The 55926-nt window shown below is 63.4% G+C and carries 56 protein-coding genes and 1 tRNA gene (1 of these 57 only partly in view); 48 read left to right on the forward strand and 9 right to left on the reverse strand.

The annotated features are described in order from the left end of the window. The 5 genes from QY049_RS36840 to QY049_RS36860 form a co-directional block, all read left to right on the forward strand. On the forward strand, positions 1-591 hold a 591-nt coding region (locus tag QY049_RS36840), incomplete at its 5' end, for a GDP-mannose 4,6-dehydratase (protein WP_301270524.1). Then, entirely contained in the window at positions 572-1531 is a 960-nt protein-coding gene (locus QY049_RS36845) for a GDP-L-fucose synthase (RefSeq protein ID WP_301270525.1), read from the forward strand. The genes QY049_RS36840 and QY049_RS36845, both read left to right, overlap by 20 nt. Positions 1532-1589: 58 nt before the next feature. Next, the gene (locus QY049_RS36850) at positions 1590-2042 is read left to right on the forward strand and encodes a DUF2231 domain-containing protein (RefSeq protein WP_258766495.1); all 453 of its coding nucleotides are present in this window, start codon (positions 1590-1592) and stop codon (positions 2040-2042) included. Then, positions 2039-3376: a sorbosone dehydrogenase family protein gene (locus QY049_RS36855; protein WP_301270526.1), complete on the forward strand. Its 1338-nt coding sequence runs from the start codon at positions 2039-2041 to the stop codon at positions 3374-3376. Before QY049_RS36850 ends, QY049_RS36855 begins: the two co-directional genes overlap by 4 nt. A 10-nt stretch (positions 3377-3386) precedes the next feature. Beyond that, complete coding sequence (locus tag QY049_RS36860; RefSeq protein WP_258766944.1) at positions 3387-3590, forward strand: hypothetical protein; 204 nt, start codon at positions 3387-3389, stop codon at positions 3588-3590. Between the two features lie 5 nt (positions 3591-3595). Here QY049_RS36860 and QY049_RS36865 read toward each other — a convergent pair whose 3' ends face one another. Then, positions 3596-4531 carry a sugar kinase gene (locus QY049_RS36865; protein ID WP_301270527.1) on the reverse strand — a complete coding sequence of 312 codons (936 nt, stop codon included), beginning with the start codon at positions 4529-4531 and terminating at the stop codon, positions 3596-3598. After that, complete coding sequence (locus QY049_RS36870) at positions 4515-5558, reverse strand: SPFH domain-containing protein (RefSeq protein ID WP_301270528.1); 1044 nt, start codon at positions 5556-5558, stop codon at positions 4515-4517. The genes QY049_RS36865 and QY049_RS36870 overlap by 17 nt, the downstream gene beginning before the upstream one ends. A 99-nt stretch (positions 5559-5657) precedes the next feature. Here QY049_RS36870 and QY049_RS36875 point away from each other — a divergent pair, with 99 nt between their 5' ends. The 7 genes from QY049_RS36875 to QY049_RS36905 all read left to right on the forward strand — a co-directional run bounded on the left by QY049_RS36875 (position 5658) and on the right by QY049_RS36905 (position 12598). Further along, a complete protein-coding gene (locus tag QY049_RS36875) occupies positions 5658-6386 on the forward strand; it encodes an NUDIX domain-containing protein (RefSeq protein WP_301270529.1) in 729 nt (242 codons plus the stop codon). Positions 6387-6610: 224 nt separating this feature from the next. Then, on the forward strand, positions 6611-7999 hold the full coding sequence (locus QY049_RS36880) for an MFS transporter (protein ID WP_301270530.1): 1389 nt from the start codon (positions 6611-6613) through the stop codon (positions 7997-7999). A gap of 108 nt (positions 8000-8107) precedes the next feature. Continuing rightward, positions 8108-8935, forward strand: coding sequence for a 3-keto-5-aminohexanoate cleavage protein (locus QY049_RS36885; RefSeq protein WP_301270531.1), 828 nt, complete (start codon positions 8108-8110; stop codon positions 8933-8935). Positions 8936-9081: 146 nt separating this feature from the next. Next, positions 9082-10287, forward strand: coding sequence for an MFS transporter (locus tag QY049_RS36890; RefSeq protein ID WP_301270532.1), 1206 nt, complete (start codon positions 9082-9084; stop codon positions 10285-10287). A 191-nt stretch (positions 10288-10478) separates the two neighbouring features. Then, entirely contained in the window at positions 10479-11708 is a 1230-nt protein-coding gene (locus QY049_RS36895; RefSeq protein ID WP_301270533.1) for a CaiB/BaiF CoA-transferase family protein, read from the forward strand. Positions 11709-11892: 184 nt separating this feature from the next. Next, on the forward strand, positions 11893-12108 hold the full coding sequence (locus QY049_RS36900; RefSeq protein ID WP_092228482.1) for a hypothetical protein: 216 nt from the start codon (positions 11893-11895) through the stop codon (positions 12106-12108). Between the two features lie 97 nt (positions 12109-12205). Next, entirely contained in the window at positions 12206-12598 is a 393-nt protein-coding gene (locus QY049_RS36905; RefSeq protein ID WP_194482244.1) for a RidA family protein, read from the forward strand. A gap of 4 nt (positions 12599-12602) precedes the next feature. Here the strand turns inward: QY049_RS36905 and QY049_RS36910 are convergent, their stop codons facing one another. Then, positions 12603-13265 carry a TetR/AcrR family transcriptional regulator gene (locus QY049_RS36910; protein ID WP_194482245.1) on the reverse strand — a complete coding sequence of 221 codons (663 nt, stop codon included), beginning with the start codon at positions 13263-13265 and terminating at the stop codon, positions 12603-12605. Positions 13266-13480: 215 nt separating this feature from the next. Between QY049_RS36910 and QY049_RS36915 the strand changes: the two genes are divergently transcribed. The 4 genes from QY049_RS36915 (at position 13481) to QY049_RS36930 (ending at position 17157) form a co-directional block, all read left to right on the forward strand. Beyond that, complete coding sequence (locus QY049_RS36915; RefSeq protein ID WP_301270534.1) at positions 13481-14716, forward strand: acyl-CoA dehydrogenase family protein; 1236 nt, start codon at positions 13481-13483, stop codon at positions 14714-14716. A gap of 131 nt (positions 14717-14847) precedes the next feature. After that, positions 14848-15906: a phosphotransferase family protein gene (locus tag QY049_RS36920; RefSeq protein WP_301270535.1), complete on the forward strand. Its 1059-nt coding sequence runs from the start codon at positions 14848-14850 to the stop codon at positions 15904-15906. 261 nt (positions 15907-16167) lie between these two features. Beyond that, positions 16168-16509: an NIPSNAP family protein gene (locus tag QY049_RS36925; RefSeq protein ID WP_301270536.1), complete on the forward strand. Its 342-nt coding sequence runs from the start codon at positions 16168-16170 to the stop codon at positions 16507-16509. Between the two features lie 21 nt (positions 16510-16530). Continuing rightward, a complete protein-coding gene (locus tag QY049_RS36930; RefSeq protein ID WP_301270537.1) occupies positions 16531-17157 on the forward strand; it encodes a LysE family translocator in 627 nt (208 codons plus the stop codon). Between the two features lie 115 nt (positions 17158-17272). On the opposite strand, the gene argE is transcribed toward QY049_RS36930, so the two are convergent. Both argE and QY049_RS36940 read right to left on the reverse strand, forming a co-directional pair. Further along, on the reverse strand, positions 17273-18460 hold the full coding sequence (argE, locus tag QY049_RS36935; protein ID WP_301270538.1) for an acetylornithine deacetylase: 1188 nt from the start codon (positions 18458-18460) through the stop codon (positions 17273-17275). Between the two features lie 106 nt (positions 18461-18566). After that, entirely contained in the window at positions 18567-19217 is a 651-nt protein-coding gene (locus QY049_RS36940; RefSeq protein ID WP_301270539.1) for a TetR/AcrR family transcriptional regulator, read from the reverse strand. A gap of 95 nt (positions 19218-19312) precedes the next feature. Here QY049_RS36940 and QY049_RS36945 point away from each other — a divergent pair, with 95 nt between their 5' ends. After that, positions 19313-19795, forward strand: a complete 483-nt coding sequence (locus QY049_RS36945; protein ID WP_301270540.1) for a DUF1772 domain-containing protein — start codon at positions 19313-19315, stop codon at positions 19793-19795. A gap of 172 nt (positions 19796-19967) precedes the next feature. Here QY049_RS36945 and QY049_RS36950 read toward each other — a convergent pair whose 3' ends face one another. Beyond that, positions 19968-20753, reverse strand: a complete 786-nt coding sequence (locus tag QY049_RS36950; RefSeq protein ID WP_194482251.1) for an SDR family NAD(P)-dependent oxidoreductase — start codon at positions 20751-20753, stop codon at positions 19968-19970. 133 nt (positions 20754-20886) lie between these two features. On the opposite strand from QY049_RS36950, the gene QY049_RS36955 reads away from it, so the two are divergent. Next, positions 20887-21585 (forward strand): histidine phosphatase family protein, encoded by a 699-nt coding sequence (locus QY049_RS36955; protein ID WP_194482252.1) that lies wholly within the window; start codon positions 20887-20889, stop codon positions 21583-21585. A 73-nt stretch (positions 21586-21658) separates the two neighbouring features. Further along, the gene (locus QY049_RS36960; protein WP_194482253.1) at positions 21659-22426 is read left to right on the forward strand and encodes an SDR family NAD(P)-dependent oxidoreductase; all 768 of its coding nucleotides are present in this window, start codon (positions 21659-21661) and stop codon (positions 22424-22426) included. A gap of 167 nt (positions 22427-22593) precedes the next feature. On the opposite strand, the gene QY049_RS36965 is transcribed toward QY049_RS36960, so the two are convergent. After that, on the reverse strand, positions 22594-23811 hold the full coding sequence (locus QY049_RS36965; protein ID WP_301270541.1) for a serine hydrolase: 1218 nt from the start codon (positions 23809-23811) through the stop codon (positions 22594-22596). A 165-nt stretch (positions 23812-23976) separates the two neighbouring features. Between QY049_RS36965 and QY049_RS36970 the strand changes: the two genes are divergently transcribed. The 6 genes from QY049_RS36970 to QY049_RS36995 all read left to right on the forward strand — a co-directional run bounded on the left by QY049_RS36970 (position 23977) and on the right by QY049_RS36995 (position 27424). After that, positions 23977-24052, forward strand: a tRNA-Trp gene (locus QY049_RS36970). Between the two features lie 324 nt (positions 24053-24376). Further along, positions 24377-24568 (forward strand): preprotein translocase subunit SecE, encoded by a 192-nt coding sequence (secE, locus tag QY049_RS36975; RefSeq protein ID WP_007611620.1) that lies wholly within the window; start codon positions 24377-24379, stop codon positions 24566-24568. Then, complete coding sequence (gene nusG, locus QY049_RS36980; protein ID WP_007602985.1) at positions 24568-25122, forward strand: transcription termination/antitermination protein NusG; 555 nt, start codon at positions 24568-24570, stop codon at positions 25120-25122. The genes secE and nusG overlap by 1 nt, the downstream gene beginning before the upstream one ends. Before the next feature lie 133 nt (positions 25123-25255). After that, complete coding sequence (gene rplK, locus QY049_RS36985; RefSeq protein WP_008136439.1) at positions 25256-25684, forward strand: 50S ribosomal protein L11; 429 nt, start codon at positions 25256-25258, stop codon at positions 25682-25684. A 6-nt stretch (positions 25685-25690) separates the two neighbouring features. Further along, positions 25691-26383 (forward strand): 50S ribosomal protein L1, encoded by a 693-nt coding sequence (gene rplA / locus QY049_RS36990; protein WP_128951210.1) that lies wholly within the window; start codon positions 25691-25693, stop codon positions 26381-26383. Between the two features lie 90 nt (positions 26384-26473). Then, positions 26474-27424 carry a 2-hydroxyacid dehydrogenase gene (locus QY049_RS36995; protein WP_301270542.1) on the forward strand — a complete coding sequence of 317 codons (951 nt, stop codon included), beginning with the start codon at positions 26474-26476 and terminating at the stop codon, positions 27422-27424. On the opposite strand, the gene QY049_RS37000 is transcribed toward QY049_RS36995, so the two are convergent. Next, positions 27421-29064, reverse strand: a complete 1644-nt coding sequence (locus tag QY049_RS37000) for a hypothetical protein (RefSeq protein ID WP_301270543.1) — start codon at positions 29062-29064, stop codon at positions 27421-27423. The genes QY049_RS36995 and QY049_RS37000 overlap by 4 nt on opposite strands. Before the next feature lie 704 nt (positions 29065-29768). Here QY049_RS37000 and rplJ point away from each other — a divergent pair. The 6 genes from rplJ (at position 29769) to QY049_RS37030 (ending at position 44068) form a co-directional block, all read left to right on the forward strand. Then, positions 29769-30287: a 50S ribosomal protein L10 gene (gene rplJ / locus QY049_RS37005; protein ID WP_301270544.1), complete on the forward strand. Its 519-nt coding sequence runs from the start codon at positions 29769-29771 to the stop codon at positions 30285-30287. Between the two features lie 54 nt (positions 30288-30341). Further along, on the forward strand, positions 30342-30719 hold the full coding sequence (rplL, locus tag QY049_RS37010; RefSeq protein ID WP_018647233.1) for a 50S ribosomal protein L7/L12: 378 nt from the start codon (positions 30342-30344) through the stop codon (positions 30717-30719). Positions 30720-31192: 473 nt separating this feature from the next. Continuing rightward, complete coding sequence (gene rpoB / locus QY049_RS37015; RefSeq protein WP_128951215.1) at positions 31193-35317, forward strand: DNA-directed RNA polymerase subunit beta; 4125 nt, start codon at positions 31193-31195, stop codon at positions 35315-35317. A 129-nt stretch (positions 35318-35446) separates the two neighbouring features. Beyond that, entirely contained in the window at positions 35447-39643 is a 4197-nt protein-coding gene (gene rpoC / locus QY049_RS37020; RefSeq protein WP_194482258.1) for a DNA-directed RNA polymerase subunit beta', read from the forward strand. Positions 39644-39836: 193 nt separating this feature from the next. Further along, on the forward strand, positions 39837-41900 hold the full coding sequence (locus tag QY049_RS37025; RefSeq protein ID WP_301270545.1) for an FAD-dependent oxidoreductase: 2064 nt from the start codon (positions 39837-39839) through the stop codon (positions 41898-41900). 134 nt (positions 41901-42034) lie between these two features. After that, a complete protein-coding gene (locus tag QY049_RS37030; protein ID WP_194482260.1) occupies positions 42035-44068 on the forward strand; it encodes an ABC transporter ATP-binding protein in 2034 nt (677 codons plus the stop codon). Here the strand turns inward: QY049_RS37030 and QY049_RS37035 are convergent. Beyond that, entirely contained in the window at positions 43981-45234 is a 1254-nt protein-coding gene (locus tag QY049_RS37035) for an NAD(P)/FAD-dependent oxidoreductase (protein WP_301270546.1), read from the reverse strand. The two genes, QY049_RS37030 and QY049_RS37035, sit on opposite strands and share 88 nt — an antisense overlap. 665 nt (positions 45235-45899) lie before the next feature. On the opposite strand from QY049_RS37035, the gene rpsL reads away from it, so the two are divergent. The 17 genes from rpsL to rplX form a co-directional block, all read left to right on the forward strand. Then, on the forward strand, positions 45900-46271 hold the full coding sequence (gene rpsL / locus QY049_RS37040) for a 30S ribosomal protein S12 (protein ID WP_007603006.1): 372 nt from the start codon (positions 45900-45902) through the stop codon (positions 46269-46271). Between the two features lie 15 nt (positions 46272-46286). After that, positions 46287-46757, forward strand: coding sequence for a 30S ribosomal protein S7 (gene rpsG / locus QY049_RS37045; protein WP_194482262.1), 471 nt, complete (start codon positions 46287-46289; stop codon positions 46755-46757). Between the two features lie 33 nt (positions 46758-46790). Next, the gene (gene fusA, locus QY049_RS37050; RefSeq protein ID WP_194482263.1) at positions 46791-48863 is read left to right on the forward strand and encodes an elongation factor G; all 2073 of its coding nucleotides are present in this window, start codon (positions 46791-46793) and stop codon (positions 48861-48863) included. A gap of 40 nt (positions 48864-48903) precedes the next feature. Next, complete coding sequence (gene tuf / locus QY049_RS37055; protein ID WP_008136415.1) at positions 48904-50094, forward strand: elongation factor Tu; 1191 nt, start codon at positions 48904-48906, stop codon at positions 50092-50094. A gap of 82 nt (positions 50095-50176) precedes the next feature. After that, on the forward strand, positions 50177-50485 hold the full coding sequence (rpsJ, locus tag QY049_RS37060; protein ID WP_002712302.1) for a 30S ribosomal protein S10: 309 nt from the start codon (positions 50177-50179) through the stop codon (positions 50483-50485). Positions 50486-50538: 53 nt separating this feature from the next. Continuing rightward, a complete protein-coding gene (gene rplC, locus QY049_RS37065) occupies positions 50539-51255 on the forward strand; it encodes a 50S ribosomal protein L3 (protein ID WP_128951221.1) in 717 nt (238 codons plus the stop codon). A 1-nt stretch (position 51256) separates the two neighbouring features. After that, positions 51257-51877, forward strand: coding sequence for a 50S ribosomal protein L4 (gene rplD / locus QY049_RS37070; RefSeq protein ID WP_011088150.1), 621 nt, complete (start codon positions 51257-51259; stop codon positions 51875-51877). After that, complete coding sequence (locus tag QY049_RS37075; protein WP_027535292.1) at positions 51874-52176, forward strand: 50S ribosomal protein L23; 303 nt, start codon at positions 51874-51876, stop codon at positions 52174-52176. The genes rplD and QY049_RS37075 overlap by 4 nt, the downstream gene beginning before the upstream one ends. Positions 52177-52188: 12 nt before the next feature. Further along, positions 52189-53022, forward strand: coding sequence for a 50S ribosomal protein L2 (gene rplB, locus QY049_RS37080; protein WP_194482264.1), 834 nt, complete (start codon positions 52189-52191; stop codon positions 53020-53022). A gap of 12 nt (positions 53023-53034) precedes the next feature. Next, positions 53035-53313 carry a 30S ribosomal protein S19 gene (gene rpsS / locus QY049_RS37085; RefSeq protein WP_008136357.1) on the forward strand — a complete coding sequence of 93 codons (279 nt, stop codon included), beginning with the start codon at positions 53035-53037 and terminating at the stop codon, positions 53311-53313. 10 nt (positions 53314-53323) lie between these two features. After that, complete coding sequence (rplV, locus tag QY049_RS37090; RefSeq protein ID WP_057745488.1) at positions 53324-53713, forward strand: 50S ribosomal protein L22; 390 nt, start codon at positions 53324-53326, stop codon at positions 53711-53713. Between the two features lie 18 nt (positions 53714-53731). Continuing rightward, on the forward strand, positions 53732-54457 hold the full coding sequence (gene rpsC / locus QY049_RS37095; protein ID WP_014494500.1) for a 30S ribosomal protein S3: 726 nt from the start codon (positions 53732-53734) through the stop codon (positions 54455-54457). A 30-nt stretch (positions 54458-54487) separates the two neighbouring features. Then, a complete protein-coding gene (gene rplP, locus QY049_RS37100; RefSeq protein WP_027535296.1) occupies positions 54488-54901 on the forward strand; it encodes a 50S ribosomal protein L16 in 414 nt (137 codons plus the stop codon). 5 nt (positions 54902-54906) lie between these two features. Next, positions 54907-55113: a 50S ribosomal protein L29 gene (gene rpmC / locus QY049_RS37105; RefSeq protein ID WP_027520957.1), complete on the forward strand. Its 207-nt coding sequence runs from the start codon at positions 54907-54909 to the stop codon at positions 55111-55113. A gap of 13 nt (positions 55114-55126) precedes the next feature. Continuing rightward, the gene (gene rpsQ / locus QY049_RS37110) at positions 55127-55375 is read left to right on the forward strand and encodes a 30S ribosomal protein S17 (protein ID WP_057745481.1); all 249 of its coding nucleotides are present in this window, start codon (positions 55127-55129) and stop codon (positions 55373-55375) included. 84 nt (positions 55376-55459) lie between these two features. Further along, positions 55460-55828, forward strand: a complete 369-nt coding sequence (rplN, locus tag QY049_RS37115) for a 50S ribosomal protein L14 (RefSeq protein ID WP_063682754.1) — start codon at positions 55460-55462, stop codon at positions 55826-55828. Beyond that, on the forward strand, positions 55828-55926 hold the beginning of the coding sequence (gene rplX, locus QY049_RS37120; RefSeq protein WP_007603031.1) for a 50S ribosomal protein L24. It continues 216 nt past the right edge of the window; only the first 99 of its 315 coding nucleotides appear in the window; its start codon is at positions 55828-55830; the stop codon falls past the right edge of the window. The genes rplN and rplX overlap by 1 nt, the downstream gene beginning before the upstream one ends.

Here is a 55926-nt window from a genome sequence, read left to right on the forward strand (position 1 = left end):
GCAAAACTCTATGGCTACTGGATCACGGTGAACTACCGCGAAGCCTATGGCATGTTTGCCAGCAACGGCATCCTGTTCAACCACGAGAGCCCGATCCGCGGCGAGACCTTCGTCACGCGCAAGATCACGCGCGGTGTGGCGCGGATCGAGGTCGGGCTGGAGCAGACGCTCTATCTCGGCAATCTCGAGGCCAAGCGCGACTGGGGCCATGCCAAGGATTACGTCGAGGGCATGCACATGATCCTGCAAGCCGACAAGCCCGACGATTTCGTGCTCGCCACCGGCGAGACGCGCTCAGTGCGTGAATTGGTCGAGCTGTCGTTTGCCCATGTCGGCCGTCGCATCGAATGGCGCGGTGCCGGCGTCGATGAAACCGGAATTGATGCCGTCAGCGGCAAGGCAGTGGTGAAGATCGACCCGACCTATTTCCGCCCGACCGAGGTCGATCTGCTCGTCGGCGATGCAAGCAAGGCGCGGCAGGTGCTCGGCTGGAAGCCGAAGCGGAGCTTTGCGCAACTCGTCGAGGAGATGATGACGAGCGATCTGGCCGATGCCAAACGGGATGTCGTCAATGGCAAGCGTACCGTTTGAGCTGAAAGGCAAGAGCGTCTACGTCGCCGGCCATCGCGGCATGGTCGGCAGCGCCATCGTGCGCCGGCTGGCGCGGGAGAATGTGAATCTCGTCACCGTCGACCGGCGCGAGGTCGATCTCTGCAACCAGGCTGCCGTGTTCGATTGGTTCGCGCGTCTGCGGCCGCAGGTCATCTTCCTCGCCGCGGCCAAGGTCGGCGGCATCGTCGCCAACAACACGCTGCGCGCCGAGTTCATCTACGACAACATCGCGATCGCCGCGAACGTGATCCAGGCCGCGCATCAAAACGGGGCCGAGAAGCTGATGTTCCTCGGCTCCTCCTGCATCTATCCGAAACTGGCGCCGCAGCCGCTGCGCGAGGACAGTGTGCTATCGGGCCCGCTGGAGCCGACCAACGAGCCCTACGCGATTGCCAAGATCGCGGGCATCAAGATGGCGGAGGCCTATCGCAGCCAGTATGGCAGCGACTTCATCAGCGTGATGCCGACCAATCTCTACGGCCCCGGCGACAATTATCACCCCGAGCTGAGCCACGTCGTTGCCGCGCTGATCCGTCGCTTTCACGAGGCGAAAGTGTCGGACGCGAAGTCCGTCGCGGTCTGGGGTACCGGCACGCCGCGTCGCGAGTTCCTCTATGTCGACGACATGGCGGATGCCTGCGTGCATCTGATGAAGATCCATTCCGGCGCGGAGCTGGTCAACATCGGCACCGGCGAGGACATCGCCATCGCCGAGTTCGCGCGCGTCGTCGCCGAGATCGTCGGCTATCGCGGCGAGATTGTCTTCGACACCTCGCGTCCCGACGGCACGCCGCGCAAGCTGCTCGATGTCAACAGGCTGACCAGGCTCGGCTGGCGCGCGACGACGTCGCTTCAGGATGGCTTGAAGCAGGCTTACGAGGCGTATCAGGCGACCCTGCTGGTTCCGGCACAGCCGTAGGAACCATCACCGTAAGCACGAGTTGGCCGCACGGGCAGGGCGACATGCGAGACCTACCGTGCAAGACATCGTGCGTGTGCGCTCGACAGCGCAAATCGCCGGCCATCCTGTTCACCCAATGCTGGTGCCGATCCCGATCGCGTGCTTCATCGGCGCGCTGCTGACCGACATCACCTATCTCGTCTCCGCCGAGATCATGTGGGCGAATTTTTCCGCCTGGCTACTCGTCGTCGGCGTCATCTTTGGCGTGCTGGCGGCGATCGCCGGCCTGACCGATTTCCTCGGCAACCGGCTGGTGCGCGCGCAGACGCCGGCCTGGCCGCATCTGATTGGCAACGCTATTGCGCTGATCCTCGCGATCGTCAATGCGCTCGTTCACACGCGTGATGCCTGGACGTCGGTGTGGCCGTGGGGGCTGGTTCTTTCGGTGCTCACCGTTCTGATCCTGCCTGTCACCGGCTGGCTCGGCTGGGCCATGGTGTACCGCCACGGCGTAGGAGTTGCGCGATGAAATCTGTCCTTACGCGCGCCCTGTTGTGCGCTTCGCTCCTCGGTCTTCTCGCCGGTTGTAACGACGGCAGCGGCGATCCCAAGGCTCAGATTGGTGCCAACCCCGCACTCCCCGACATCCAGCAATATCTGCTGCCGCCGATGCACATCGCCCGCATCATCGGCTGGAAGAAGGACGAGACGCCTGATGTCGCGCAAGGCCTGCAAGCCAAGGTGTTCGCCACGGGCCTGCAGCATCCGCGCTCGCTCTACGTTCTCCCCAACGGCGACGTGCTGGTGGTGGAATCCAAGGCGCCGAAGGCCGCCGCGATCAGGCGGCCCAAGGAGATCGTGATGGGCTACATCGAGTCCTGGGCGACCTCCGGCGGCGACACCGGCGAGAGCAACCGCATCACGCTGCTCCGCGACACCAACGGCGACGGTGTGCCCGATACGCAAAGCGTCTTCCTCGACCATCTCAACTCCCCGTTCGGCGTTGCCCTCGTCGGCAACGATCTCTATGTCGCCAATACCGACGCGATCGTGAAATATCCCTACACGGAAGGCGACACCAGGATCACCGCGCCGGGTAAGGTGCTGACGCCGCTGCCGGGAGGGCCGATCGACCATCACTGGACCAAGAGCCTGGTCGCAAGTCCAGACGGTTCGAAGCTCTATGTCGGCGTCGGCTCCAACAGCAACATCACCGAGAACGGCATGGAGGCCGAGCACAATCGCGCCGACATTCTCGAGGTCGATCGCGCCAGCGGCCGCTGGCGGATTTTTGCCAGTGGCCTGCGCAATCCGAACGGTCTCAGTTTCGAGCCGCAGACCGGCGCGCTGTGGACCGTGGTGAACGAGCGCGACGAACTCGGCCCCGATCTCGTTCCTGACTACATGACCTCGGTGAAGGAAGGTGCCTTCTACGGCTGGCCGTACAGCTATTACGGCCAGCACGTCGATCCTCGCGTCAAGCCGCAGCGGCCGGACCTCGTGGAAAAGGCGATCGTGCCCGATTATGCGCTGAGCTCGCATGTTGCGCCGCTCGGCCTCGCTTTCTCCATCGGCAGCAGCCTGCCGGGCGCCTATCGCGGCGGCGCCTTCGTCGGCGAGCACGGCAGTTGGAACCGGCAGGTGTTGAACGGCTACAAGGTCGTGTACGTGCCGTTCACGGACGGCAAGCCGAGCGGACCGGCGCAGGATGTCGTCACCGGATTTCTCACCAGCGACAACCAGGCGCGCGGCCGTCCCGTCGGTGTCGCCCTCGACAAATCAGGCGCGCTGTTGATTGCCGACGACAGCGGCAACACGGTGTGGCGCGTGACTGCCGCGCATCCACAGGTTACCCAGCGATAGGAGAGGGATGATGGGCCTTGCCCAATACGCGATCGTACCGGTCCAGGACGAGTGGGGCGTGCTGCACGACGGCAGCGTCAACGGCAAATATGCCACCAAGGAATCGGCATTTGAATCGGCGGTCGCCGCCGCCTCGCTGGCGCTTCGCCAGGGACACGAGGTGCATGTCAGCGTGCCCGGCCGCGAAGCGGGTGAGAACGCGCTCGGAAGCTAGCCGCCTCACACGATCAGACGGCCGCGCCGCCCGGCAATGCCGATCGCGACCTCGGCGCCTGCGTTGAAATCGAGGCGGTCGGCTTCGACGCCGTCGCTGAAGATGACGCCGTTCTCCGCCATCAGCGAGCGGATGCGCAATTGCTCCTCGGACGCGAGGCGCCCGCAGACCAGATTGGTCTGCGAGTAGCGGCTCGGGAAGGGCTCGCGCACGGCAAAGCGCAGCTCCGCGGCGTCCCAGGGCAGGGCCTCGTAGCCCGTCAGAGCGGGCGGCAGGCCAAAGCTGCCGGCGATGGCCAGCGAGCCGGTGACGATGCTCTTGAACCAGGCGGTCGATCCGAGACCGGTCGAGACGATCAGTCCGCTCGAGGATTGCCGTTCCGTCGTTCCTCCCGCTGCGATCTCGTAGATCGCGGAAGTATGGGTGCGCGCGCCGATGAAGAGGTCGTTTACGGCATGGAGCACCTGGCCGTCGCTGAGTCGCGCCTCGGCCATCGTCACGGCCTGGCTGTTGCGCTTGTCGGCTGCGACCTCCGGCAGCAGCTTTGCGAGGTCGTGCGGTTCGAAGGGAAGCAGGATGCCGTCGTAGCGCGCAGGATCCGGGTTGAGCCCGATCAGAGGATGGTCGTCGAGATATTTCATGGTGTTGGCGACGACGCCGTCCTGGCCCAGCGCGACCACGATGTCATCGGGCGCGAAGATGAAATTGGGCAGGAAGCCGCGCTCGATGACCTGGTAACGCCCCCATTGCTCCAGCACCTGAAGCGTCGCGTGTCGTTGCCCATGATAGATCTCGTGCTCGTGTTCATAGTCCGAGAAGTCGGCGCCGAGGTGCTCGACATAGAAGCGCGCCTGCGCCGCCGTCAGGTAACGCGCGACCAGGTCCTCCAGCCTGGTCTTGCGCGTCACCAGCACGATCTTGCGGTCATTGGCGGCGGGCATTGATGGCCTCCGGCTTCGGCTTCTCGATCAGCTGGCTGAGCAGGTCGGGCGAGACGTTGAGCTGGCCGATCCTCTCGGCCTTCTCGGCGATGCCGGAGAAGGCCTGCGCGATCAGCTGGCCCGGCTGCATGCCGGCCGCGGCGAGCGCCTGGATGACGCGGATGTCGACGCCCTCGAAAATCTTCATCAGCGCGCCGACGCGATAGGCTTCGGCATCGGCCAGCGTACGAGTGTTCCCGGCGTTGAGGCCGACGAAATCCTTGCGCTTGCCTTCCAGCACGATGTCCGCGGCCATGCCGGCCTGGCGCAACTCGTTGCGCTTGGCGGCGACGCTCGCCTCGGCGTCCATCTGGGTCTCGCGGATCGAGCGCTTCTTCTGCTCGACCGCGATCTCGGTGTCGAGCTCGCTCTCGCGAATGGCGCGCTCCTGCTCGACCGCGAAATTGCGCCGCGCGAAGATCGCCTCGTCCGCGATCTTCAGGATCGCTTCGCGGGCCTGCGCCTCCAGCGCCTTGGCGGTGTCAGGCGTCGGCTTGATGCCGCGGATCGACACGCCCAGGATTTCGAGACCGAGGGCCTCGATGTCGGCGCGTCCCCGCAAGCCGCCTGCAATGATGTCGGCGATGCGATCGGAAGCCTGCAACGCGTCCTTCAGCGCCAGCTCCTTGATCGCCTGCTGCGCGAGCACCTCGACCGTGCCGAGAATACGCTCGGGCAGCTTCTCCGGATCGTCGCTCTCATAGGTCTTGCCGTCGGGCTTCAGGGTGAAGTTCAGCATCGAGGCCGCCTTCTTCGGCTCGCTGACGCGATAGGTGACGAGGCCCTGCACGGTCAGCGTTTGAAAGTCGCGCGCGATCAATGGGAAGATGAAGGAGGCGTCGCGGCTGCCGACGGGCACGGCGACGAGCGTGGTCACCGGCGCGTAGTACAGGGCGGAAAGGCCGGTGCCCTCGGCGACGACCGCACCGGCGCGGTACTTCATCAGATAGGTGGTGGGCTGGGCCTTGATGAATCGGATGCCGAACATGGCTTGCCTCCTATGGCAGTAAGTTGGTCTAAGCAACTAAGCAAGTTGGACTGTACAACTAACTGTGCTAGTGTCAAGGTCGAACGGGGGAGGCTGCCAATGGCGGGCGAGGATCGGGTCCAAGGGGCTGGACAATCAGGGCAATTGGATTTCGCGCGGCCGCTGACCACGGTCGACGTCGTGATCTTTGCGATTCTCGACGACAGGCTTCAGGTGCTGCTGGTGCAGCGTCCGGCCGGCGAGGGCGAGCCGTTTCCACTCAGCCTGGCGCTGCCGGGCGGCTTCGTCGACGTCGCCAAGGACCGTGACCTCGCCGCCTGTGCGGCACGCAAGCTGAAGGACAAGACCGGCGTCACCAGTCCTTATCTCGAGCAGCTCGGAAGCTGGGGAAGTGCGACGCGCGACCCGCGCGGCTGGTCGGCAACCCACGCCTATTTCGCGCTGATCCCGGCCGATGCAAGGGAGATTGCCAGCGATGCGCGCTGGTGTCCGATCAGCGGCGGCAAGGTCAGGGAGAAGCTCGCCTTCGACCACGGCGATATCCTGACAAGCGCAATCCAGCGCCTGCGCAACAAGGTGGAGTATACCTCGCTGCCCGCTTATTTGATGCCTGCGGAATTCACGCTGCCCGATCTGCAACGCGTCTACGAGGTCGTGCTCGATCGTCCGCTGGAGAAGAGCGCCTTCCGCACAAGGATCCTGTCGGCCGACGTCATCGAGCCGGTCGCAAAGATGCGGCGCGGCCCGAACCGTCCGGCGCAGCTCTATCGCCTCAGGAAGGGCAGGGAGCCCGTCTATTTCGTGCGGACATTCAATCCGCCGGAATGACGTCGCGTCGGGAGCTCCGGACGCAGATAACATCATGTTAGGTTTATCGCATAACTGGGTAATTGTGTTAGTCCGGCGAAAGCCTATTGTCGCGCCAATCAAACACCCATCGGCAGTGACGAACGCTTGCGGAGACCCCGCACGGCGCGCGGACAGTGCTGCCCAGTTTCTTCCAAGAAGCCCGACCACGGGACGCCAGCAAACCAGTTTGGAGGACTCCCAGGATGACCGGAATCCATCAGGTGAGCCAGTCGAGGAAAGCCGCTGCGAGCGGCTGGATCGGGTCGGCGCTCGAATATTATGACTTCTTCATCTACGCGACCGCCGCGTCGCTGATCTTCCCGCAAATCTTCTTCCCGTCGGACAATCCCACGGTCGCGATCGTCGCGTCGCTGGCGACCTATGGCGTTGGCTATGTGGCCCGGCCGATCGGCGCCTTCGTGCTCGGACATTGGGGCGACACCCACGGCCGCAAGACCGTTCTCATCGTCTGCATGTTCCTGATGGGCATCTCGACCATGGCGGTGGGCATCCTGCCGACCTATCAACAGGTCGGCATCCTCGCGCCGATCCTGCTGGTCATCCTTCGCCTGGTGCAGGGCTTTGCCGTTGCCGGCGAAATCTCCGGCGCAAGCTCGATGATTCTGGAGCATGCGCCGTTCGGCCGGCGCGGCTTCTATGCGAGTTTTGCGCTCCAGGGCGTGCAGGCCGGACAAATTCTCGCGGCCGCCGTCTTCCTGCCGCTGGCGGCTTACATGCCGACTGATGCCTTCAACAGTTGGGGCTGGCGGATTCCGTTCCTGCTCAGCTTCTTCGTCATCGTCGCAGGCTACATCATTCGTCGCGAAGTCGACGAAACCCCCGCCTTCGCGCGAGAAGGCGAAAGGGGAGAAACGCCGCGGGCGCCCGTCGTTCAGGCCATCAAGCTGAACTGGCCCGACATGCTCAGGGTCATCTGCATGGCGCTGATGAACGTCATCCCGGTCGTTGCGACCATCTTCGGCGCGGCCTATGCGGTGCAGCCCGCCTACGGCATCGGCTTTGCCAAGGACGTCTATCTGTGGATCCCGGTGCTCGGAAACATGGTGGCCGTTTTCGTCATTCCCTTCGTCGGCAATCTCTCCGACAGGATCGGCCGCAAGCCTCCGATCATCGTGGGTGCGCTGCTCTCCGGCCTGCTCGCCTTCCTCTATCTCTACGCCATCAGCATCCGGAACGTGCCGCTCGCGATCCTGGTCTCGCTCTTGATGTGGGGCGTCGTCTATCAGGGCTACAACGCGATCTTCCCGAGCTTCTATCCGGAGCTGTTTCCGACGCGCACCCGCGTCTCGGCGATGGCGATCTCGCAGAACATCGGGACGACCATCACGGCGTTGCTTCCGGCCCTGTTTGCGACGGTGGCGCCTCCCGGCTCGGCCAACATTCCGACAACGGTGGGCGCGATCGCCTTCGGCATCACTGTCATCGCGGCGCTGGCGGCTGTCACGGCGAGGGAAACCTACCGGATCAGCATCGACGATCTCGGCAATCCCACGGCCGTTCCGATGGCGCGCTCCGACTACGAGCGGCAGCGGGCGGGCGCCGCGAGCGGTGCTGTCGCAGTTCGGATCTGAAGGGGCAACGCCGCTGCGATGACGTTCGCAGCGGCGAGACTTCACTGTATAAGCTGACCGTCGATTGAAGTTTGAAGCGCGCGAGCGCGATCATGATGAGGTTTGCAGATGAATCCCGTTGTTGTTGCCGTCGCAATCACCGGCTCCGTTCCGCGCAAGAAGGACAATCCGGCGGTGCCGATCTTGCCGGCCGAGCAGGTCGAATCGACACACCAGGCCTTCGAGGCCGGCGCCACGCTTGCGCATATCCATGTTCGCAACGACGACGAGACACCGTCCTCCGACCCGGAGCGTTTTGCTTTGGTGCAGCAGGGGATCAAGAAGCATTGTCCCGGGATGATCGTGCAGTTCTCGACCGGCGGGCGCGGCCGCGATCCCTCGGCGCGAGGATCGTCGCTCTACCTGAAGCCGGACATGGCCTCGCTGTCGACGGGGTCGGTGAACTTTCCAACCATTGTCTACGAAAACAGCGCCGCCTTGGTCGAGACTCTTGCCACCGGCATGAAGGCAAATGGTATTCGCCCTGAGATCGAGATCTTCGATCTATCGCATCTGCACGGCGCGCGACGCCTGATCGAGGCGGGGCTGATGGACGCGCGTCCGCACGTGCAGTTCGTCATGGGCGTCAAGAACGCGATGCCGGCCGACGAGCATGTGCTCGACATCCTGCTGGCTGAACTGCGTCGCCTGATCCCGAAAGCGACCTGGACCGCGGCCGGGATCGGACGCCATCAGGCCGAGGTGATGGGCTGGGCCTTGGCGCGCGGCGCCGATGCGGTTCGCACCGGGCTCGAGGACAATATCAGGGTCGACAAGACGCGCCTCGCCGCCAGCAATGCGGAGCTCGTGAGCATCGCTTGTGAAGCCGTCACGCACCACGGCCGGCGCGTGGCGACTGCGGCCGAGGCGCGATCCTTGCTCGGGATCGCGGGGTAGGGACGCCCGTCCCACACCTGACATCTGCCTGACATGCTCCTGGCTGCCTTCTGCCATTCGGCGCTCGGCGTTCCCGTGCGCTGAGTCTCCGGGTAAGACAGGGCTCACAGGCGTGATCGGCGCCTGCCGGGCTGGCGACGACTGGAATGCGGTTCTTGAAATCTGACAGCGGGCTCCTCGGGGTCTTGCTGGTGCTTGCAATCACCCAACTCATCGGATGGGGTACGATCGGCCTTCCGGCCGTGGTCGGCCGCGACCTCGGAGCTGATCTCGGCATGAGCCTGCCGGCGGTTTTCGCGGGCAGCTCGGTTCTCTATGTCACCATGGGTCTGTGTGCGCCGTGGCTGGCCAAGGCCTTTGCGCGGCACGGCGCGCGCAAGGTGATGATGGTCGGCACTGTTGTTTCCGCGCCGGGCTTTGTCGCTCAGTTTTTCGCGCGCGAACCGTTGCTCTATTTCGCCGGCTGGGTGATTCTCGGCATGGGCGGCAGCGCCACGCTGTCGACCGGCGCCTATATCATGCTCAACGAGGTGGCCGGACGAGGCGCCAAGAATGCGATCGGCGGGCTGATGCTGGTGACGGGTCTCTCCAGCAGCATCTTCTGGCCGACCACGTCGTTCCTGAGCGGTTGGCTCGGCTGGCGCGGCACGTGCCTGGTCTATGCGGCGATGATGCTCGCCATCAACCTTCCGCTCTACGCGTTCGTCGCGCCGCGCCGGAAAATTACGACGGAGGATCGCGGCGAGGCCGTCAAGCGTGCGCCACCGTCGGCGATCCCAAGAAGCACCTTCGGTCTCGTCGTCTGCGTGATCACGATGAACGCCTTCGTCAATTTCGGCATCAGCGCGATCCTGATCGAACTGTTGCGGGCGGAGGGCCTCGCGCCCGCGCAGGCGCTTGCCTTCGGTTCGATGCTGGGCGTGATCCAGGTCAGCGCGCGCGGCCTCGACTTCCTCGGCGGCGGCCGATGGGACGGCATCACCACCGGGCTCGTCGCGGGCACGGCACTCCCCGTCGCCATGGTGCTGCTGATGCTGAGCGAGGGCGCGACCTGGGCGGTCGCGACCTTCATCCTGCTCTATGGTGCCGGCAGCGGCGCGATGGCGGTGGCGCGGGCGACGATCCCGCTGGTCTTCTACGACCAGGCGGAATTCGCCAAGGCGATGTCGATGATCGCGTTGCCGCTGAATCTGGCCTCCGCGATCTCGCCACCGCTGCTGGCCGGCCTGCTCACCCAATTCGGCAGCCGCGGCGCGCTTGGCCTCACGCTGGTGTTTTCCTGCGCGACGGTGCTGATCCTGGTTTGGCTGGGCCGGAGGCGTCCGCAATTGGCTGCGGCAACAGCGACCTGAGGTCATCAGGGTAATATTCGCGGCGCGGAATGGCGCATCGCGGGCCGCCTCCGCTGCGGGGCCGGGGATGGCCGTATGCCCATAGCGCAGTGCTCGGGCCGCCAAAATGGTGTATCCGCAGGGAGCGCGGCCCGCGATCTCGCCGCCGCGCCAAGATCAGCTTCAAGATTCAGTTCCCGGAGGAAATCGACATGTCGGCCCTGCCGCTCTCAGGCATCAAGATCCTTGACCTCACGCGCGTGCTCGCAGGGCCCTTGTCGGCCCAGATGCTGGGCGATCTCGGCGCCGAGGTGATCAAGATCGAGCGGCCCGGCACCGGCGACGACGCGCGTGCCTTCGGCCCGCCTTATCTAACGGACCCCGAGGGCAAGGCGAACAACAACAATTCGTTCTTTCTGTGCGCCAACCGCAACAAGAAGTCTGTCACGGTCAACATCGCAAAGCCCGAGGGGCAGGCGATCATCCGCGAACTCGCGAAAGACGTCGACGTCTTCATGGAGAACTACAAGGTCGGCGATCTCAAGCGCTACGGCCTCGACTACGAGACGATCAAGGCGATCAATCCAAAAATCATCTATTGCTCGGTGACCGGCTTCGGCCAGACCGGGCCTTACGCGCTGCGTGCCGGCTATGACGCGATTCTCCAGGCGATGGGCGGCCTGATGAGCGTCACCGGCCATATCGACGGCGAGCCCGGCGAGGGCCCGATGAAGGTCGGCCCGTCGATCGTCGACTACATGACCGGCATGAACACCTCGATCGGGCTGCTCTCTGCGCTATACCACCGCGACGTCAATGGCGGGCAGGGACAGCACATCGATGTCTGCCTGTTCGACACCGTCATCGCCTCGCTGTCGCATTGGCTCCAGATCTATCTGGTCAACGGCAAGACGCCGCCGCGCCGCGGCACCTGGGGCAATGGCGGCATGCCGGCCGGCGTGTTCCGCTGTACCGACGGCGAATTGATGCTGGTAGTCGGCAATGACGGCCAGTTCCGGAAGACCTGCGCCGTGCTCGGCGAGCCGGAGCTTGCGAGCGATCCGCGCTTCATCAAGAACAACGACCGCGTCGTGCACGGCAAGGAGATCATGGCGATCTTCGCCGGCCTGTTCCTGAAGCAGCCGGTGGCCTATTGGCTGGAGAAGCTGGAGGAGGCCGGCGTGCCGTCGGGCCCGATCAACAATTTCGAGCAGGTGTTTTCGGATCCGCATGTGCAGTCGCGCGGCATGCGGGTGAAGGTCGACCATCCTTTCGAGCCCAATCTGTCGCTGATCCGCAACGCGCTGACCTTCTCGGAGACCCCCGTGAAGACCTATCGCGCCCCGCCGCTGCTCGGCGAGCACACCCAGGAGATTCTCGGCGGCAAGCTCGGCTATGATGCCGGCAGGATCGACGAGTTGAAGAAGCAGGGGATCATCTAGCGCTTTTCCTTCGCGCCCGCGGGGGCCGGCCACGATAAAATCGTGACTGAAGGATGACGATCGCGCGGCCTTGCGTAGGGCTTGCGCGCAATCCCCAGACAAACACGGTCCGTAGTAGAACCGGCTTCCGCTTCGGCCTCGACTCAGATTCGATCAGTCTCACTGAGTTCGGGGAGACAAGTGCATGTCCTACACGATCGGGTTCCAGGCGAAGAACCAGAAGTCCATTCTGGCGACTGAGGCGGCGACGGCCAACCAGGCCGTCGCGATCATTGCCGCGCTGCGGCAAAGTGCCGAGGAGATCAAGTTCATCCGCTCGCCGCAGGAAGGCGACATGGGCATCGAGATGCTGCTGCTGCTCGCCAAGGAAGAGGCCGAGGAGATGCCGCAGCGGGCCTAGCCCCGCGCATAGCAGCCACACTTCGAGCTTTGGCGAAGCATGCCGGCTACGGAACAATGTAGTCAGGCCTCAGTCTCGCTTGAACCGAAGGTGGCTTATGAAACGCGAAGCGCTCCGCGTCGAACCGATCTCGTCCTTTCTCGACCGCGTGAAGGCGCCGACCTCGCCGGTGACGCGCGCCGGTAACATGATATTTGTCGCCGGCCTGCCGCCGTTCCATCCCGAGACAGGCGAGATCGGAGGCATGCCGATCGAGCGGCAGAGCGAGATCGTCATGGAGCAGATGAAGTTGTGCCTGGAGGCGGCCGGCGCTTCGCTCGACAATGTCATGAAGTGCAACGTCTATTGCACCTCCACACAACACTTCGCCGCCTTCAACGCGGTCTATGCCCGCTACTTCCCGGTCGATCCGCCGGCGCGGATCTTCGTCGTGACGCCGGAATGGTTCGGCCCGTTCGACGTCGAGATCGACTGCATCGCGATGATGTGAGGGACTAGCGAGCCGCGATCCTGGCGGCCGCCTTCGTCTCCGTCCGTCCCGCCGTCAGCGCCATCGTTGCCACGCTGACGACGCGCTGCACAACGTCCTCGACGTCGTCGAGATCGCATTTTCCTTCCGACAGTTTCGTCAGGCGCTCGCTCTCGCGGATGGTGTGATGCGCCATCGCGAGCGCGAAGTTCAGGCCCCAATAGATATCGACGTCGCTGCGGTCGGGCAGGGAGCGGCGCATCGCGCCCGCGAATTTCCGCAAATGATCGATCTCACGGTTCTTGATGCGGCGGATCGGCGGCACTGACTCGATCGAGGCGCGGATCATGAAGCGTGCCGCGGTGGAGCGCTGGTTCTCAGGGCCAAGGCAACCGCGCAGCGTGGGGCCGACCAGCGCACGCAGGATCACCTCGATCGGTGCGCGGCCGCCGCCGCCTTCCTCCGCCGCCTTCAGCTCGCGCAGGCGCTCGCGGTTGGTCGCGATCGAGCGGGTGACAAATAATTCCGCGATCAGCTCGTCCTTCGAGCCGAAATGATAGTTCACCGCAGCCAGGTTGACGTTCGCCTCCGCGACGATGTCCCGCAGCGTGACGTCGCCGAAGCCGCGATCGGCATAGAGCCGTTCCGCGGCGGCGAGAATGGCAGACCTCGTATGATCGCTGGCCATGGATTGCCCTCCGGGAGGGGAGTTGCATTTCAAACACTTGTATGAAACTATCGTTTGAAGGCCGGAGAAAGTCAATCCGCAATCGCAACTCGTTCGCATCAAGCGCAACGGTTCCGACGCTCGCAAAGCCTCATTCGCGCTTGCGGGCCGGGCATTGCGGGAGGACAGTCCGGCGCAAAACGAGATCGCAAAAGAGAGAGACCGAGGAGCGTCCCATGGATTTCGATATGTCGCCCAAGCAGAAGGAATGGCTCGACCGCGTGCAGTCCTTCATGGCCAAGCACGTGCGTCCGGCGGTGCCTGTTTACAACGAGCAGGATCACAGCGGCGAGCGCTGGAAGGTCATTCCTGTTCTCGAAGACCTCAAGAAGAAGGCGAAGGCCGAGGGCCTCTGGAACATGTTCATGCCGCCGAGCGAGCATGAGGATGACGAATTCCGCGGCGCGGGATTGAGCAATCTCGAATACGCGCTGCTCTCGGAAGAGATGGGCCGCATCACCTGGGCCTCGGAAGTGTTCAACTGCTCCGCGCCCGACACCGGCAACATGGAAGTCTTCATCCGCTACGGCTCCAAGGAGCAGAAGCGCAAATGGCTGCGTCCGCTGATGGACGGCGAGATCCGCTCGGCCTTCCTGATGACGGAACCGGCCGTCGCCTCGTCGGATGCCACCAACATCGAGACCCGCATCGAGAAGGACGGCGATCACTACGTCATCAACGGCCGCAAATGGTGGTCGTCGGGCGTCGGCGATCCCCGCTGCAAGATCGCGATCCTGATGGGCAAGACCGACTTCAACGCGGCCAAGCACCAGCAGCAGTCGCAGATCCTGGTTCCGCTCGACACCCCCGGCATCAAGGTCGAGAAGATGCTGCCCGTGTTCGGCTTCGACGATGCGCCGCACGGCCACGCCCAGGTGCTGCTCGATAACGTGCGCGTGCCCAAGGAGAACATCCTGCTGGGCGAGGGCCGTGGTTTCGAGATCGCACAGGGCCGTCTCGGTCCCGGCCGTATTCACCACTGCATGCGCACCATCGGCAAGGCCGAGGAAGCGCTGGAGAAGATGGTGAAGCGTCTGACGTCGCGCACCGCCTTCGGCAAGAAGATCGTCGAGCACTCCGTGTGGGAGCAGCGCATCGGCGAGGCCCGCACCAACATCGAGATGACGCGTCTGCTCTGCCTCAAGGCCGCCGACATGATGGACAAGGTCGGCAACAAGACCGCGCAGGCCGAGATCGCCATGATCAAGGTCGCCGCCCCCAACATGGCGCTGAAGATCATCGACGAGGCGATCCAGGCGTTTGGCGGCGCGGGCGTCTCCGACGATGCCGGCCTTGCCAAGGACTACGCCCACATCCGCACGCTGCGGCTCGCCGACGGTCCGGACGAGGTGCACAATCGCGCCATTGCAAGGCTCGAGGTTCGGAAGTATGCCAACTCTCCCAAGCATTAAGCGGGGGAGCCCTGCGGCGCTCCTGACTTGAAGAAACGACGGGGCGTGATCCAATCGCGGTGACCGCTTGACGCAAGTGCGTCGGCGGTTACCGATTAGGATCATGTTCGGACTGAAGAGGGAGCGTCACCGTGGCTGACGGCGTCAGGAAAGACGAAGAGTTCTCGGGCACCAAGCCGGTCGAGGAGCGTCATCGCTTCGACGAGCTGCGGCTCGAAGCCTGGATGCACGAGCACGTCGAAGGCTTTGAAGGCCCGCTGGTCGTCCTCCAGTTCAAGGGCGGCCAGTCCAATCCGACCTACCGGCTCAACACGCCGAAGCGCTCATACGTGATGCGCAGAAAGCCGTTCGGCAAATTGCTGCCCTCGGCGCATGCGGTCGATCGCGAGTATCGCGTCATCGCGGCCCTTGGAAAACAGGGTTTTCCGGTCGCCCATGCCTACGCACTGTGCCAGGACGACAGCATCATCGGCGCTGCCTTCTACATCATGTCGATGGAGGAGGGCCGCGTGTTCTGGGATCCGACGCTGCCGAGCCAGGACAATGACGCGCGCCGCAAGATCTTCACCAGCAAGATCGAGACGCTGGCGAAACTCCACATGTACGATCCCGTTGCGATCGGGCTCGGCGATTTCGGCAAGCCCGGCAATTATTTCGCGCGCCAGATCGACCGCTGGACCAAGCAGTATCGCGCGTCCGAGACCCAGCACATTCCGGAGTTCGAGAAGGTTGCCGAATGGCTGCCCAAGACGGTGCCGGAGCAGGCGCGCGTCTCGATCGTCCACGGCGACTATCGCCTCGACAACATGATTTTCCACGCGACGGAACCGCGCGTGCAGGCCGTGCTCGACTGGGAGCTGTCGACGCTCGGCGATCCCATGGCCGACTTTACCTATCTGTTGATGCAGTGGATCATGCCGGGCCTGCAGGGTGCCGACCTCAAGTCGCTCAACATCCCGAGCGTCGAGGAAGCCGCGCAGATCTATTGCAACGTCACCAAGATGACGGTGCCTGATCTCAACTGGTACTTCGCCTACAATCTGTTCCGCCTCGCCGGCATCACCCAGGGCATCGCCGGCCGCGTCCGCGACGGCACCGCCGCCAACGCCAAGGCGCTGGAGTCAGCCAAGCGCACCGTGCCGCTGTCGAAGGCGTCATGGGAATACGCGCAGAAGGCGGGGGCGGTGTAGGAATAACAAGAGCGCGGCGGTGGCCGCGCTTTTTTGTTTCGTGCGATGCCTGCTTCTACATACATGGCGTCATTGCCCGCGAAAGCGGGCAATCCGGTACTCCGTGGCAGTCGTGATTGAATCGAGGGGCGCGGCGTACTGCATGCCCCGCCGGAGCCTGTCATCAGGCTCGCCAGAGGCGAGGGCCGATGGCGGGGCATGACCCCAGTCGGCTTGTCCGGCCGTTGAGCATGACCATATCTCCCCCGCAAGGAGACGGTCATGATCCAGCAACTGCGCATCTACGAGATATTCGAGAAGAATAAGGCCGCATTCCACGCCCGGTTCCGCGACCATGCCGCGCGCATCATGCGAACCAAGTACGGCTTCCGGATTATGACGATGTGGGAGACCAAGTCAGGCGAACGCACCGAATTCGCCTATCTGCTGGAATGGCCTGACGAGGCGACCAAGACATCGGCGTGGGCGGCCTTCATGGCGGACGCCGAGTGGATCGAAATCAAGCGGGTGACGCACGCGGAGCATGGACTCATGGTAGGGCAGATCGAGGACCGCCTGCTCGTGCCGGTGGACTATTCGCCGTCGTTCAGCATCCTGCACTGATACGCCTTCGGAGCCGCGACCATGATCGACCACGCCACCCTCATCACCTACATCCTGATCGTTCTCGGTTTTGTGTTCATTCCCGGCCCGGCGACGCTACTGACCATGGCGAGGGCTGCCAGCTCGGGAACGAGAGTGGGCATCGCGACCGGCGGCGGGATTGCGGCCGGTGACTTGATCCACACCAGCATGGCCATCGTGGGCCTGTCGGCAATCATCGCGGCCTCCGCGCTGCTCTTCAGCATCGTCAAATATGCCGGCGCGGCGTTCCTAATCTATCTCGGCATTCGCGCGATGCTCGACAAGGCGCCGATCGAGCTGAACGGCCCTGCGCCCGCAATCAGCGCGGGCCGCGCCTTCCGGCAGGCTGTGCTGACCGAAGTACTCAATCCCAAGACCGCGCTGTTCTTCCTCGCCTTCCTGCCGCAATTCGTGCGGCCGGAGCACGGCTCGATCGGACTTCAGCTTGCGATCCTCGGCGTCGTCTTCGTGCTGCTCGGCCTGCTCAGCACGGTGGTGTTTGCGCTGGGCGCCGGCCGCCTCGGCAATCTGCTACGCCGCCATCCAGCCGTGGTGAAGTGGCAGGGCAAGGTGGTCGGCACCATTTACTGCGCCGTTGGCGTGCGGCTGGCCCTGCAGGAGCGATGAGGGCAGCACTGCTCCTCCGTCCGCTCTCGGAAGGTGGGCAAAGGCGCGTAGCGCCGTGCCCACCAGTCGTTCGTGGAGGATCCAGATCGCAGGCACGACACTACGGCAGCGTCGCCTATGTCTTCGCGCAATGCGCGATCAGCTTCTCCACGAAATCAGCGCACTTCTCCAACTCCGCCATCGCTATGAACTCATCCGGTGTATGCGCCTGTGCAATCGAGCCCGGGCCGATCACCACGGAGGGAATATCGGCCATGCTGGTGAACAGGCTCGCCTCGGTGCCGAAGGCGACCTTGGCGTGGTCGTTGCGCCCCGCAAGGCTCTTGGCGAGCGTGACGATGGCGGCATCGGCCCTGGTGTCGAGCGCGGGGTAGTCGAGGATCTCCTCGAAATCGATGCCGCATTCCGGACTTCTCGCCTTCATCGCCGGCTCCAACTCGGCCTTGGCCCAGGCGACGATCGAATCCGTTACCTCCTTGGACTCGGTGATGCCGATGCCGCGGCATTCGAAATCCACCGTGCAGGTATCAGGCACGATGTTCAGCGCGGCTCCACCGTGCACGATGCTGGTGAGCAGGGTGGAGTGCGGCACGTCATAGAGGCTATTGCGTTCGACTTCGGCCGCGAGCTTCACGGCGCGGCGGCGGATCTCGGTGATCATCTCGGCGGCATATTCGATGGCGTTGACACCGTCAGGCGCGATCGAGGAGTGGCGGGCGAGGCCATGGAACGTCGCGCGCACGCCGTGCTTGCCCTTGTGGCCGATGATGACCTTCATCTCGGTCGGCTCGCCGATGAAGGCGCCGAGCGGCCGCACTTTCTTCTTCGCGACCTCGAGAAGCATCGGTCGCACGCCGATGCAGCCGATTTCCTCGTCATAGGAGATGGCGAGATGAATCGGCGTCGTCAACTTGGACTCCAGCATCTCCGGTGCCATCGCGAGACACACCGCGACGAAACCCTTCATGTCGGTGGTGCCGCGGCCGTAGAGCCTGCCGTCGCGCTCAATGAGCTTGAACGGATCGTGGCTCCAGTCCTGGCCCACGACAGGCACGACGTCGGTATGACCTGATAGCACAAGGCCGGCCTTGTCCTCCGGTCCGATCGTCACCCAGAGCGAAGCCTTTTGCCCTGTCTCGTCGGTTATGCGCTCGCCCTTGACGCCAAGGAAGGCGAGATAGCTTTCGATATGCGTGATCAAAGGCAGGTTTGTGCGATCGCTGATGGTGTCGAAGGCGACGAGCTCGGCGAGCATGTTGCGGATGCGATCGGTACGGGAACTCGGGAAGATGGGATTGGGCATTGTCTCGTTCATGTGATGGAGGACGGGGGTCGCCGCTTGCACGAAACATACCAATGGACTGGCGGTTCGGGCAAATGCGACCCGCGAAGGTTGCTCCCGCCGAATCTCAGGAGAGCGCGGACAGATCCTTCGGCAGCATTCGCTTGTACAGATCGAGCATACGCCGCGCTTCTGCTGACGGCAGCGAGATCGCATGCCGAACCGTGGCCGCGATCTGGATCATCGCGAGTTGCGAAAAGGAGGTGAGGGCGGCAGCGGGCTGTTTGGGCGCGACCCGATGCAGGGCCTCGCGCAGGAGACCGGCGAGATAGGCAACGTCTTCCTCGTCGATGCTCTGAAGCGTCCGGTCTCCCTGCGTCGCCTGCCAGATGTGATGCATCACGGGATGCTCGCGGAACATCTGGTAATAGCCGTCGGTGATGCGGCCGAGCGCTGCATGAAGGTCGGACAGCTTCTTCATCTCGGCAAGGTCGCGCGCTACGCATTCGCGGCCGATGGCATTGCAGCGCTCGGCAAGTGTTCCGATCACGGCGCTCTTGTCCGGAAAATATTGATAGAGCGAGCCGAAGGCGATGCCGGTGCGCTCGACAATGTCGCTCATCCGGAAGGCGTCGCTGCCTTTTTCCGTCAATATCTCGCTTGCTGCGATCAGGATGCGATCGAAACGCTCCCGGCTGCGCTCCTGCGTCGGCACCAGCGGCGTGCGCCGCCCGGCCGCTTGCGTCGCTTTGCCCGCCCTGATCTTCCGTTCCGGCATCCTGATTTCCCGCGATCCGCGCTTGACGCCAAAAATAAGAGAGTCTATCGCTTTTATCAAATACGAGAGTTTATCGTATTTAATGGAGGCGTGGCATGCGGCAGGTTTTGACGAGCGGATTGCTGTGGTTTTCAGCCCTTGGCTGCGGCCTCATGGCCGGCGTCTATTTCGCCTTCTCGACCTTCATCATGACCTCGCTCGGCCGTCTCGATCAGGCCGCCGGCATTGCGGCGATGAACGCGATCAATGCCGACATCGTGCGCTCGCCGTTCATGCCGCTATTCCTCGGGACCACGGTGGCGGGCGCGGCTTTGGTGGTGATCGGCGCACTGCGTTTCAACGAGCCGGGGGCGATCAGCATGATCGCCGGCGGTGGCCTCTACGTCATCGGGATGTTCGTGGTGACGATGGCGTTCAATGTGCCGCTGAACGACGCACTCGCCGCGGTGCAGGCCTCTGCGCCGGAGGCGGGCGCGGTGTGGACAACGTATCTGAAGGACTGGGTGTTCTGGAACCATGTGCGGACGGTCGTGTCGGCAGCGGCGAGCGCGCTCTTTATCGTTGCGCTCGCTGCGTAGCCCGGATGGCGCAAAATTCAGGCGAGACAAGCCGTGAGGATGCGAAGGTCCGCCTGCGATGAAGTTGCGGATCGAAAGAGCGGCGCCGCCACCACACGCTCCGTCCTTGCGAGCGTAGCTGCGCAGCAGCGTAAGAACGCTGCAGCGCGTCCGGGATATGCGAGAAAGCGTATTAAACCGGCTTCCCTGTGTAAGGCATCGAGGCCGTCAGGCCGCCGTCCACCGGGAACGCCTGGCCGTTGACATACGACGCCTCGTCGCTCGCCAGGAACAACCCCATCGCGGCAAGCTCGTGCGGCTGGCCGGGGCGCTTCAGCGGATTGAGCTGGCCGATCTTGTCCTGGGTGCCGCGCTCCTTGGCGCGGTCGAAGATCGGCTTGGTCATGCCTGTTTCGATAAGGCCCGGGCAGACCGCATTGATGCGTACGCCGGTGCCGGTGAGCGAATAGGCCGTGGTCTGCACGAGAGAGATCACGCCGGCCTTGCTCGCGGCATAGGGATGTCCGCTCGCGCCGGCCTTGAGGCCCGCAACCGACGCCGTGAGCACGATCGCGCCGGACTGCTGCTTCACCATGTGGGGCATCGCGTACTTCACCGCGAGGAACGGGCCGATCAGGTTGACGCGCAGGATTTCCTGCCAGTGTTCGACCGTCTGCTCGGCGATCGGAATGAGGCCGCCGGAGACGCCGGCATTGGCCCAGATCACGTCGAGCCTTCCATGCGTCTTCACCGCCTTGTCGATGACGGCCATGACGTCGGTCTCGGAGCCGGCATCGGCGATCATCGCCTCGGCAATGCCGCCGGCCTTCTTCACCTCGTCGACGGTCTCCTTCACCGCCTCGGTGCGATCGACCGCGATCAGTTTTGCGCCTTCCCTGGTGAACAGGTGCGCAGCCGCGCGGCCGATGCCGCTGCCGGCGCCGGTGATGATGACGGATTTGCCTTGCAGGCGACCCATGCGTTTCTCCCTTTGGTGCGCGCGCGACGCTTGCCGCGCGACGGAATTTCAAACAGAATTTCAAACGGCAAAGTGTCTTGAGACACGTTCACACCTGACGTACAGCGACATCACACGGGATGGAAGAGGCTCAATGGCAACCGCAGACAAGCCTGATGTGGTCACGACGCGCTGGTGGTGGGTTCGTCACGCGCCGGTGCGCAATGACGGCGGCAACATCTACGGGCAGAGCGATCTTCCCTGCGACACCAGCGACACCTACGTGTTCAACGCCGTTGCCAAGGTGCTGCCGCGCAACGCGGTCTGGTATTCGAGCAATCTGATGCGCACGCATCAGACCGCCGAAGCGATCTGGGAGGCCGGCTACCCGCGGCCTGCGTCGATGAAATGGGAGGCTGATCTCGCCGAACAGAATCTCGGCCGCTGGCAGGGCATGAACCGCGCCGCGTTCATCGCCAGCCGTCCCGTCGGTTCGAGCTGGTTCGCCGACATCAACGAGCCCGCGCCTGGCGGCGAAAGCTTCATGGACCTCTACAACCGCACCCGCCGCACCGTCGAACGGATCAACAATGAGGCGGGCGGGCAGGACATCATCGCAGTCGCGCATGGCGGAACCATCAAGGCGGCGATCGGCCTCGCGCTCGACGGCCAGGTCGAGCGGGCGCTGTCGTTCGACATCGACAACGTCTCGATCACGCGGCTCGATTATTTCGCAAGCCCCGAGCGCAGCGTCTGGCGGCTGCCGATGGTGAACCAGCAGCCGTGGATCGCCGACGATGCGCATGCCGAGCTGCATCAGTTGGCGGGACCGGAAGTCAAGAAGCTGGCGTAAGCGAATTGTCATTCCGGGACGGTCCGCAGGACCGAACGCGGTATCACATTGAAGATCACTCTGGGAGAGAAACATGACCTTGTTCGACATGAAGGGGAAAGTCGCCGTCATCACCGGCTCGACGCGCGGCATCGGACTTGCGATCGCGGAACGCATGGCGGAGCACGGCGCCAAGGTCGTGATTTCCTCGCGCAAGGCGGACGTCTGCGAAGAGGTCGCCAAGGGCATCAACGACAAGTTCGGCAAGGGCACTGCGGTCGCGATCGCCGCCAACATCTCCTCGAAGGAAAATCTGCAGAACCTCGTCGACGAGAGCAACCGCGCCTTCGGCAAGATCGACGTGCTGGTCTGCAATGCGGCGTCCAATCCGTATTACGGTCCGCTCGCCGGCATCTCCGATGATCAATTCCGAAAGATTCTCGACAACAACATCGTCGCCAACAACTGGTTGATCTCGATGGTGGTGCCGCAGATGATCGAGCGCAAGGACGGCTCCGTCATCATCGTCTCTTCGATCGGCGGCCTGAAGGGCTCGACCATCCTCGGCGCCTACGCGATCTCGAAGGCTGCCGACATGCAACTCGCGCGCAACCTCGCCTGCGAATACGGCAAGCACAACATCCGCGTGAACTGCATCGCGCCCGGCCTGATCAAGACCGACTTTGCCAAAGCGCTGTGGGACAATCCGGAGAATTTGAAAGCCTCGACCTCGCGCTCGCCGTTGCTGCGCATCGGCATCCCCGACGAGATCGCCGGCGCGGCGGTGTTCCTCGGTTCGAAGGCCGGCGACTTCATGACCGGCCAGACCATGGTGATCGACGGCGGCGCGACGATCAGCTGACGCGTCAATGCCGGTGTCATCGCCCGCGAAAGCGGGCGATCCAGTACTCCGCGGCGGAAGTTGTGTGAACGAACTGCCGCCGCGGAGTACTCGATGCCCCGGTCAAGCCGGGGCATGACAGCGAGTGTGTGGATGCGGCCTCGCGACGCGAGCCTAAGCGAGCGATTTCAATCCACCGCCGCGTAAACCAGATCCCGCACCAGCGTCCTTGTAAAATCGCGCTGGCCCGGACCTTGCGTCATGAACACCGTGAACAGATCCTCCCTCGGATCGATCCAGAAGAACGTGCCGGCGATGCCGCTCCAGAAATAGTTGCCGACGCTGCCGGGGAAGGGCGCGATGCCGGCCTCGCGGCGGACGGCGAAGCCGAGACCGAAACCATGGCCCGGCGAGAGCAGCGTGCCGTTGGTGACGACGTGAGGCCCGAGATGGTCGGACGCCATCAGTTCCAGCGTCTTGCGGCCGATGATCCTGACGCCGTCGAGCGTGCCGCCATTGCGCAGCATCAGCGCGAAGCGGGCATAGTCCATCGTGGTCGAGACCAGACCGCCGCCGCCTGATTCCATCACCGGCTGCTCGAGCATGTTGAACAGCGCGACCTTGTCGCCGGTCCAGGGATCGGCTTCGAACGGCTGGGCGAGCCTGCCAGCATTGGCCTCGGAGGTGGAGAAGCCGGTCTCGGTCATCTGCAAGGGCGCGAGGATGCGTTCGGTGACGAACGTGCCGAGTGATTTGCCGCTGACGACCTCGATGATGCGGCCGAGAATGTCGGTGGAGCGGCTGTAGTTGAACTCGTCGCCGGGGTGGCAGACGAGGGGGAAGCTCGCCACCAGCGCGGCGTGCTCGGCATTGGTGATCTTGCGGCTGCGGACGCGGGACTCCTGGTAGATCTTGTGCACGGGGCCATCGCCCTGGTGCTCGTAAGTCAAGCCCGAGGTGTGGCGGAGCAGGTCCTGCACCGTCATCGGCCGCTTCGGTGGAACCAGTTCCAGCCTGCCGCCGCTGACGACGCCGACTTTCTGGTTCGCGAACTCCGGAATGAACTTGGCGACGGGATCGCCAAGGAGCAGGTGGCCGTCCTCGACCAGCGCCATGACGCCGACCGACACGATCGGCTTGGTCATCGAGAAGATCCGGAAGATCGAATCAAGCGCCATCGCCGGACCCGCCGGGCCCTGCTTGCCGAGCGCCTCGAACCAGCCGATTTGGCCGCGGCGGGCCACCAGCACGGTCACTCCGGGCACGGTTCCCTTGTCGATCTCGCGCTTGAAGGCGTCCGACATCGCCTGGAGGCGGGATCGCGACAGGCCCAGCGTTTCCGGATTGGCCTCGGGCAGAGGCGGGGTTTTCGGCGGGGTCGAGGGGCGGGCGGCGGTGGCGGTCATGTTCACTCCCGGGGGCGCGTTATTATAGGGAACGAAGAGTGGCCCAGAAGCCGCGGTACAAACAAGCGAAGCCAGCGCGCTTCACCCTTGCAATCCGTCCTTGCAATCCGGCCGTCCCCTGTGCTTGAAAGCGCCCCTGATCCGCGTGGCAACGCGAGGGTCCGTAGGAGTGTAGCTCAATTGGTAGAGCACCGGTCTCCAAAACCGGGGGTCGCAGGTTCGAGCCCTGCCACTCCTGCCAGCTAATCCCGACATTCAGGATCGACAGGCGGGACGGCGCCGGGCCGAAGGCGCGGACCGCGGTCAGCGGCCCCTGTAAACCCTTGATCTGCATCACGTCCGTCAGCCGGCCCCGCGCGCATCGCACTCCGGCCACACCTTGACCTTTGGCCCCATCCGCAGTAGATACCCCGCACTCGCAGCCGGCCCGTTAGACGCGGATCTCCGGCGCGGCTTTGAAATCCCCGAACATCAGAGCCCGGTTTTCCGGCTCATCCTTCGAGACAGAGGGCTGGGCCACAGGCGGCTGTTCGGATCCCTGAAATCCTCAATGGCGTCTCAAACGATGGCAGTCAGCCCGTTCAAGTTCTTGCAGGAAGTGCGCTCGGAGACCGCCAAGGTCACCTGGCCGACCCGTCGTGAGACCACGATCACCACCATCATGGTGTTCGTGATGGTCGCCGTGGCCTCGATCTTCTTCTTCGCCGCCGACCAGATCATCCGCTACCTCATCACCTTCCTTTTGGGCATTCACTGATGGCTACAGCAACGGCTCAACTGTCCGACAAGCGCTGGTACATCGTCCACGCCTATTCGAACTTCGAGAAGAAGGTCGCCGAATCCATTCGCGAGCAGGCCAAGCAGCGCGGGCTCGAGGAGCTGTTCGAGCTGGTGCTGGTTCCGACCGAGAAGGTCACGGAGGTGCGCCGCGGCCGCAAGATCGACGCCGAGCGCAAGTTCTTCCCGGGCTACGTGCTGGTGAAGATGAAGCTGACCGACGAGGCGTTTCATCTGATCAAGAACACCCCGAAGGTCACGGGCTTCCTCGGCGCCGAGAACAAGCCGATGCCGATCTCTGAAGCCGAGGCCATGCGCATCCTGCATCAGGTGCAGGAGGGCGTGGAGCGGCCGAAGGCGTCGGTGTCGTTCGAGATCGGCGAGAACGTGCGCGTGGCCGATGGCCCGTTCGCCTCGTTCTCGGGTGTGGTCGAGGAAATCGACGAGGCGCGCTCGCGTGTGAAGGTCGCGGTGTCGATCTTCGGTCGCGCAACGCCGGTCGAACTGGAATTCGGTCAGGTCGAGAAGGTCTGACCGGGTAACGCGTAAAGCCGAGAGGCTTTGCGCAAAGAGAGGCCGTGGGAGGGAGAGGGCGGTTGCCAGCCGCATCCGACCCAGACCACGAACCTGAAACCGCCGGCACTCGTCGGCACAACAGGAGTGATACATGGCAAAGAAAGTGACCGGATACCTGAAGCTTCAGGTCCCGGCCGGTGCGGCGAATCCCTCGCCCCCGATCGGTCCCGCGCTTGGTCAGCGCGGTCTCAACATCATGGAGTTCTGCAAGGCGTTCAACGCCCAGACCCAGAAGGAAGAGAAGAACACCCCGATTCCCGTCGTGATCACGATCTACGCCGATCGTTCGTTCACGTTCGAGATGAAGACCCCCCCGATGTCCTTCTTCCTCAAGCAGGCTGCCAAGATCCAGTCCGGCTCGAAGGCGCCGGGCCGTGACAAGGCCGGCAAGGTGACCAAGGCGCAGGTGCGCGAGATCGCCGAGAAGAAGATGAAGGATCTCAATTGCGATACCATCGAATCGGCCATGAAGATGGTCGAGGGCTCCGCCCGTTCGATGGGTCTGGAAGTTGCGGGGTAAGCGGTCATGGCAATCGGAAAGCGTTTGAACAAAGCCCGCGAAGGTGTTGACCGCGAGAAGCTCTACCCGCTCGCGGACGCCATCAAGATGGTCAAGGAACGCGCGAAAGCGAAGTTCGACGAGACCATCGAGGTCGCGATCAATCTCGGCGTTGATCCGCGTCACGCCGACCAGATGGTCCGCGGCGTCGTGACCCTGCCGAACGGCACCGGCCGTACGCTCCGTGTCGGCGTGTTCGCCCGCGGCGCCAAGGCTGACGAAGCCAAGGCCGCCGGTGCCGACGTCGTCGGCGCCGAAGACCTGGTCGAGAAGGTGCAGAACGGCGCGATCGATTTCGACCGCTGTATCGCCACCCCCGACATGATGCCGCTGGTCGGCCGTCTCGGTAAGGTGCTCGGGCCGCGCGGCCTGATGCCGAACCCGAAGATCGGCACCGTGACCATGGACGTCACCGGTGCGGTGAAGGGTGCCAAGGGCGGCTCGGTCGAGTTCCGCGTCGAGAAGGCGGGCATCCTGCAGGCCGGCGTCGGCAAGGCCTCGTTCTCCGAGGAGAAGCTGGTCGAGAACATCAAGGCGCTCGCGGATGCGGTTGCGAAGGCGAAGCCGGCTGGCTCCAAGGGCACCTACATCCAGCGCGTTGCGGTATCCTCGACGATGGGCCCGGGCGTGAAGGTCGAGCCGGGTACCATTCTCGGCTAAGTCTGGAAATTGCATGAGGCGAGGGGCGGAATTGGGCAACCGATTCCGCCCCTCGTCGTTTGTGGGCGGCACTCACCGGAAACGAGAACAATGGCTGACAAGGTCCTGATCTATTCGCGCTTTCCCAAGACGATGATGGCGCGCTTCGCCGAGCGGTTCGAGCTGCTCGACACTGGTGGAAAGCCCGCGCGCGAGGTGTTTTCGGCAGACGAACTCGGCGGCATCCGCGCACTGCTGACCGCGGGCGGCTCACCGCTCGGCGCCGAGGCGATGGACCTGCTTCCAAAGCTCGGCGCGATCGTCTGCTACGGCACCGGCTATGACGGCGTCGACCCGACGGCCGCGGCCGCACGCAAGATCGCGGTCGGCCATAGCCCCGGCGCCAATGCCGCATCGGTCGCCGATATCGCGATGACCCTGATGCTTGCGACGACGCGGCGCATCCTGGTCGCCGACCAATATGTTCGCAGCGGCGATTGGGCCGCGTCAAAGCAGTCGCCGATGATGCGGCCTCGGGCCGGCATGCCCGGCCGCCGCATCGGCGTCTATGGCATGGGCGAGATCGGCCGCAAGATCGCCGCGCGCTGCGCCGCCTTCGAGAGCGAGGTCGGCTATTTCAGCCGCACCAGGTACGATCTGCCTTATCAATATTTCCCGACCCTGGAGGCGCTCGCCGACTGGTGCAGCGTGCTGATGATCGCGGTCCGGGCGGGGGCCGACACGCAGCACGTCGTCAACGGCGATATCCTGGGGCGCCTCGGCGCGGACGGCTATGTCGTCAACATTTCCCGCGGCTCGGTCATCGACGAGAAGGCCCTGGTCGCGGCGCTCTCCGACAAGACCATCGCCGGTGCCGGCCTCGACGTCTACGAGAAGGAACCGCACGCCCCCGACGCGCTGACCGCACTGCCCAATGTGGTGCTGGCCCCGCATCTCGGCGGCCACACCCTCGAATCGCACGTCGGCATGCAGAATTGCGCGCTGGCCAACCTGACCGCGTTCTTTGCCGGCCAGCCGCTGCCTTACGCGGTCAAATCCTAGCTGGCGCGATCGAAGCGGAATCTGTCCTGTAGCTGGCGCCGTAGCTTGTCGTCTTTCACCACGGCAATACGGGCCGCCGCGCGTTCGCGGAGCATCCGGGTCATGGGCGTCAGGGCCGGAGAGGGGCTGCTCCAGCCGGCCGCCTGCAGGAAGCGCTCGAGCCATGCATCGGGGACGCGATCGAGCTGCTGAGCAAGAAACTCACGCTCTTCCTCATTCCGAATGAGATAGACTTGTTTGAACGCCAGCAGGCGATTGACGAAGGCATCGCTGGTGTCGTCGCGTATCACGCGAAATCGTTGCCGCTGCTCGTCCACATATTGGTCCGATCGATAGGCGGCCGTGTTGGCGAGCCGGAGTGCTAGTTCATATTGCCAGATTTTGAGGCCGCTTCGCTCCTCGAAGATGCGCGCAGCTCGTTCCGCAACGCCGGGAAATTGCTCGGCATTCCAGTGAAATGGGAACGCTGCGCTGCTGTAGTCGAAACCAATGCTGGGGTCCTGCATGCGCGTTAGGATCAGATCGATGAATCTGCGCTGCCGGTCCGGATCGAGCTTGAACCAGAATTTCTGTACCGAATCGAAAGTGCTGCTGGGAAAGCTCGTCAGTTCAATGAAGGATGCCACCACGCTGAGCAAATCGTCATCGACTTGGCCCTTGGCCTGGATTGCCAGGGCGAGGTCGAGTGCGGCGGTGCGGGTTGGCCCTCTGGAAATCTCGACCGCACGGCGGATCAATTCGGAGGTACCGACATCGGGCGTCTTCGGTGGCGCGGCCCAGTCGATGCCGTAGACGGCGGCCGCGAGGTCCTCGCCGGTGAAGCTGGGTCCCCCGATCCAGACCATCTGCGACGGGCCGCCGGAGAATCCCTCCCACAGTGACAGTGTTGGGTCCGGCGCGTTGGGCATTCCGAACAGCGGAGCGTAGCTGAGCACGACGGTCCGACCGGAGTGCCAGGTCGCGGCGACGCGCTCCTCGCCGTTTTGCCGGACATTGAGCGTACCGACGGTGCAGCAGCCGATCATGGGGTAGTAGGGCCTGGGCTTCATGCGAACGACGAGGCCGTCGGGAATGCTGTCGATCGTTGTCGTCTTCAGGCATTCGCCGACGTGCCCGGCGCGTTGCAGGAGTTCCGAATTGCGCAGTTCGTCTGCAGTGCAGTCCTTGGCCGCGGCAAGCACGGTCATTCGGATCGGTCCGATATGACCTTTCTCGTCGTCGGCTGCATGAACGTAGCGGTCGACCAGGCCGTTGGCGAGCAGCGCGATCTGACCGCAGCAACCCCTGGCTCCGCGGGTCACCAGGGTGACGGTCCGGAGAGACCTCAATTCGGCCGGGACCGCACGGACGGCGAGGGCGGGGTCGGTGGTCGCTTCAACCTGATGGCGGCTCCAGACCGATGCGCCGAACCAGATGGCGAAGAACACCGGCGGTGCGGCGATCAGGCCGGGATGTTTCCGGACCGCGCCGAACGTCATCATGCCCAGGACCACGATCATCCAGACCACATTGAGGCCGCCCACGATGATGTGCATGAGAAAGGCAAGGACTAGCACCGGAAACGAGCTGCTTCCCAGCGCCCCGAAGACGGCAGCCAGGATCGCCAGACCGATGATCAGGGTGACGATGTGCCGGGTCATTGCTCGATCCGAATCTGTTCCCTGGACGAGAAGGGGCTCAACCTGTAGCTGAGAGAGCTTGCCTGATCCGTAACACGTGCATTCCGATGCGCCGCCGTGTGAAAAGGGTTCGCTAACCGTAGGCCGGATCGTACCTTTTGCGCGGGTTCAAGCCCTGATGGCAACGGATTGGAACTGGTGTGAATTTTGCTCTTGGCAATCAGGCAGAGAGCGGTTAAAGAACCGCCTCCGGACGTGCCGGCCCTGGCTGGCGCGTCCGTGCACGCATTCCGAAAACCCGACACGCAGGAGATCATTCCTTTTCAGGACGTCCGCAAGGATTGGCCCGAAAAGGAAGGAAAATCCATCGGCCGGTGGGATGCGGGCAGAGGTCAGGCGGTTCGCCGGCTGGCCTTGTCCTGTCCAAGACTGCAGGCGCCCGCGGGAAATTTCGATTTCTCAACGGCTTAATCGCATGGCCTGCATAGACGGGTGAAGACCGGATTTCACTTCGCTTCTCACCTTTCGGTGGTCGCGGAAGGAGTTTGGTTCGGACCTCGACACGCCGTGGGCTCTTACAGGCTCCCGGAGGGCAGGCTTTTAAATTGTCGTCTTGCCCGGCGTGTCCGATGGGTTTTGACCCTGAGGTTCAGGTTTGGGCGGGACGATGGGTGCAACCCGGCGGTCCCGCTTTCGCGATGACCGCCAACCGGAAAGAGCTTGCTGTGGAACGAGCGGCAAAAAAAGACGCGGTCGAACAGCTCAATGGGGTCTTCAAGACCACGAGCGTCGCGATCGTTGCTCAATATTCCGGCCTCACCGTCGCCCAGATGCAGAAGCTGCGCCAGCAGATGAAGCAGGCGGGTGCCTCGGTGAAGGTCTCGAAGAACCGTCTCGCCAAAATTGCTCTTGAAGGCACTGACGTCGTTGCCATCGGCCCCATGCTGAAGGGACCGACCGTGATCGCCACTTCGAACGATCCGGTAGCGGCGCCGAAGGTCGCCGTCGAATTCGCCAAGGCGAACGAAAAGTTCGTCATCGTTGGCGGTTCGATGGGAACGACCGTCCTGAATGTCGACGGCGTGAAGGCTCTTGCCTCGCTGCCGTCGCTTGACGAACTGCGTGCCAAGATCGTCGGCCTGCTCGTGGCCCCGGCGACCAAGCTCGCTCAGCTCGCCAATGCGCCCGCGGGCAAGCTCGCGCGCATCATCCAGGCTCATGCCTCAAAGGGCGAAGCGGCCTGACGCCCTTCGCAAAACTCAAACCCGAACCAGACTTACACCTAAGGAAACTGAACAATGGCTGACTTGCAGAAGATCGTTGACGACCTCTCGAGCCTCACCGTGCTCGAGGCTGCCGAACTCGCGAAGCTCCTCGAAGAGAAGTGGGGCGTTTCGGCTGCCGCGGCTGTCGCCGTCGCCGGCCCGGCCGGTGGTGGCGCTGCCGCCGCTCCGGCGGAAGAGAAGACCGAGTTCACGGTCGTTCTCGCCTCTGCCGGCGAGAAGAAGATCGAGGTCATCAAGGAAGTCCGCGCCATCACCGGTCTCGGCCTGAAGGAAGCAAAGGACCTCGTCGAGGGTGCTCCGAAGCCGCTGAAGGAAGGCGTGAACAAGGAAGAAGCCGAGAAGATCAAGGCCCAGATCGAGAAGGCTGGCGCCAAGGTCGAGCTCAAGTAAGCATTGCTTACGGGCAGGGTCCCGGGCCGAGGCTCGGGACCCTGGTCCGCCCCGCAAGAGGGCGGCCTGATGCAAGAGGCGTGCGACGGATCGTCCCGACGCAGGCCAAACACGAAAATGTGTGGGGATTTGAGGGTTTGACCCTCGAATCTACTCTATTGTCGCCCCATATCGGGTCGGCAGCACGAAAGCGCGGTGGGCAGGGATGCCGGATTTCCCTGTAAGCCGTTGGGAGAGCAGGCTATTTCGGGCTTTTGCAGTCCGTGAAGACGATCGTTGTGACGGGCGGGCGCGCGCTAGCGCCCCGCGCGTCGTTTTGCGTTTTGAAGGTCTGAAGAACAGATTCAGGACATTCCCGCCTGAAGCTGAGTCTCCGGCCCCCAAAGCGGGTTCGAAAAATTCAACCCGGGGAGCGGTGGCAGCCGCGTTCCGGACGGTTCGCCCAGAGCGGGCGACGAAAATGAGAGGCCACGATGGCGCAGCAGACATTCACCGGTCGCAAACGCGTTCGCAAGTTTTTCGGACACATCAAGGAAGTCGCCGAGATGCCGAACCTCATCGAGGTTCAGAAGGCGTCCTATGACCAGTTCCTGATGGTCGACGAACCCGCGGGTGGGCGCCTCGACGAGGGCCTGCAGGCTGTGTTCCGTTCCGTGTTCCCGATCTCGGACTTCTCGGGCACCTCGATGCTGGAATTCGTTCGCTACGAGTTCGAGCAGCCGAAGTACGACGTCGATGAGTGCCGTCAGCGCGGCATGACCTTCGCGGCTCCCCTCAAGGTGACGCTGCGCCTCATCGTGTTCGATATCGACGAAGAAACCGGCGCGAAGTCCGTCAAGGACATCAAGGAGCAGGACGTCTACATGGGCGACATCCCGCTCATGACGATGAACGGCACCTTCATCGTGAACGGCACCGAGCGCGTCATCGTTTCGCAGATGCACCGTTCGCCGGGCGTGTTCTTCGACCACGACAAGGGCAAGACCCATTCGTCGGGCAAGCTGCTGTTCGCTGCCCGCGTGATCCCGTATCGCGGCTCCTGGCTCGACATCGAGTTCGACGCCAAGGACATCGTCTATGCGCGTATCGACCGTCGCCGCAAGATTCCGGTGACGTCGCTGATGTTCGCCCTCGGTCTCGACGGCGAGGCGATCCTGTCGACCTTCTACAAGAAGATCCTCTACAAGCGGACCAAGGAAGGCTGGCGCGTTCCGTTCGACGCCAACCGTTTCCGCGGTTACTCGACCATCAACGACCTGATCGATGCCGACACCGGCAAGGTCGTGCTCGAGGCCGGCAAGAAGCTCACCGTCCGCGCCGCCCGCCAGCTCCAGGAGAAGGGGCTCAAGGCGCTGCGTCTGTCGGATGAGGAACTCGTCGGCAACTACCTCGCCGAGGACCTGGTCAACCCGAAGACGGGCGAGATCCACGCCGAAGCCGGTGAGGAAATCACCGACAAGTCGATGAAGGCCCTCAACGAGCACGGCTACAAGGAACTGCCGCTGCTCGACATCGACCACGTCAATGTCGGCGCCTACATCCGCAATACGCTCTCGGCCGACAAGAACATGACGCGTGAAGACGCGCTGTTCGACATCTACCGCGTGATGCGTCCGGGCGAGCCGCCGACGCTGGATTCGGCGCAGGCGATGTTCCAGTCGCTGTTCTTCGACGCCGAGCGCTACGACCTCTCCGCGGTCGGCCGCGTCAAGATGAACATGCGGCTCGATCTCGATGCGCCCGACACCCAGCGCACGCTGCGCAAGGAAGACATCCTTTGCGTCATCAAGACGCTGGTTGACCTGCGCGACGGCAAGGGCGAGATCGACGACATCGACCATCTCGGCAACCGCCGTGTGCGCTCGGTCGGCGAGCTCATGGAGAACCAGTACCGCATCGGCCTGCTGCGCATGGAGCGTGCGATCAAGGAGCGCATGTCCTCGGTCGACATCGACACGGTCATGCCGCAGGACCTGATCAACGCGAAGCCGGCGGCTGCCGCCGTGCGCGAGTTCTTCGGCTCCTCGCAGCTCTCGCAGTTCATGGATCAGACCAACCCGCTCAGCGAGATCACCCACAAGCGCCGTCTCTCGGCGCTTGGACCGGGCGGTCTGACCCGCGAGCGCGCCGGCTTCGAAGTGCGCGACGTGCATCCGACGCATTACGGCCGTATCTGCCCCATCGAGACGCCGGAAGGTCCGAACATCGGCCTGATCAACTCGCTCGCCACCTTCGCGCGCGTGAACAAGTACGGCTTCGTCGAGACGCCGTACCGCAAGGTCAAGGACGGTCGCGTCACCGACGAGGTCGTGTACCTCTCGGCGATGGAGGAAGGCCGCTACTCGGTTGCGCAGGCCAACGTGCCGGTCGACGCCAAGGGCCGCTTCACCGAAGACCTCGTGGTCTGCCGCGCCAGCGGCACCCGCGACGTCGTGCCGATGACGCCCGACAAGGTCGACTACATGGACGTGTCGCCGAAGCAGCTCGTTTCGGTCGCCGCGGCCCTGATCCCGTTCCTCGAGAACGACGACGCCAACCGCGCGCTGATGGGCTCGAACATGCAGCGCCAGGCGGTGCCGCTGGTTCGCGCCGAGGCACCGTTCGTCGGCACCGGCATGGAAGGCGTGGTTGCGCGTGACTCGGGTGCTGCGATCGCGGCGCGCCGTTCGGGCGTGATCGACCAGATCGACGCGACCCGCGTCGTGATCCGCGCTACCGAAGATCTCGATCCGACCAAGTCGGGCGTCGATATCTACCGTCTGATGAAGTACCAGCGCTCCAACCAGTCGACCTGCATCAACCAGCGTCCGCTCGTGAAGGTCGGCGACATCGTCAAGAAGGGCGACATCATCGCTGACGGTCCGTCGACCGACCTCGGTGAGCTCGCTCTGGGCCGCAACGTGCTCGTCGCGTTCATGCCGTGGAACGGCTACAACTTCGAAGACTCGATCCTGCTCTCCGAGCGCATCGTGAAGGAAGACGTCTTCACCTCGATCCACATCGAGGAATTCGAGGTGATGGCCCGCGACACCAAGCTCGGCCCCGAGGAAATCACCCGCGACATTCCGAACGTGTCGGAAGAAGCGCTGAAGAACCTCGACGAAGCCGGTATCGTCTACATCGGTGCGGAAGTGCGCGCCGGCGACATCCTGGTCGGCAAGATCACGCCGAAGGGCGAAAGCCCGATGACGCCGGAAGAAAAGCTCCTGCGCGCCATCTTCGGCGAAAAGGCCTCCGACGTTCGCGACACCTCGCTGCGCGTTCCTCCGGGCGTGCAGGGCACGATCGTGGAAGTCCGCGTGTTCAACCGCCACGGCGTCGACAAGGACGAGCGTGCGCTGGCGATCGAGCGGGAAGAGATCGAGCGTCTGGCCAAGGACCGCGACGACGAGCAGGCGATCCTGGACCGCAACGTCTACAACCGTCTTGCCGAGCTCCTCGAGGGGCGGCAGGGCATTGCCGGTCCGAAGGGCTTCAAGAAGGACACCAAGATCACCCGTGCGGTGCTCGAGGAGTATCCGAAGTCGCAGTGGTGGCTGTTCGCTTCGCCGAACGACAAGCTGATGGCCGAGATCGAGGCCATGCGGAAGCAGTACGACGAGTCGAAGAAGGGGCTCGAGCAGCGCTTCCTCGACAAGGTCGAGAAGCTTCAGCGCGGTGACGAATTGCCGCCCGGCGTGATGAAGATGGTCAAGGTCTTCGTCGCGGTGAAGCGCAAGATCCAGCCCGGCGACAAGATGGCCGGCCGCCACGGCAACAAGGGCGTGGTGTCGAAGATCGTGCCGATCGAGGACATGCCGTTCCTCGAAGACGGTACGCACGCCGACATCGTGCTCAATCCGCTGGGCGTGCCCTCGCGCATGAACGTCGGACAGATCCTCGAGACGCATCTCGGCTGGGCTTGCGCCGGCCTCGGCAAGCGTATCGGCCAGACCGTCGATGCGTATCTGTCGAAGCAGGACATCAAGCCGCTGAAGGAAACCTTGAAGAAGGTCTACGGCGAGGACGAGACGATCAAGACGCTCAACGACAACGAGCTGCTTGAACTCGGCCATAACCTCAGCCGCGGCGTGCCGATTGCGACGCCGGTGTTCGACGGTGCCAAGGAGACCGACATCGAGGAGATGCTGAAGCTCGCGGGTCTGGACGCTTCGGGGCAGTCGACCGTCTATGACGGCCGCACCGGCGACGCGTTCGATCGCAAGGTGACGGTGGGCTACATCTACATGCTCAAGCTGCACCATCTCGTGGACGACAAGATCCACGCGCGGTCGATCGGTCCGTACTCGCTCGTCACCCAGCAGCCGCTGGGCGGCAAGGCGCAGTTCGGCGGCCAGCGCTTCGGCGAAATGGAGGTGTGGGCCCTCGAAGCTTACGGCGCGGCCTACACGCTCCAGGAAATGCTGACCGTGAAGTCGGACGACGTCGCCGGCCGTACCAAGGTGTACGAGGCGATCGTGCGTGGCGACGACACCTTCGAGGCAGGTATTCCGGAATCGTTCAACGTGCTGGTCAAGGAAATGCGCTCGCTCGGCCTCAACGTCGATCTGCACAATTCCAAGATGGGTCCGGCGCCGACGTCGGAAGCGGCCGAGTAACCCGACCTTTCATGCCCGGCCTTCGCGGCCGGGCATTGGCGCCCCTCCCGATGCCTTGAGGGCAGGGCGCCCCGCTCAAGTGATTTTCGAATTTGCGGCCGGAGGCGACCGGTACGCGAGGAGAAGACGATGAACCAAGAAATTATGAATCTCTTTAACCCGACGACGCCGGCTCAGGTCTTCGACCAGATCCGGATCTCGATCGCGTCCCCGGAGAAGATTCTGTCCTGGTCCTACGGCGAGATCAAGAAGCCGGAGACCATCAACTACCGTACCTTCAAGCCCGAGCGCGACGGCCTGTTCTGCGCCCGCATCTTCGGGCCGATCAAGGACTACGAGTGCTTGTGCGGCAAGTACAAGCGCATGAAGTACAAGGGCATCATCTGCGAGAAGTGCTCGGTCGAGGTCACGCTGTCGCGCGTCCGGCGCGAGCGCATGGGCCATATCGAGCTCGCAGCGCCCGTCGCCCACATCTGGTTCCTGAAGTCGCTGCCCTCGCGCATCGGCCTCCTGCTCGACATGACGCTGAAGGATCTCGAGCGGATCCTCTACTTCGAATATTACGTCGTGCTCGAGCCGGGCCTCACGGCGCTGAAGGACCGTCAGCTGCTGTCGGAAGACGAGTATCTGAAGGCGCAGGACGAGTACGGCCAGGATTCCTTCACCGCGATGATCGGCGCCGAGGCGATCCGCGAGCTGCTCAAGGGCATGGACCTCGAGAAGCTCGAAGTGTCGCTTCGTGCCGAGATGCAGGAGACCGACTCCGACATCAAGCACAAGAAGCTCGCCAAGCGCCTCAAGATCGTCGAGGCCTTCCGCCACTCCGGCAACAAGCCGGAATGGATGATCCTGACCGTCGTTCCCGTGATCCCGCCGGACCTGCGTCCGCTGGTGCCGCTGGACGGCGGCCGCTTCGCCACCTCCGATCTCAACGACCTCTATCGCCGCGTCATCAACCGCAACAACCGCTTGAAGCGGCTGATGGAGCTGCGCGCGCCCGACATCATCATCCGCAACGAGAAGCGCATGCTTCAGGAAGCGGTCGATGCGCTGTTCGACAACGGCCGCCGTGGCCGCGTCATCACGGGTGCGAACAAGCGCCCGCTGAAGTCGCTCGCCGACATGCTCAAGGGCAAGCAGGGTCGCTTCCGCCAGAACCTGCTCGGCAAGCGCGTCGACTATTCGGGCCGTTCCGTGATCGTGGTCGGTCCCGAACTGCGCCTGCATCAGTGCGGCCTGCCGAAGAAGATGGCGCTCGAGCTTTTCAAGCCGTTCATCTACTCACGGCTTGACGCCAAGGGCCTGTCCACCACCGTGAAGCAGGCGAAGAAGCTGGTCGAGAAGGAGCGGCCCGAGGTCTGGGACATCCTGGACGAGGTCATCCGCGAGCATCCGGTGCTGCTGAACCGCGCGCCGACGCTGCATCGCCTGGGCATCCAGGCGTTCGAGCCGGTGCTGATCGAGGGCAAGGCGATCCAGCTTCACCCGCTGGTCTGCTCGGCGTTCAACGCCGACTTCGACGGCGACCAGATGGCCGTGCACGTTCCGCTGTCGCTCGAAGCGCAGCTGGAAGCGCGCGTCCTGATGATGTCGACCAACAACATCCTGCATCCCGCGAACGGCCAGCCGATCATCGTGCCGTCGCAGGACATCGTGCTCGGTCTCTATTACGTCTCGATCATGCGCGAAGGCCTGCCCGGCGAGGGCAAGCTGTTCGGCGACATGGCCGAGCTCGAGCACGCCCTGCACGCGAAGGTCATCCACCTCCACACCAAGATCAAGTATCGGTGGGAAGGCATGGACGAGACCGGCAAGGTCTCCAAGCGCTGGATCGAAACCACCGCTGGCCGCGTCATGCTCGGCAACCTGCTGCCGAAGAACCCGCGCATTTCGTACGAGATCATCAACAAGCTGATGACCAAGCGCGAGATCTCGGGCGTCATCGACCAGGTCTACCGTCACTGCGGCCAGAAGGAGACGGTGATCTTCTGCGACCGCATCATGGCGCTCGGCTTCTACAACGCGTTCAAGGCCGGCATCTCGTTCGGCAAGGACGACATGGTCGTACCGCACTCCAAGTGGAAGATCGTCGACACCACCCGTACGCTGGCGAAGGATTTCGAGCAGCAGTACAACGACGGCCTGATCACCCATGGCGAGAAGTACAACAAGGTCGTCGACGCCTGGTCGAAGGCCACGGAAGAAATCGCCAAGGCGATGATGAAGGAGATCTCCTCCACCAAGAAGACCGCGGCTGGAGCCGATGCCGACATCAACTCGATCTACATGATGGCTCACTCCGGTGCCCGCGGTTCGCCGGCCCAGATGCGCCAGCTCGCCGGCATGCGCGGCCTGATGGCCAAGCCGTCGGGCGAGATCATCGAGACGCCGATCATCTCGAACTTCAAGGAAGGCCTCTCGGTTCTCGAGTACTTCAACTCGACCCACGGCGCCCGTAAGGGTCTCGCGGACACCGCGCTGAAGACCGCGAACTCCGGCTACCTGACCCGTCGCCTGGTCGACGTCGCGCAGGACTGCATCATCACGCAGTCCGATTGCGGCACCAAGCTCGGCATCAAGATGCGCGCCATCGTCGATGCCGGCACCGTGGTCGCTTCGCTCGGCTCGCGCATCCTCGGACGCACGGCCTGCGAAGACATCCGCGACAGCTCGGGCAAGGTGATCATCAAGCGCGACACGCTGATGGAAGAAAGCCATCTGGACGCCATCCAGCAGGGTGGCGTGCAGGAGGTGAAGATCCGCTCGGCGCTGACCTGCGAACTCGTCAACGGCATCTGCGGCAAGTGCTACGGCCGCGATCTCGCTCGCGGTACGCCGGTCAACCACGGCGAAGCCGTGGGCGTCATCGCGGCGCAGTCGATCGGTGAGCCGGGCACCCAGCTGACCATGCGCACCTTCCACATCGGTGGTGCGGCGCAGCTCAACGAGCAGTCCTTCGTCGAAGCCAACTTCGACGGCAAGATCGTGATCCGGAACAAGGCCATCGCCCGCAACAGCGAAGGTCACCTGGTCGCGATGGTCCGCAACATGGTGATTGCGATCGTCGATGCCGACGGTACCGAGCGTGCGACGCACCGTATTCAGTACGGCGCGCGCCTGCACGTGGACGAGGGCGACATGGTCAAGCGTGGCCAGCGCATCGTCGAGTGGGATCCGTACACCCGTCCGCTTCTCACCGAAGTCGAAGGCACCATCGGCTTCGAGGATCTGGTCGAAGGGCAGTCGATCTCGGAAACGCTGGACGAGGCCACCGGCATCGCCAAGCGCGTGGTCATCGACTGGCGCTCGACCCGCGGCGGCTCGGACCTGCGTCCGGCCATCGTGGTCAAGGGCAAGGACGGCAAGGTGCTCAAGCTCGCCCGTGGCGGCGATGCCCGCTACATGCTGTCGGTCGACGGCATTCTGTCGGTCGACGTCGGAGCCAAGGTCAACCCGGGCGACATCCTCGCGCGTGTCTCGACCGAAAGCGCAAAGACGCGTGACATCACCGGCGGTCTGCCGCGGGTGGCGGAGCTGTTCGAGGCACGGCGTCCGAAGGATGCGGCGATCATCGCCGAAATCGCGGGCACCATCCGGTTCGGACGCGACTACAAGAACAAGCGTCGCATCTCGATCGAGCCGATGGACAAGACCGATGAGGCGCGCGAGTACCTGATCCCGAAGGGCAAGCACATCCACCTTCAGGACGGCGACGTCGTCGAAAAGGGCGACTTCATCGTGGAAGGCAACCCGGCGCCGCACGACATCCTCGCGGTCAAGGGCATCGAGGAGCTTGCGGCCTACCTGGTCAACGAAATCCAGGAAGTCTACCGGCTCCAGGGCGTGCTCATCAACGACAAGCACATCGAGGTGATTGTCCGTCAGATGCTCCAGAAGGTGGAAGTCACCGACCAGGGCGATACGGACATGATCTCCGGCGAACAGGTCGACAAGATCGAGTTCGACGCGCTGAACGAGAAGGCCAAGGAAGAAGGCAAGAAGCCCGCCACGGGTACGCCGGTTCTGCTCGGCATCACCAAGGCGAGCCTCCAGACCCGCTCGTTCTTCTCGGCGGCTTCGTTCCAGGAGACCACCCGCGTCCTCACGGAAGCGGCGGTCAACGGCAAGATCGATCCGCTCGAGGGCCTCAAGGAGAACGTCATTGTCGGCCGGCTGATCCCGGCAGGCACCGGCGCCTCCATGGCCAAGATCCGCGAAGTCGCCATGAAGCGCGACAAGCTGATTCTGGACGAGCGCGAGAAGCAGCAGTCCGTCGTGCCGCCGGCGCCGGAAGCTGAACTTCCCGCGCTTCCGCCCGCGGAATAATGGTTCATCCGTAGGAATACCGAGGACAACGAAAAGGCCGGCGAAAGCCGGCCTTTTTGCTGCTTTGTTTGCCTGTTGCGATGCGGGATCAACCTTTGTTCATCTTTCCTTCAGGCGCAAAAGCGCTTCTGCTAAGGGAGCTTAGACCGGTGGATCCCGTGACGGGGGCAGGGCCGGAGACCACGGAACTAATATGCTGGATCTCGCAATCGTAGGCGGCGGCCCGGGCGGGCTGATGAGCGCCTGGTATCTGAAGCGTAAGCTCGGCGACCTCTGCCGCATCACCATCTTCGAGGCCTCCGACAGGCTCGGCGGCAAGATCGTCACGCGCAAATTCGATTCTGCGCCGGCAATGTACGAGGCTGGCGTTGCCGAGATCTACGACTACTCGATGACGGGTCCAGATCCGCTGCGCGAGCTGATCCAGCATTTCGGCTTGCAGACGATTCCGATGGATGCCGAGCAGGTGCAGTTCGGCGGCGAGTTGCTCAACGACGTCGCCGGCATGCGCCGCAAATACGGTGCCAAGACTGCGGCCGCGATCGAGGAGTTTCGCAAGCGCTGTGCCGACGAGATGTCGCCGATCGAGTATTACGAAGGCGTCGGCGCCCACGACAACGAGAACCCCTGGGCCTACAAGACCGCCGAGCAGGTGCTCGACGAGGAGGTCAAGGACGAGATCGCAAAGCGGTTCTTCAAGGTGATGGCGCGCTCGGACATCGCGACCGAGAGTCACAACACCAACGGCCTCAACGCGCTCAAGAACTATCTGATGGATGTCGACGGCTATATCGGCCTCTACTCCATCCAGAACGGCAACGAGCAGCTGATCGACTGCCTCCAGTCGGAGGTCAACGCCGACATCCAGCTCAATCATCGCGTGCTGACCGTCGGCAAGGCGTCGACCGGCCGCTATCAGCTCAAGATGATGAACGGGAAGGGGCCGGAGACTCGCGACTTCGATCTCGTGCTGGTTTGTCTGCCGCACTCCTGGCTCTCCACCGTCGGCTGGGAAGGCGAGCAGCTGCGCAAGTCGATGGTCAAGCACGTCGCTTTTTTCGACCGTCCCGCGCATTATTTGCGCGTCTCGATCCTGTTCGATAGCCCGTTCTGGGGCGACAGGATTTCCGGCGCCTGGTTCATGTCGGAAGCCTTCGGCGGCTGCTGTGTCTACAACGAGGGCGCACGTCACGACGTCGGCAAGCACGGCGTGCTGAACTGGCTGATTCCGGGCTCCGATGCGCTCGCCTTCGCCAACCTGTCAGACCAGGAACTGATCGACGCCGCGCTGAAATCATTGCCGGCCTCGCTTGGGGACGCGCGCGCGCACTTCATGGAAGGCAAGATCCACCGCTGGCTGTCGTCGGTGAATGCGCTGCCTGGCGGCCTGCCCGTGCGCGACATCATGACCAACCATCGCCCCGAGCCGAAGGAACATCCCGGCATCGTGGTGGTCGGCGATTATCTGTTCGACTCGACGCTGAACGGTCTGCTCGATTCCTCGGACGCCGCGACCGACATCATCCTGACCGAGATGATGCGCCTGCGCCGCGAGCGCGCGCAGGAAGCGGGCGAGGCGATCTCCGACAAGATCGACCGCGACTATTTCGAGAACTACCGCGGCCTCGGCCCCTATGGCGAGGTCTGGAAGCACTTCACCGATCCGGATTATCTGTCCGGGCTGATCAGCATCGTCTGGGGCAAGACCAAGGGCGCGCGGCTGCTGGTCGCCGGCTCCGCCAGCGGCGAGCTGGTCGGCGCGTTGCGAGATCGCGGTATCGATGCCTGGGGCATCGAGAACAACCGCGCCATTCACGCCAAGACGCCGAAGGCGCTGAAGAAGTTCAACAAGCTCGGCTCGATCGCCGACATGCCGTTCAAGGACGGCAGCTTCGACTACGTGTTCGAGACCAGCCTCTGCCACGTTGCCCCGAAGCAGGTGGTCCGTGCGATCCGCGAGTTGAACCGCGTGGTCAAGACCGGCCTCGTGTTCGGCTCGGTCACCTCGGACATGGCATCGGCCGTGATCGACCGCTACGATCTCTTGCGCGGGGTCAAGAAGCTCGGCACCTGGTGGGAATGGTCCGAACTGTTTTTCGGCAACGGCTTCGATCTGTCGATGCACCGCAAGGACTGCACCGACGCGCTCTGGACGGCGACGCTCGCCGCCAACAAGGGCCCGGGCCAGTGGTATGCCGACGCCGACAGTTTGCGCTATTCCTTCTTCGACAAGGTCGAGGACGAAGACGACGACTAGCATCACGAGGCGGATGAATTCGCCAATTGTTTTGCCGAATTCATCCTGATCGCATAGAATCGCTGCAAGTAGCGGCTTCCGCTATTTCCCTGCTTTCTCTGCGGTCATGCCGGCCGTCAGCATCGGTTGGTTTCATGGCGTCCAGGCCTCTCTCTCCCGACAAACAGAAGCTCGCCGCGCAAGAGGCGGCCGAGCTCGAGGACAAGCTCGTCGCCGGTCAGGAGCCCGAGCTGGAAGACGACGAGGACGACCAAGACGAGGACGACGACGAGCTCGAGCTCGAGGACGATGATGACGAGGATCTCGTCGTCTTTACCGCCCGCGAAGCCGCCGGCGCGCTGGCGACCATCCTCGGTTTCGTCAGACCCTTCCTGTCCAACTACAAGCGCATCCTGGGCTATGTGGCGTTCGGCGTTCTGGTCGAGACGCTGTTCAACGTCATCATGCCGCTCAGCCTCAAATTCCTCATCGACGATGCGCTCGGCGAGGAGGATTTCCAGGCGCTGTACAAGATCCTCGGCGTGCTCGCGGTCGCCGGTATCTTCACATCGATTGTCGCGGTCTGGTACGAGCGTTGGGACGCACGGCTGGCCGCCTGCATCATCTCCGACGTCCGCAAGCGGCTGTTCGAGCACGTCCAGGATCTGCCGGCGGCCTATTTCGGCCGCACCAAGCGCGGTGAGATCCTGTCGCGCTTTTCGGTCGACCTCTCGGCTTTCGAAGGCTCGGTCAAGACCTTTGCCAACAGCGCGGCGCTGCCGTTCCTGGAGTTGATCGCCGGCATCATTCTGATGCTGTTCCTGAACTGGCAGCTCGCCGTGGTCGCGCTGCTGGTGTTTCCGATCACGCTGATTGGCCCGCGCATCCTGACGCCCAAGGCGGTGCAGGCCAATTACGAGCAGAAGCTCAACGAAAGCGCACTGCTCGGCATGGTGCAGGAGAACGTGGCAGCGCAGGCCGTGATCAAGGCGTTCAGCCTGCAACGCAAGATGTTCGGCTTCTTCAGCTTCCGCAACGACGCGACCCGCGACAGGATTGCGGCCGCGGCGTTCCTGTCGACGATGGTGGAGCGGACGGTCACCATCTCGGTGCTGCTGTTGCACCTCGTCGTGCTCGCCATCGGCGCTTATCTGGCGACCAAGGGCCAGATCACCATCGGTACCTTCGTCACCTTCGAGAGCGCGTTCTGGGAAGTGTCCTACAACATCGCCCACGTGATGCACTTCATCCCGGTGTCGATCTCCTCGGCTGCTGCAATCCGTCACATCCAGGAGTTGCTCGACGAGCCGACCCGCGGGGCCGATCGCCCGGGTGCGCCAGATCTGCCGCGCATCACCAACGACATCACCTTCGACCACGTCACGTTCCAGTACGAGGGCGGCCAGACGCCGGTGCTGGACAATCTCAGCCTCAAGCTCAATGCCGGCAAGAGCATCGCCATCGTCGGCCCGTCAGGCTCCGGCAAAAGCACGCTCCTCAATCTGATCCTGCGGCTTTACGTGCCGGACGAGGGGCGCGTCACCATCGACGGCGTCGACGTACGCAAGGTGACGCTGGATTCGCTGCGTCGGAGCATGGCCGTGGTGTTCCAGGAGAACATGCTGTTCAACATGTCGATCCGCGAGAACATCCGGCTCGGCAAGGAAGGCGCCACCGACGCGGAGGTGGAGGAGGCCGCCAAGAAGGCCGAGATCCACCGCTACATCATGAGCCTGCCGCAGCGCTACGACACGCCGGTCGGTGAGCGCGGCGACACGCTGTCGGGCGGCCAGCGCCAGCGCATCGCGATCGCGCGCGCGATCATCCGTAACCCTTCCGTGCTGCTGCTGGATGAGGCCACCTCGGCGCTCGACCAGACCACCGAGGCTGCGATCAACCGCACGTTGCTGAAGGTCGCCAAGGGCCGCACCATGATCTGGTCGACCCACCGCCTGACTTCGGTGGTCGAGATGGACGAGATCATCGTGATTTCAGGGGGCAGGGCGATCGAGCGCGGCTCGCACGCCGAACTGCTCGCCAAGAACGGCACCTATCGCAAGCTCTGGAACGACCAGATCCATCAGCCGCACGGCGGGGCCGCTCAGGCTGAAGACGACAGCGACGATGACGACGAGGATGAGGACGACCTCGACGAGGATGATGAGGACGAGGACGAGGAGGAGGAGTGACCAAGGAAGTTCGGCTCCAGATCGAAGGCGCCTCCAAGCCTGCGCAATAATCCCTGGGTCGACCACGCCATGAAGCGCGCCCAGCGCTGCGCCGTCCAGTACGGGCCGGTTGCCATCGAAACCGAGCGGAAGTGGAAGGCTTTCGCCGCCGACCATTCATCGCAGGCCCGCTTGACCGGATCGGCATAGTAGCCGGCGATCTTGTTCGCATCCATCGCGTCGGACGCCAGCCATTGTGGGATGTAGACGTTGCAGAGCCGCTCGACGTCGGTGAAGACCTTGTCGCAGCCGGTGCCCGCAACCGGGCAAGAGGTGGCAAAGGCATCGCCCGCCAGCACCACGCCTGGCTGATGGCCGGCATCGTTCACGTAGAGGTCGACGGGACGGATCTTCGGCTCGCCGGCGATGTCGAAGGCGCCGGTGATGCGCTTCAGCCGCGGCAGGGAGGCGTTCAATGTCTCGGCCGGCGCGCGGCGGAACTCGCGCAGCCAAGGATCGTCGAAACCGCGGTACACGAACAGATTGGCCCGCATCCGCGGGCCGATCGGAAACAGCGAGAAATAGGGGATCCGATCGCTCGGCCGCTCCGAGAAATAGGTCAGCGCCGGGAAGTCGAACGAAGTCCGTCCCGCCGGCACCACGTCGAAGCCGATCGAGATCGAATGGCAGGCGCTGATGACGTTGCGCTCGATCCCAAGCTGGTGGCGCAGGCCGACGTTCAGGCCGTTGGCGAGCACCACCAGACGGGCCGAGATGGCCTCGCCATTCGCGAGGGCGATTCTCTGCCGCTCCGGGCTGGTCTCGACCGATACGGCTTTGGTCCAGATTCGCTCGACCGTCTCGGGGATTTCGTCGCGGATCGCGTTGACCAGGGAACCGTAGAGGATGTTGAACTGCCGACTCGGCGCCTTGTCGAGCAGATGGCCGAAGCGCGCGATCCAGTTCTCGCCGGAGAAAGTCGCCCGGCGCAGCACCGAGTCGGCGATTCCCGTCCGCTGAAATCGCTCGACCTGTCCGTGACCGCTGAGTTTCTGGACGCGAAAATCGACCGGGTAGGTCTCATGCGGGTCGATCATGACTGCCGAAATGCCGGCGCGCCCGAGCATCGCAGCGGCCGTCGAGCCGGCCAGTCCCCCGCCAATGATGGCAATATCGGTGTACCGCATGGCGCTTGTCTCTGCCGGAGGCGGCAGATTGACGCATCAACAGGAAAAAAAGCCTTAGCGGGCGATATAAAAGTATATTTCTTCCGGGTATAAATGACTTGTGGGCTGGCGGAACAGGGCGGCTTTCCCACATCAGGGAGGCGCGGCGAGGGTGCCCAACGGGCGATTTCCGGAGGCGCGCGAAGCGCTTTCCAGCTGTGGTTTCGCCTTGACTTGAGCGATTCTCACTTATAGAAAGCGCCTCACTTAACGACAGGCGGTGAGCATTGCCAACGTCGGAACGGGCCACCCGTTGATCCCCTGGGATCGCCAAACGGGCACCAACCTCGACGAATGCCGCTCAAACGCTGTCGATAATAGCTAGGCAATGCCAGTGCGATTTTAGGCCTCTCGAGCAAGTTCTCCTGAGACCGAATTCGGATGCATGACCTCAGTGCGCGGGCCGCGGCTTCACGCTGATCGGCCTCAATACTGCGGTCCTCTGTGGCGTCGAAGCGCTTTCCACTCAGCAATGGGCGGTTGGCGCGATTTCGCTTTGTGCGGATTGTTCCGTGCGAGGTGGCCTCCGTCGGCGGGTAGCGCGACAAGAATTTGCGGTCCCGGCAACGGGCCGCGGCAAGACAGCGGATCCGCAAGGGGCCGCGATAACAAAGGGTAAGGCCAGGATGCCGACGATCAACCAGCTGATCGCTCAACCGCGTGAAGTGCAGAAGTCGCGCAAGAAGGTGCCGGCGCTGCAGCAGTCGCCGCAGAAGCGTGGCGTTTGCACGCGCGTCTACACCACGACCCCGAAGAAGCCGAACTCGGCGCTTCGTAAGGTCGCCAAGGTGCGTCTGACCAACGGCTTCGAGGTGATCGGCTACATCCCGGGTGAGGGTCATAACCTCCAGGAGCACTCGGTGGTCATGATCCGCGGCGGTCGCGTCAAGGACTTGCCCGGCGTGCGCTACCACATCCTCCGCGGCGTTCTGGATACCCAGGGCGTCAAGAACCGTAAGCAGCGTCGTTCGAAGTACGGCGCGAAGCGTCCGAAGTAAGCGGGAACCAGCTCAATGTCTCGTCGCCACTCAGCGGAAAAGCGCGAAGTTCTTCCCGATCCGAAGTTCGGGAACATCATCGTCACGAAGTTCATGAACTCGGTGATGTACGCCGGCAAGAAGTCGGTCGCCGAGGGCATCGTCTACGGTGCGTTCGGTCTCATCGAAGCCAAGACCAAGCAGAGCCCCCTCGGCGTGTTCGAGCAGGCGCTCGAGAACGTCATGCCGACGATCGAGGTGCGCTCCCGCCGCGTTGGCGGCGCGACCTACCAGGTTCCGGTCGAGGTTCGCTCGACCCGTCGTCAGGCTCTGGGCATTCGCTGGCTGATCTCGGCTGCGCGCGAGCGCAACGAGAAGACCATGACCGAGCGTCTTTCGGCCGAACTCCTCGACGCATCGAACAACCGTGGCAACGCCGTCAAGAAGCGCGAAGACGTGCACCGGATGGCGGAAGCCAACCGTGCCTTCTCGCACTATCGCTGGTAACGGCGAAGCAAACGGACTCGCAAGGAACACCCCATGCCCCGCCAACATGCCATCGAAGACTACCGTAACTTCGGTATCATGGCGCATATCGACGCCGGCAAGACGACCACGACCGAGCGCATCCTTTATTACACCGGCAAGAGCCACAAGATCGGCGAAGTGCACGAAGGTGCCGCGACGATGGACTGGATGGAGCAGGAGCAGGAGCGTGGCATCACGATCACCTCCGCTGCGACCACCGCCTTCTGGGCCGGCAAGCGCCTGAACATCATCGACACCCCCGGTCACGTCGACTTCACCATCGAAGTCGAGCGTTCGCTGCGCGTGCTCGATGGCGCCGTCTGCGTGCTCGACTCGAACCAGGGCGTCGAGCCCCAGACCGAAACCGTCTGGCGCCAGGGCGACAAGTACAAGGTTCCGCGCATCGTCTTCGCCAACAAGATGGACAAGACCGGCGCCGACTTCTTCAAGTGCCTTGCCGACATCGTGGACCGCCTCGGTGCCAAGCCGATCGCGATTCAGCTTCCGATCGGTGCCGAGAACAACTTCAAGGGTCTCGTCGACCTCGTGAAGATGAAGGGCATCGTCTGGAACGACGAGTCGCTCGGCGCGAAGTTCGACTACGTCGACATTCCGGAAGACATGGTCGAGCAGGCCAAGGAATACCGCGAGAAGATGGTGGAAGCCGCCGTCGAGCTCGATGACGACGCCATGGCCGCCTATCTCGACGGCAAGGAGCCGGACGAGGCGACCCTGAAGCGTCTGCTCCGCAAGGCGGTGCTGACCGGCGCGTTCTATCCCGTGCTGTGCGGCTCGGCCTTCAAGAACAAGGGCGTGCAGCCGCTGCTGGATGCCGTCGTCGACTATCTGCCGTCGCCGATCGACGTGCCCGCGATCAAGGGTACCGACGACAGCGGCAACGAGGTCGTGCGCAAGGCGGACGACAAGGAGCCGCTGGCTCTGCTCGCGTTCAAGATCATGGACGATCCGTTCGTCGGCACCATCACCTTCTGCCGCATCTATTCCGGCGTTCTGCAGAGCGGCACCGGCGTCGTGAACTCGACCCGTGAGAAGAAGGAGCGCATTGGACGCATGCTGTTGATGCATGCGAACAACCGCGAAGACATCAAGGAAGCCTATGCTGGCGACATCGTCGCTTTGGCTGGCCTGAAGGAAGCGCGCACCGGTGACACGCTGTGCGATCCCGACAAGCAGGTGATCCTGGAGAAGATGGAATTCCCCGAGCCGGTCATCGAGATCGCGATCGAGCCGAAGTCCAAGGCCGACCAGGAAAAGCTGGGTGTGGCTCTGGCCAAGCTCGCTGCGGAGGATCCGTCCTTCCGCGTGTCGACCGACCAGGAGTCCGGCCAGACCATTCTCAAGGGCATGGGCGAACTCCACCTCGACATCAAGGTCGACATTCTCCGCCGCACCTACAAGGTCGACGCCAACATCGGCGCGCCGCAGGTTGCGTTCCGTGAGCGCGTCACCAAGAAGGCCGAAGTCAAGTACACGCACAAGAAGCAGACCGGTGGTACCGGTCAGTTCGCCGAAGTGTCGATCGTCGTCGAGCCGAACGAGCCCGGCAAGGGCTACGAGTTCGAGTCGAAGATCGTCGGCGGCGCGGTGCCGAAGGAATACATCCCCGGCGTCGAAAAGGGCCTCAACAGCGTGATGAGCTCTGGCGTGGTTGCGGGCTTCCCCGTGGTCGACGTCAAGGTTCAGCTCGTCGACGGCAAGTATCACGACGTCGACTCGTCGGCGCTCGCCTTCGAAATCGCCTCGCGCGCTGCATTCCGCGAAGCCTTGCAGAAGGGCAAGTCCGTCCTGCTCGAGCCGATCATGAAGGTCGAAGTGGTGACCCCGGAAGACTACACCGGTTCGGTCATCGGCGACCTGAATTCCCGGCGCGGTCAGATCCAGGGGCAGGACATGCGCGGCAACGCCAACGTCATCAACGCGATGGTGCCGCTCATGAACATGTTCGGTTACGTGAATAACCTGCGCTCGATGAGCCAGGGTCGCGCAACCTTCACCATGCAGTTCGACCACTACGCAGAAGCGCCGGCCAACGTGTCGGCAGAAGTCCAGAAGAAGTTTGCCTGATTGTCGTCGGTCACGAACTGACGATTGAACGGAGAGTCAAATGGCCAAAGCTAAGTTTGAACGTAACAAGCCGCACTGCAACATCGGTACCATCGGTCACGTCGACCATGGCAAGACGTCGCTGACCGCGGCGATCACCAAGGTTCTCGCCGAAGCCGGCGGCGCGACGTTCACCGCGTACGACCAGATCGACAAGGCGCCGGAAGAGAAGGCGCGCGGCATCACCATCTCGACCGCGCACGTCGAGTACGAGACACCGAACCGCCACTACGCGCACGTCGACTGCCCCGGCCACGCCGACTACGTGAAGAACATGATCACCGGTGCCGCCCAGATGGACGGCGCGATCCTGGTCGTGTCGGCCGCTGACGGCCCGATGCCGCAGACCCGCGAGCACATTCTGCTCGCCCGCCAGGTCGGCGTGCCCGCGCTCGTCGTGTTCCTCAACAAGTGCGACATGGTCGACGATCCGGAGCTCCTCGAGCTCGTCGAGCTCGAAGTCCGCGAGCTGCTCTCGAAGTACGACTTCCCGGGCGACAAGATTCCGATCATCAAGGGTTCGGCGCTCGCCGCTCTCGAAGACAGCGACAAGAAGCTCGGCCACGACGCCATCCTCGAGCTGATGAAGAACGTCGACGAGTACATCCCGCAGCCGGAGCGTCCGATCGACCAGCCGTTCCTGATGCCGGTTGAAGACGTGTTCTCGATCTCGGGCCGCGGCACCGTCGTGACCGGCCGTGTCGAGCGCGGCATCGTCAAGGTCGGCGAGGAAATCGAGATCGTCGGTCTCCGCGCGACCCAGAAGACCACCGTCACCGGCGTCGAAATGTTCCGCAAGCTGCTCGATCAGGGCCAGGCCGGCGACAACATCGGTGCGCTGCTCCGCGGCACCAAGCGTGAAGACGTCGAGCGCGGCCAGGTGCTGTGCAAGCCGGGTTCGGTCAAGCCGCACACCAAGTTCAAGGCTGAGGCTTACATCCTCACCAAGGAGGAGGGCGGTCGCCACACCCCGTTCTTCACCAACTACCGTCCGCAGTTCTACTTCCGCACCACCGACGTGACCGGTGTCGTGCACCTGCCGGAAGGTACCGAGATGGTGATGCCGGGCGACAACATCGCGATGGAAGTGCACCTGATCGTGCCGATCGCGATGGAAGAGAAGCTCCGCTTCGCGATCCGCGAAGGTGGCCGCACCGTCGGCGCCGGCGTCGTCGCTTCGATCATCGAGTAATTACGAGAATAGGGACCGGCGAGTGGCGAATGGTGACATTCGCTATTCGCTATTCGCCACCCAACGAAGAGAGACCACGGCAATGAACGGCCAGAATATTCGCATCCGTCTCAAGGCGTTCGACCATCGTATCCTCGATACGTCGACCCGCGAGATCGTGAACACGGCGAAGCGCACCGGTGCGCAGGTTCGCGGACCCATTCCGCTGCCCACCCGCATCGAGAAGTTCACCGTCAACCGTTCGCCCCACGTCGACAAGAAGAGCCGCGAACAGTTCGAGATGCGCACTCACAAGCGTCTGCTCGACATCGTCGATCCGACCCCGCAGACCGTCGATGCTTTGATGAAGCTCGACCTGGCCGCCGGTGTCGACGTCGAGATCAAGCTCTAAGATTTTTGGATCACGTTCGCACCTAGCGGACAGAAAGAACAGGAAGCACGCCGATGCGCTCCGGAGTGATCGCACAAAAGGTCGGGATGACGCGGGTCTTTACAGAGGCCGGCGAACATATCCCCGTGACCGTGCTGAAGCTCGGCAATTGCCAGGTCGTAGGCCACCGCACTGAAGAGAAGAACGGTTACGTTGCGCTCCAGCTTGGTTCTGGCAGCCGCAAGACCGTGTACATGCCCAAGGCAGAGCGCGGCCAGTTCGCGGTCGCCAAGGTCGAGCCGAAGCGGCAGGTCGAGGAGTTCCGCGTTTCCGCGGACGCCATGATCCCCGTGGGCGCCGAGATCCTCGCCGACCATTTCGTCGTCGGCCAGTTCGTCGACGTCACCGGCACATCGGTCGGTAAGGGCTTCGCCGGCGGTATGAAGCGCTGGAACTTCGGCGGTCTGCGCGCCACGCACGGTGTGTCGGTCTCGCACCGTTCGATCGGTTCGACCGGTGGTCGTCAGGACCCCGGCAAGACCTGGAAGAACAAGAAGATGCCCGGCCACATGGGCGTCGACCGCATCACCACGCTCAACCTGCGCGTCGTTCAGCTCGACGTCGAGCGTGGCCTGATCCTCGTCGAGGGCGCCGTTCCCGGCTCCAAGGGCGGCTGGATCCGCGTGCGCGACGCCGTCAAGAAGCCGCTGCCGAAGGAAGCTCCGAAGCCCGGCAAGTTCAAGGTTGCGGGCGGCGAAGCCGAGGCTGCGGCCCAGCAAGAGGGTGCGTGAGATGGAATTGAAGGTCACCACTCTCGAGGGCAAGGAAGCGGGCTCCGTCCAGCTGTCCGACGCCATTTTCGGCCTCGAGCCGCGCCAGGACATCATTGCACGTTGCGTGCAGTGGCAGCTCAACAAGCGTCAGGCCGGTACGCACAAGGCCAAGGGTCGCGCCGAGATCTGGCGCACCGGCAAGAAGATGTACAAGCAGAAGGGGACCGGCGGTGCTCGTCACGGCTCGGCCCGCGTGCCGCAGTTCCGCGGCGGCGGTCGTGCCTTCGGTCCGGTCGTGCGTTCGCACGCCACCGACCTGCCGAAGAAGGTCCGTGCGCTCGCTCTGAAGCATGCGCTCTCGGCCAAGGCCAAGGACGGCGATCTGCTCGTGATCGACAAGGCGGCGCTGGAGGCTGCCAAGACCAAGGCGCTGCTCGGTCACTTCTCGGGCCTGGGGCTCACCAACGCGCTGATCATTGACGGTGCCGAGCTCAACAACGGCTTTGCCGCGGCGGCCCGCAACATCCCGAACATGGACGTGCTGCCGATCCAGGGCATCAACGTCTATGACATCCTGCGCCGTCAGAAGCTCGTTCTGACCAAGGCCGCCATCGATGCGCTGGAGGCGCGCTTCAAATGACGAAGAACATCGAGGCTCGCCATTACGACGTGATCGTCGCCCCGGTCGTCACCGAAAAGGCGACGCTGGCGTCCGAGCACAACAAGGTTCTGTTCAAGGTGGCCGCGAAGGCGACCAAGCCGCAGATCAAGGAAGCGATCGAGAAGCTGTTTGACGTCAAGGTCAAGAGCGTCAACACGCTGGTCCGCAAGGGCAAGACCAAGGTCTTCCGCGGAAATCTCGGCTCGCAGTCGAACACCAAGCGCGCGATCGTGACCCTCGAAGAGGGTCATCGGATCGACGTGACCACCGGTCTGTAAGGTCGCACGACGATGGCACTGAAGAAATTCAATCCCACGACACCGGGTCAGCGCCAGCTGGTCATGGTCGATCGTTCAGCCCTCTACAAGGGCAAGCCGGTCAAGGCGCTCACCGAAGGCAAGAAGTCCTCGGGTGGCCGCAACAACACCGGTCGCATCACCGTGCGCTTCCGTGGCGGTGGCCACAAGCAGACGCTGCGTACCGTCGACTTCAAGCGTGAGAAGATCGACGTTCCCGCAACCGTCGAGCGGCTCGAGTACGATCCGAACCGGACCGGCTTCATCGCGCTGATCAAGTATCAGGACGGCGAACAGGCCTACATCCTGGCGCCGCAGCGCCTGGCCGTGGGTGATACCATCGTCGCCGGCAACTACGTCGACGTGAAGCCGGGCAACGTCATGCCGCTCGGCAACATGCCGGTCGGCACGATCATCCACAACATCGAGGTCAAGATCGGGAAGGGCGGCCAGCTCGCCCGGTCCGCCGGCACCTACGCCCAGCTCGTCGGCCGCGACCAGGACTACGTGATCATCCGCCTGAACTCGGGTGAGCAGCGCCTGGTGCACGGCCGTTGCCGCGGTACGATCGGTGCGGTGTCGAATCCGGACCACATGAACACCTCGATCGGCAAGGCCGGTCGCAAGCGTTGGATGGGCCGTCGCCCGCACAACCGCGGTGTCGCAATGAACCCGATCGACCATCCGCACGGCGGTGGTGAAGGTCGTACCTCGGGCGGTCGCCACCCGGTCACCCCGTGGGGCAAGCCGACCAAGGGCAAGAAGACCCGCACCAACAAGTCGACCAACAAATTCATTCTCCTAAGCCGCCACAAGCGGAAGAAGTAAGGAACGACGGACATGGTTCGTTCAGTCTGGAAAGGCCCGTTCGTCGAGGGTTCTCTGCTCAAGAAGGCAGATGCCGCGCGCGCGTCCGGCCGTCACGACGTCATCAAGATCTGGAGCCGTCGCTCGACGATCCTGCCGCAGTTCGTCGGCCTGACCTTCGGCGTCTACAACGGTCAGAAGCACGTGCCGGTGGCCGTCAACGAGGAAATGGTCGGTCACAAGTTCGGCGAGTTCTCGCCGACCCGGACCTTCCATGGCCACTCGGGCGACAAGAAAGCCAAGAAGGCTTGAGGATTAAACGATGAGCAAACCTAAGCGCGAACGGAGCCTCGCCGAGAACGAGGCCAAGGCGGTCGCCCGGATGCTGCGGGTGAGCCCGCAGAAGCTCAACCTGGTCGCCCAGCTCATTCGCGGCCGGAAGGCTTCTGCTGCGCTCGCCGACCTGCAGTTTTCGCGCAAGCGGATCGCGGTTGACGTGAAGAAGTGCCTGGAATCGGCTATCGCCAATGCCGAAAACAACCACGACCTCGACGTCGATGATCTCGTCGTGGCGCAGGCCTTCGTCGGCAACGGCCTCGTGATGAAGCGCTTTGCCGCCCGCGGCCGTGGCCGCTCGGGCCGCGTCTACAAACCATTTTCGCAGCTGACGATCATTGTTCGTCAGGTCGAAGCCGAAGCAGCAGCGGCTTAAGGGTCGCAGGAGAAAACGATGGGTCAAAAGATCAATCCGATCGGTCTGCGTCTCGGCATCAACCGGACCTGGGATTCCCGCTGGTTCGCCGGCAAGCAGGAATACGGCAAGCTGCTGCATGAGGACGTCAAGATCCGCGAGATCCTGCACAAGGAGCTCAAGCAGGCGGCCGTCGCCCGTATCGTGATCGAGCGTCCGCACAAGAAGTGCCGCGTCACCATCCACTCGGCTCGTCCGGGCGTGGTGATCGGCAAGAAGGGCGCCGACATCGACAAGCTTCGCAAGAAGGTCGCGGACATCACCTCGTCCGACGTCGTCATCAACATCGTCGAAATCCGCAAGCCGGAACTCGACGCGACGCTGGTGGCCGAATCGATCGCGCAGCAGCTAGAGCGCCGCGTGGCGTTCCGCCGCGCCATGAAGCGCGCCGTTCAGTCGGCGATGCGTCTCGGCGCGGAAGGCATCCGCATCAACTGCTCGGGTCGTCTGGGCGGTGCGGAGATCGCGCGCATGGAGTGGTATCGCGAGGGTCGCGTGCCGCTGCATACGCTGCGCGCCGACATCGACTACGGCGTTGCGACCGCGTTCACGACCTTCGGCACCTGCGGCGTCAAGGTCTGGATCTTCAAGGGCGAGATCCTCGAGCACGATCCGATGGCCCAGGACAAGAGAATGGCCGAGGGCGAGACGGGTGGCAGTGGTGATCGTGGTGGCCGTCAGCGCCGCGATACGGCTGCGGCCTGATCCAGCACAGGAATTTGAGGGCTTAAAGCCATGATGCAACCTAAGAAAACGAAGTTCCGGAAGGCGCATAAGGGCCGCATTCACGGCGTTGCGACTTCGGGCGCGACGTTGGCGTTCGGCCAGTTCGGCCTGAAGGCGACCGAGCCTGAGCGCGTCACCGCGCGTCAGATCGAAGCCGCCCGCCGCGCGCTGACCCGCCACATGAAGCGCGCCGGCCGCGTCTGGATCCGCGTGTTCCCCGACGTTCCGGTGTCGAAGAAGCCGGCCGAAGTCCGCATGGGCTCCGGCAAGGGTTCGCCGGAATTGTGGGTCGCCCGCGTCAAGCCGGGCCGGGTGCTGTTCGAGATCGACGGCGTCAACACCCAGACGGCGCGTGAGGCGCTGACCCTGGCGGCCGCCAAGCTGCCGATCAAGACGCGCTTCGTCGAGCGCATTGCGGAGTAATGGCCATGGCCCAGATGAAGATCGAAGACATCCGCGCGATGAGCCCCGACCAGCAGGACGACGCCGTCCTGAACCTGAAGAAGGAGCGCTTCAACCTGCGCTTCCAGCGTGCCACCGGGCAGCTCGAGAACACCTCGCGTCTGCGCGAGGCTCGCCGCGACATCGCCCGGATCAAGACCGTCGCCGCGCAGCAGCGCGCGAAGAAGAAGTAAGGGGCTAACGGATATGCCGAAACGTACTTTGCAAGGCGTGGTCGTCAGCGACAAGACTGCCAAGACCGTCGTGGTGCGCGTCGATCGCCGCTTCACGCACCCGATCTACAAGAAGACCATCCGCCGTTCGAAGAACTACCACGCGCACGACGAGAACAACGAGTTCAAGCCGGGCGACATGGTCTGGATCGAAGAGACCAAGCCGATCTCGAAGTTGAAGTGCTGGATCGTGATCCGGGGCGAACACAAGAAAAGCGCCTGATCTGTTGGCCTTGGCCGACTGACTTCAGGGAAATGTTGAGCGCCGGCTAGGCTGGCGCAAAGAGAAAGAGGACGAGGTGCATCAATGATTCAGATGCAGACCAACCTCGACGTGGCCGACAATTCTGGCGCACGCCGTGTCATGTGTATCAAGGTGCTCGGAGGCTCCAAGCGCCGCTACGCCACGATCGGCGACGTCATTGTCGTTTCGATCAAGGAAGCCATTCCGCGTGGCAAGGTGAAGAAGGGCGACGTGATGAAGGCCGTCGTGGTGCGTGTCCGCAAGGACATCCGCCGCGCTGACGGTTCGGTCATCCGGTTCGACCGCAACGCCGCCGTTCTGATCAACAATCAGTCCGAGCCGGTCGGCACCCGTATCTTCGGGCCCGTGCCGCGCGAGCTGCGCGCCAAGAACCACATGAAGATCATTTCGCTCGCGCCGGAGGTGCTGTGATGGCTGCGAAGATCCGCAAGGGCGACAAGGTCGTCGTGCTGACCGGCCGCGACAAGGGTCGCACCGGCGAAGTGTTCGAAGTTCGCCCCGACGCCGGC

Source organism: Bradyrhizobium sp. WYCCWR 13022, from assembly GCF_030435535.1.
In the GTDB taxonomy this organism is placed as follows: domain Bacteria; phylum Pseudomonadota; class Alphaproteobacteria; order Rhizobiales; family Xanthobacteraceae; genus Bradyrhizobium.

Excerpts from the sequence above, each read along its gene's own strand:
- QY049_RS36845 (WP_301270525.1), top strand. The coding sequence starts at position 572 with ATGGCAAGCGTACCGTTTGAGCTGAAAGGCAAGAGCGTCTACGTCGCC.
- QY049_RS36855 (WP_301270526.1), top strand. The coding sequence starts at position 2,039 with ATGAAATCTGTCCTTACGCGCGCCCTGTTGTGCGCTTCGCTCCTCGGT.
- QY049_RS36860 (WP_258766944.1), top strand. The coding sequence starts at position 3,387 with ATGGGCCTTGCCCAATACGCGATCGTACCGGTCCAGGACGAGTGGGGC.
- QY049_RS36865 (WP_301270527.1), bottom strand. The coding sequence starts at position 4,531 with ATGCCCGCCGCCAATGACCGCAAGATCGTGCTGGTGACGCGCAAGACC.
- QY049_RS36870 (WP_301270528.1), bottom strand. The coding sequence starts at position 5,558 with ATGTTCGGCATCCGATTCATCAAGGCCCAGCCCACCACCTATCTGATG.
- QY049_RS36875 (WP_301270529.1), top strand. The coding sequence starts at position 5,658 with ATGGCGGGCGAGGATCGGGTCCAAGGGGCTGGACAATCAGGGCAATTG.
- QY049_RS36880 (WP_301270530.1), top strand. The coding sequence starts at position 6,611 with ATGACCGGAATCCATCAGGTGAGCCAGTCGAGGAAAGCCGCTGCGAGC.
- QY049_RS36885 (WP_301270531.1), top strand. The coding sequence starts at position 8,108 with ATGAATCCCGTTGTTGTTGCCGTCGCAATCACCGGCTCCGTTCCGCGC.
- QY049_RS36890 (WP_301270532.1), top strand. The coding sequence starts at position 9,082 with ATGCGGTTCTTGAAATCTGACAGCGGGCTCCTCGGGGTCTTGCTGGTG.
- QY049_RS36895 (WP_301270533.1), top strand. The coding sequence starts at position 10,479 with ATGTCGGCCCTGCCGCTCTCAGGCATCAAGATCCTTGACCTCACGCGC.
- QY049_RS36900 (WP_092228482.1), top strand. The coding sequence starts at position 11,893 with ATGTCCTACACGATCGGGTTCCAGGCGAAGAACCAGAAGTCCATTCTG.
- QY049_RS36905 (WP_194482244.1), top strand. The coding sequence starts at position 12,206 with ATGAAACGCGAAGCGCTCCGCGTCGAACCGATCTCGTCCTTTCTCGAC.
- QY049_RS36910 (WP_194482245.1), bottom strand. The coding sequence starts at position 13,265 with ATGGCCAGCGATCATACGAGGTCTGCCATTCTCGCCGCCGCGGAACGG.
- QY049_RS36915 (WP_301270534.1), top strand. The coding sequence starts at position 13,481 with ATGGATTTCGATATGTCGCCCAAGCAGAAGGAATGGCTCGACCGCGTG.
- QY049_RS36925 (WP_301270536.1), top strand. The coding sequence starts at position 16,168 with ATGATCCAGCAACTGCGCATCTACGAGATATTCGAGAAGAATAAGGCC.
- QY049_RS36930 (WP_301270537.1), top strand. The coding sequence starts at position 16,531 with ATGATCGACCACGCCACCCTCATCACCTACATCCTGATCGTTCTCGGT.
- argE (WP_301270538.1), bottom strand. The coding sequence starts at position 18,460 with ATGCCCAATCCCATCTTCCCGAGTTCCCGTACCGATCGCATCCGCAAC.
- QY049_RS36940 (WP_301270539.1), bottom strand. The coding sequence starts at position 19,217 with ATGCCGGAACGGAAGATCAGGGCGGGCAAAGCGACGCAAGCGGCCGGG.
- QY049_RS36945 (WP_301270540.1), top strand. The coding sequence starts at position 19,313 with ATGCGGCAGGTTTTGACGAGCGGATTGCTGTGGTTTTCAGCCCTTGGC.
- QY049_RS36950 (WP_194482251.1), bottom strand. The coding sequence starts at position 20,753 with ATGGGTCGCCTGCAAGGCAAATCCGTCATCATCACCGGCGCCGGCAGC.
- QY049_RS36955 (WP_194482252.1), top strand. The coding sequence starts at position 20,887 with ATGGCAACCGCAGACAAGCCTGATGTGGTCACGACGCGCTGGTGGTGG.
- QY049_RS36960 (WP_194482253.1), top strand. The coding sequence starts at position 21,659 with ATGACCTTGTTCGACATGAAGGGGAAAGTCGCCGTCATCACCGGCTCG.
- QY049_RS36965 (WP_301270541.1), bottom strand. The coding sequence starts at position 23,811 with ATGACCGCCACCGCCGCCCGCCCCTCGACCCCGCCGAAAACCCCGCCT.
- secE (WP_007611620.1), top strand. The coding sequence starts at position 24,377 with ATGGCAGTCAGCCCGTTCAAGTTCTTGCAGGAAGTGCGCTCGGAGACC.
- nusG (WP_007602985.1), top strand. The coding sequence starts at position 24,568 with ATGGCTACAGCAACGGCTCAACTGTCCGACAAGCGCTGGTACATCGTC.
- rplK (WP_008136439.1), top strand. The coding sequence starts at position 25,256 with ATGGCAAAGAAAGTGACCGGATACCTGAAGCTTCAGGTCCCGGCCGGT.
- rplA (WP_128951210.1), top strand. The coding sequence starts at position 25,691 with ATGGCAATCGGAAAGCGTTTGAACAAAGCCCGCGAAGGTGTTGACCGC.
- QY049_RS36995 (WP_301270542.1), top strand. The coding sequence starts at position 26,474 with ATGGCTGACAAGGTCCTGATCTATTCGCGCTTTCCCAAGACGATGATG.
- QY049_RS37000 (WP_301270543.1), bottom strand. The coding sequence starts at position 29,064 with ATGACCCGGCACATCGTCACCCTGATCATCGGTCTGGCGATCCTGGCT.
- rplL (WP_018647233.1), top strand. The coding sequence starts at position 30,342 with ATGGCTGACTTGCAGAAGATCGTTGACGACCTCTCGAGCCTCACCGTG.
- rpoB (WP_128951215.1), top strand. The coding sequence starts at position 31,193 with ATGGCGCAGCAGACATTCACCGGTCGCAAACGCGTTCGCAAGTTTTTC.
- rpoC (WP_194482258.1), top strand. The coding sequence starts at position 35,447 with ATGAACCAAGAAATTATGAATCTCTTTAACCCGACGACGCCGGCTCAG.
- QY049_RS37025 (WP_301270545.1), top strand. The coding sequence starts at position 39,837 with ATGCTGGATCTCGCAATCGTAGGCGGCGGCCCGGGCGGGCTGATGAGC.
- QY049_RS37030 (WP_194482260.1), top strand. The coding sequence starts at position 42,035 with ATGGCGTCCAGGCCTCTCTCTCCCGACAAACAGAAGCTCGCCGCGCAA.
- QY049_RS37035 (WP_301270546.1), bottom strand. The coding sequence starts at position 45,234 with ATGCGGTACACCGATATTGCCATCATTGGCGGGGGACTGGCCGGCTCG.
- rpsL (WP_007603006.1), top strand. The coding sequence starts at position 45,900 with ATGCCGACGATCAACCAGCTGATCGCTCAACCGCGTGAAGTGCAGAAG.
- rpsG (WP_194482262.1), top strand. The coding sequence starts at position 46,287 with ATGTCTCGTCGCCACTCAGCGGAAAAGCGCGAAGTTCTTCCCGATCCG.
- fusA (WP_194482263.1), top strand. The coding sequence starts at position 46,791 with ATGCCCCGCCAACATGCCATCGAAGACTACCGTAACTTCGGTATCATG.
- tuf (WP_008136415.1), top strand. The coding sequence starts at position 48,904 with ATGGCCAAAGCTAAGTTTGAACGTAACAAGCCGCACTGCAACATCGGT.
- rpsJ (WP_002712302.1), top strand. The coding sequence starts at position 50,177 with ATGAACGGCCAGAATATTCGCATCCGTCTCAAGGCGTTCGACCATCGT.
- rplC (WP_128951221.1), top strand. The coding sequence starts at position 50,539 with ATGCGCTCCGGAGTGATCGCACAAAAGGTCGGGATGACGCGGGTCTTT.
- rplD (WP_011088150.1), top strand. The coding sequence starts at position 51,257 with ATGGAATTGAAGGTCACCACTCTCGAGGGCAAGGAAGCGGGCTCCGTC.
- QY049_RS37075 (WP_027535292.1), top strand. The coding sequence starts at position 51,874 with ATGACGAAGAACATCGAGGCTCGCCATTACGACGTGATCGTCGCCCCG.
- rplB (WP_194482264.1), top strand. The coding sequence starts at position 52,189 with ATGGCACTGAAGAAATTCAATCCCACGACACCGGGTCAGCGCCAGCTG.
- rpsS (WP_008136357.1), top strand. The coding sequence starts at position 53,035 with ATGGTTCGTTCAGTCTGGAAAGGCCCGTTCGTCGAGGGTTCTCTGCTC.
- rplV (WP_057745488.1), top strand. The coding sequence starts at position 53,324 with ATGAGCAAACCTAAGCGCGAACGGAGCCTCGCCGAGAACGAGGCCAAG.
- rpsC (WP_014494500.1), top strand. The coding sequence starts at position 53,732 with ATGGGTCAAAAGATCAATCCGATCGGTCTGCGTCTCGGCATCAACCGG.
- rplP (WP_027535296.1), top strand. The coding sequence starts at position 54,488 with ATGATGCAACCTAAGAAAACGAAGTTCCGGAAGGCGCATAAGGGCCGC.
- rpmC (WP_027520957.1), top strand. The coding sequence starts at position 54,907 with ATGGCCCAGATGAAGATCGAAGACATCCGCGCGATGAGCCCCGACCAG.
- rpsQ (WP_057745481.1), top strand. The coding sequence starts at position 55,127 with ATGCCGAAACGTACTTTGCAAGGCGTGGTCGTCAGCGACAAGACTGCC.
- rplN (WP_063682754.1), top strand. The coding sequence starts at position 55,460 with ATGATTCAGATGCAGACCAACCTCGACGTGGCCGACAATTCTGGCGCA.